Source organism: Bacillus sp. GbtcB10, assembly GCF_019091365.1.
Classification (GTDB): Bacteria; Bacillota; Bacilli; order Bacillales; family Bacillaceae; genus Bacillus; species Bacillus altitudinis.
Map to the genome: position 1 here is coordinate 927,338 of NZ_JAGXJP010000001.1, position 57,671 is coordinate 985,008.

The following is a 57,671-nucleotide window of genomic DNA, read 5'->3' on the forward strand; positions in this document are numbered from 1 at the left end:
AACAACCTCATACAAAAAGCTGATTTAATGATTATAGACAATGGGCATTTTTCCGATTAATTGGTGTTGCCTAGCAGCGTCATACATGAGTTTAGCGACATTTTCCCTAGATACGGACATTTTAGCTGGCTGATCGCCGAATGAATAACCGTAAGATTGCCCGTTGTATTTGATATTAGGATTAATGATTCGAACGACTGTCCAATCCAGGTTCGATTCTTTAATCAGTTCTCCTATCTTCTTCATTTCGGCATAACCATTTGGCATGAGAAGTTTAGGCAATATTCTTGGCAATATCGTCGATAAGCTTTTCTTATCGTCTTCAGATTGCAAGGCTGGCGTCGCGAGTGTAATCAACCTTTTTTTGGTGAACTTCTTCATCGCTTTGACAATTCGGTTATGTCCGTCGGCGATCGGTGTACCTTTTTGTTTTCGAGACAAATCAATGCCGGGACCTAAGGTGCTTATCACGACATCAGCTTCTGAAACTGCCGTTTCAATAGCTGAAGTGTTCGTTAGTTCACCCGTTACAATGCGTAAATTCGAATGCTTTTGCTTGATTTTCTCAGGGTTTCTAACATATACCGTAACGATATCTCCGTTTTCTAATGCAAATTGTGTTAAAAGTTGACCGATTGCACCAGTTGCACCAAAAATAGTGATGTTCATGGTCGTCTATCTCCTTTTGTTATTCAGAATGATCACAATGATTTCCTTGATCAAAAATCTTTCGTAATAACATGTGTTATTTAAGCAACGCGCGTTGTATAATTGATGATAAGATGAAAAAGAATAATAAACAATAACCAAAATAGCCAATATGTAGTTTACGCAACACTTCTAATGTATTGTCGTTTTTAGACAAGATGATGAACCCTAAAAGGAGAAGAAAAAATAATTATGCCAAAAAAAGATCCGAGAATACTTCGTACAAGACAATTGATTGTAGACTCTTTTCTTTCGTTAGCTAGTGAAAAAGATTTCAACCATATAACGGTACGTGATATCACAGAAAAGGCTACTATTAACCGGGCTACATTTTATGCGCACTTTGACGATAAATTTGATTTATTACATTCTACAATCACCAATACATTTACAGACAAATTGAAAAAAAGACTCAATGATCACGATGGATTCAATGAAAAAGTCATTGCAAATATTTTTCTAGCCATGTGTGATCACCATAAAGAGATAAGCGACCTATGTCCCAAAGGTTATCATTCTTTAGGAACTATTATCGAAAGTAAAATTAAAGAGGAGTTACAGAAACTAATAGCTGATCTTATGCTAAAAGGAACTAAAAACATCATCGAATTAGAGGATAAACAAATGGTAGCAACCCTATCTACTATGCTAAGTTGGGGGATATACGGAGCTGCATACACATGGAATAAGGATGGAAGACTTATTTCATCAGAAGAGCTAGTGACTAAGACCCTGCCTATCTTTAAAAATGGCATGAGTCAGTATTATCTTTAATGAAAATGATGTTAACAATCTGCTTGAGCCGGCAGTGCTATAAAAAATATTAAAAAAACACAGAAATGGTATGGGTTTAAATAATGGTGTATTTGGAGGAGTGCAAGAGGTCAATTAGGCAGGCACGATTTGTTGTTGCTTAAATGACAAAACTTCTACGACCTTCTCAATAAATTAAATCGGTCGTAGAAGATGGCCCTTATTTGTTGTACTGTAAATCAAATAATCTGGGATATTTCTTTTAAAAATTGCTTTCTCTTTTCATCTGTTGTTAAGTTCACTCTAGAAAAATGAATCCATTTCGTGGATTCATTTTTCAATCCCAAATCAGCTAGCGTTCTGTTAATAAAAACGCTTTGAATAGCATTTCCAGCTTCAGATTCAATATAATCCTTATCTGTTGTAGATGTTGAGATCACGGTTGTTTTTTTTATATTTGTCAATAAACCTTTCAAAGTACCAGTGTTTTGATCTTCAATGAATGCGAAACCGCTTAACATCACTTTATCAATAAATCCTTTTAACATAGCAGGTAGATCCCACCACCAGACTGGGAAAATAAATACCAATTCTGTTGACTGTTTTAATTTTTCTTGATAATCCTTCACTAATGAATAAGGCGTTTCTCCTTTATGAAAATGCTTTAATTCTTCAGCTGTAAACACAGGATTAAATCCATCTTTATATAAATCGATTACTTGAAACGGTTCTCTCTTTGTTTCTAATTTTTCTGTTATGGAAGTCAAAATGGCATGATTATAGCTTCCATCCCAAGGATGTGCATAGACAATCGTTTTCATTATTCATTCACCCTTTTTCTGAGTTTTGCATCATTTTTTGATGTACATTGATTTTATTGTATGCTATAACATACTACAAGTACGGTAATCAAAGTGCGATACTAACCCAAAGGAGAGTATAAAATGAATGAGGAGTCCTTCCAGACGAAAGCTGAGCTAAAAGATACTGGTTTTGGGTATACTTTGTCATTAATTGGTGGGAAATATAAAATGCCAGTTCTGTATGCTTTATATTCAAACGATGGTCCTGTTCGCTATAATCAGCTGAAACGTAAGCTCGGAACGATTTCTTTTAAAACATTAACCAATACACTAAAAGAGCTTGAGGCGGATCACTTAATTCATCGTAAAGAATATCCCCAAGTGCCTCCAAAAGTAGAATATAGTTTATCTGAAAAGGGTTTATCACTGATGCCTGTATTAGATGAGATATGCTATTGGGGAGAGGAACAAATGAAAAATAATTAGGTAGAGTGGAAAGAAAGCTACTACAGTTTAAACATGCTTTCTAAAGTAGCTTTCTTCTCATCTTATATCAATCCGATTGGCTCATTTTGTTGATGCGCTAACTCCATTTCTTCTGCCAGATAGAGAGCGTTCTTCTTATCTATATCATATCAGGCCAATTGTGGATCAGTTGACGTAATCTAACTGCAACAGTCTTACAAACATCTGGCATTAAGTAACTATCAGAATCCGAAAGATCCAGCAAAGGAATGATGTCATCTGTAAAGTTTTCAAAGGGGTATGTCCCCGCCAAATCCCTCCATTTCATTTAAATTCATTTCGCAAATATTACTCCTGATTGAACCTATAATAGGACAACGAGGCACGCAACGCTCTATTCTACCAGAGTCCTAAGGTTATTTTGATTTAATCCCTGCCCCACAAAGAGGTATGATAATGGTTTCTTCTGATTCCTTTTGATATTTCATGTAACCCGCAAAATTGATGGCAGATGTCACTTCGACATAAAATCCTTTCTCACTCAGTTTAGAGCGTGCATGTATAATTTCTTCTTCTTCAATATCAATAAACGTACCATTCGTCTTGTATACAGCTTCTAAAATTTGTTTAGAACGCGCTGGGGCAGCAATAGCGATCCCTTCTGCTACAGTCCCTTTATTTGTGACAGGTGATGCTGATTCTTCTTCATTTTGATAGGCTTTCACAAGGGGTGCGCAGTTTTTCGCTTGGACAGCAACAATTTTCGGTATTTTATGAATGAGACCATTTTCAAATAACTCTTTAAAGCCATAATACGCACCGAGCAGCAGAGTGCCGTTTCCAACCGGAATGATTAAAGCATCCGGTGCTCCTTTTAGTTGCTCAAAGATTTCATAGGCGTATGTTTTTGTACCTTCGAAAAAATAAGGGTTATAGACATGGCTTGCATAAAAAACGTTTTCCTCGTCTACTGCCTTTTGGGCCGCAGCTGCAATGTCCTCTCGTGTACCATGAATTTCTTTAATCGTTGCTCCGTGGGCTTTTATTTGAGCGACTTTTTTAGGTGACGTTTGATCACTTAGATAGATGTCACAGGCAATACCACAACGCGCCGCATACGCAGCAATTGCCGTTCCTGCATTCCCGCTGCTATCAGCAATGACTTTTGTTACCCCTAATTCCTTAGCTTTTGTCATTAACACAGCTGCTCCACGGTCTTTAAATGATAGTGTCGGCATCATATAATCAACTTTTACATAAGTGTTTGGCTCATTAGGATCTAGAACGATTAAAGGAGATTGGCCCTCCCCCATTGTCACAGTTTCCCACGTCTTAGAATCTTTTTGAAATGGCATGGTTTCAACATAACGCCATAATGAATTTGGATAGTGATCCCAAGCTGTGACGTCTATTTTCGGGGTATCTTTCACTAGATTGAATACTCCACCACAATCACATTTCCATAGAGTTGGTGTCATCTCATATTTTTCCCCGCAATGGTTACAAATTAATTGATTCATTCATCATCTACCCCTTTGAATATTTTTTTATATAAAATATAATTTTTTATATAGGGTGGTCAAAAAAATATTCTAAATATAGGCAATGGCATCCATTTCAATTTTGAAACCAAAATGTAATTCATTCGTTGGTACAATCGTACGTGCTGGTTTATGTTCACCGAAAAATTCAGTATAAACCGCATCTACTTTGTCCCATAATTCAATATCTGAAATGTATAATGTCATGCGCAAAATCTTTTCTTTTTGACTTCCAGCAGCCTCTACAATCATCTCTACATTCTTAAGCGCTTGTAATGTCTCTTTTTCAATGGGGCCGAACTCTTTTTCTGTCGTTTCAGGATTGATGGCAAATTGTCCTGACACATAGACCGTGTTTTGATGAATGGTTGCGAATGCATAGTGTCCGTTTGATTTTAGATTTCCTACCTCGAGTATGCTTTCCATTTTGACACTCCTTACCTCGATTTATTTTTGATTTCATCCAAATAGCTATAGACGGTTACTTTGGAAATACCTAACATAGATGCGACCTTCTCAACAGATCCTTTCATTAAAAAAATGCCCTTTTCATCCATAAATTTGATTAGTTCAATTTTTTCATGACGTTTCATGACTGGGTGAACACTGTTTTGAATGATTTGTTGAATCAATTGATCTACTATTTCTTCCACATTTTCAAGATCATCATTTGATGTTGTTTCTTTCTCTTGAGCTTCCACGTGTGTAGTAAGAAAAGTATCCATAAATTGCTGCATTTGATTCAGTGCTTCAACATCAAAATTGATACAGAAAGCACCGATCACTTTTTGCTTTGAATCACGTATTAATGAAGTCGAAGAACGAATCGTACGCTTATCTTCTGTTACAAATGTATAACCAGCCAGATAATCTTCTTTAAAATCTTCTGATTGTAATACAGTCTTGACTAGATGATCAAATGATTGGCCGATTTCTCTTCCTGTCACATGGTTATTTACTGTAAACATGACAGATGCTTGAGGATTCGTTAAATCATGAATCACCACTTCACAATTTGGTCCAAACATTTTTGCAGTAGATTTTGCTAAAGGAATATAACTCTCTAATAACTTTTTAATATGTTCCATGCCTAAGCACCTCATTTTTTTATTCCACTAGATTATATAATTTTTTATATATAAAAACAATATATAGATTTATTTATATATTGTAATGCTCACAAGATCACAAATACGAAAATCACCATATAAAAAAAGCAGCCATTGACTGCTTTTTGCTTATGCTCCTTTCTAATTGTCTTCCTGCTGGATTCCATACAAAATGACGTCAATTCCCCATCGGAACCGTTCCATTGATACGGTATCACCTGCAAACATTTCTTCTTTTACACGATGAATGAAAGGAAACTGCGTTTTGTCTGCTTGAAGAAATGCTTTTTTTGTGTCTGAAATCTGTGAAGAGCCTTGTTTCTTCCAAGAGACCTTTTCGTATGCTACAGAAGATACGTATAACAGCAATAGGTCTACTCCCCATGCTGCAGATGTAGATTTGATCCCGCCTTCATGCAATGCAGCGAGAATATGTTCGGTCAACTGAAGAAAGTTCGTTCCTTGTGGAATGGTGGAAAGAGAAATTTCAGCGAGACCCGGTTTTTCGAATAGCAGTAGGAAATAAGTATGCAATAGGTCGAATAACTGTTCTTTCCATGTGATATCCTTTGAATCTGGATAAACCATTTGTCCGAGACCATAATCCAATACGTAAGCACTGAGTTCTTGAACATTGTTCACGTAGACATACAAGGATGCAGGTCCCGTATCGAGTGCTTTAGCCACCTTACGCATACTCATGCCCTCTATCCCATGCTCCTTAAGAAGCTCATAGGCCGTTTTCACAATAAGCTCACGGCTTAAGGGTTCTTTAGCCGGCCGAGACCGGCGACTGATCATACGACGATTTGAATTGTTCATACTCTCTTTATAACATGTCAAAGTAAAATAGTAAATTGAGCATCAATCATCATCCTTTTGAAAAGAATTCATCATATTTGCAAGCTTGACCGCAGCGTCTTTTGAAAAACACAGTTTTAAACTATTCTCCGATTCATTAGCTTTTTTCGATGAATATTCGTATATCATGTCTTCGTATTCTTCAATCGCCTTTTCAAAATGATGAGGATGCCGGACAATAGCAAGTGCTAGCTCCCTTGCATCAAACATCGCCATGTTCACACCCTCGCCTGCGAATGGCGACATGACGTGAGCTGCATCACCGATAAGCGTTACTCCTTTATGACGATTCCATTTGAAACCGACAGGAAGCGTATAAATCCGTCTTGGAATGATGGCATCTTCTGCATAACGAATATAATTTTTCAGCTGATCATCCCAATCACTAAATAACGCTAATAATTGTTCTTTTGCTTGATGAAACGGTATACCACAAGTCTCGATCCAGTTGCGTTCTACCATAAGGCTTGCATACACTTTGATTCGGCCATCTCCGTTTAACTGCCCAATCAGTCCTTTGTGGTCTGCCAAAGCAAACATCTTACCACGTTTATTAAATGCAGCTAAATCAGGGTGGTTCACCTCTACGCTTAAGACATTCAGTTCTAGCATCGTGAGCCCAGAGTATTCAATCTCAATATCTGTTAACAGAGGACGCACACGAGAAAAAGCACCATCAGCCCCAATCAAAAGGTCAACTGTTTCGACAACTCCGTTTTCAAAATGAAGCTCGGTCATACCACTTTCTAATGAAACGCATCTTTCTAGTTTATATCCATATTTGATGGTTTCAGCATCAATTTGTTCTAATAGTAGTTCACATAACACACCACGATCAATTTCCGGGCGAGTACCTGTTTGATCTGATTCCGTTTCTTCATCTAAATAAATTCTTCCTGATTTATCAAGTAATCGGAAATCTTCCCCTTCATAGCGGGCGTTCTTTTGAAATTTCTCATAAACTCCTGCTTCTTTTAAGGCTTTTTGACCTGTTTCTTCGTGAATATCCAGTGAGCCGCCTCGTTCAAGGCTCTTGTCATGCATCTCTCGTTCATAAATGGTTGTTTGTATACCGTAATTTTGCAAAATTAAGGCAAGTGTTAGTCCCCCAGGTCCTCCTCCGATGATAGCGATTTGCTTTTGATTCTTAGATAATGACGTCATCTTCTGCATCTCCTCATCCCTTTGTGGAAATCGTTTTAAATTCCATTTCATTTATATTATAACGAACATCGTTCGTAAAGAACAGTGTTCGTTTAAAATCGTTTGTTGTACGATTTTGTTTTCATGAAAAGAAACCCATCGCCCACCATCATATGATACACTCCATCTAGGAAGGTTAAAGGTTGTCGAATCATAACAATGATACTTAGATCAGTAGGTCTCCATTGTTCTCACTCTAAGTGTAAGAGGTGTTTCTATGAATAAATTATTGGCCATGTTGATATTAGGATTAGGCTTTAGTGGTGCCGCACTTATTCTTTCTATCCCTTTGTTATTCAAAGTCAAACCAGAGCAAACTGAGCTGGTGTTTGCTGCTGGATCAGCGGGCGCTTTCGCAGTATTTGCTGTCTCGTGCCTAGTGCTTCGAAAGCAATTCAATCGCTAAAAAACCTAAACAAAATCTACCGTCATGAACAGTGGAGATTTGTTTAGGTTTTTGTGGCTTTTTAATATGAATTTAAAGAATGTGGTATAAGCTGACACCGATACTGAGAGCGAATAAAACAAGTGCAGGGATTGCTTTTTTAAAGGGATCTTTGGCCAATACGATCAAAGTAAATGCAGCTGCCAGCATCGTACCTCCTAACAATAAGCCTGATAATAATGCTAATGTTGGGATCCATATGCCGGCTAGCATTCCAGCAGCGCCTATTAACTCAAGAGCCCCCGTTAAAATATTGAAAAATGCGGGTAAACCAAATCGTTTGAACTCTTCTGCCATTTTTCCAGATATGATTTTCGTTCCTGTGAGGAAAAAGAAAACGGCCAATACAATTTGTAGAATAAGAATGAAAATAGTGATCACATCTTTCTAAGTTATTTGACCAGAAAGGGTCGCTTAATGGACACCGGTTTCTGGGGCCATCTTGATAAAATCTCACTTCCCACTTCCACATTGAATGGATGGAATTTATATGTCATAGCATATATCATACAAAAATAGAGGTTGTTTCTACCTTATAGATTTATCAAGATGGATAGTCTGAATAGAATAATTTGTTTAAAAGTAATTTTAATTGTTCAATCTCTTCATCACTTAATTGATTTGTCACAGTTCGATGTGCATCCATGACGACAGGAAGAATCGCCTTTTTGATCTCGTCCCCTTTTTCTGTTAAAAATAGGTGATGCGAGCGCCGGTCTTGTTCATTATAGATTTTTTTGACAAGCCCTTTTCGTTCCATTGACTGGATCATTCTTACGACAGTGGTTTGATTTTTATCAATGCCTTCTGCCAATTCTTTTTGAGTCGCACCTTTTTCACGGCTAAGAATACTGATAATACTCCACTGCTCTGGTGTAACACCGTATGGCTTTAACCTATTCGTAAAATAATTCGTCATTTTCACATCAGTGCGATGAACGAGATAACCTATTAAATCATGTAACTTCATGCAAACACCCTCTAATCATTTTATATGCTATAGCATTTATATTAGTGGAGCGGTTAAACATTGTCAAATTGTCTACATGTTATGCTTAAAATCAATTCCTGACATGATATACGGCAATGCTGATTTAATGAATTCTTCTGAAGATATGTGCGAACTATTTTTTCTCCACTCAACAGAAGCTCCGTGAATTCCCCAGCTTAAAAAAACAGCCGTGACCTTCAACACTTGCTTTTCGACATTTGTATATTTATTCACTAACAACTGATAAAAAATAATTTCAAGCTGTTCTCGAACAATTGGAGCAAGTTCAGTTTCATATTCTACTTGGCAGCGGTTATGAAGAGATTGTTGGAAACTGGCTAGCGCTTTAAAAATATTCATCATTGTATCTTCATCTAGTTTACTATTGTTAAAATTGATACTTTCTAAATTAATTGACAATACTTCTGAGAGTGTTTTATCTAATAAATCGTATTTATCCTCAAAATGATAATAAAACGTGGCTCGGTTAATCAGGGCTTCTGCTGTCACATCTTTCACCGTAATATCCTTAAATTCCTTTTTCGATGAAAGCTTCATGAAAGACTCCATGATTAATTTGCGCGTTCTTAATACACGCGGATCTGTCTTTGGCTGCGTCATCTTCTTCCCCCCTTCTTTTTAAACACATGCTTGAATCTGTCGGATAAACAACAAATTGAAGAAATTATTGGTGTTGATCTCACTCATTCTGTCTTAAGATACAATTGTAAAGCAAATGATGACTTGATTCAAACAACTGATCAGGACACATTTTTTCCTGAAAAATTAAGGAGGAAACAACTTGAAAAATAATGACATGTTTTGTGATTTAGAAACTGGTGTATGCGGTGTAGGTGAAGAAGATATCCAGGTCATTGACTTTCACCAACCTAAAAAAAACATTACGCTCTACTATGTAACAGATCCAATTTGTTCTCATTGCTGGGCAATTGAACCTGTCCTGCGCCGATTTAAAGAGCAATACGGACATTACTTTCATTTCCAGACTGTGTTAGGTGGACTGCTAGAGAAATGGCATGACGGTCCAATTGATCCTGCGAACGGAATTTATAAGCCTGCTGATGTTGCAGGTCACTGGAGAGAAGTCGGAGAACATTCTCGCATGCCAATTGATGGGTCCTTAATGATTGACAATCCTGTTCAATCCTCCTATCCGTCCTCTCGTGTGTTCAAAGTGATTCAAAAACATCACGGTGATGAACAAGCTTATACGTTTTTACGCCGTGCAAGAGAAGCGCTATTTGCATTCAATCAAAATATATCGGATATTGCAGTTTTGATTGATATCGTCAACAACCTTGGATTGAACGGAGATGAGATTTTACATGAAACGGAGCTCCCTAGCGGACAAGACTTATTAAATCAAGATTTTGCTCTTGTTCGAGACCTCGGTGCAAGAGGTTTTCCGACCATCATCTTCGTCAATGAAGAAAATAAAGGAGTTAAAATCACGGGTGGTCGACCATTAGACGTCTATATTGATGGTTTAAAGCAAGCTTTAAACACAGAAGAGCTTCAACCGAAAAAGCTACCCGTGGTTTCTGCCTTACTCGAAAAAGAAAAATGTCTATTCTCTAAAGAGATTGAAGTGATGTACGATGTTGATCAATCGGATGTGCGATCTTTTATGGAGAAAGAACTTTCACAAGAATCGTTCCAAATGAAAGAAGTTCTAGGAGAACAGTATTTCACAACTTCAATATAAGGAGAATAACGATGGCTTACGTATTACAAGTAGATTTTAAGATGAATGGCCCTTTCGGAGATGAATTGGCAAAAGAGTTTTCTGATTTAGCGAGAAGTATTAATGAAGAGGATGGGTTCATATGGAAGATATGGACGGAGAGTCCTGAGAAAAATGAGGCTGGCGGAATTTATTTATTTGAAACAAAAGAAGAAGCTCAAACATATCTCGATATGCATTCTAAAAGAATCACTAGCTTTGGCATAACAGACATCAATGCGAAAATCTTTAATATAAACGCTGAGCTGACTCATATCACAAAAGGTCCATTAAAAACGCATTAAGATTAACACACGAAAAAAGAGCGGTTGTTGACTGCTCTTTTTTCTTATGAATGAAGTAAGATATTCAACTTTAAACCGATTCATTAAAAGGTTAGGATCAGCAGTTTCCCCTCTCCAGAGTTTAGTTTGTGAAGATGATCGGCTACGTACCTTACATCTTCTGCCTGTCGTTTACTCAAAATCCATCTGGATTCCTATGTAGCTACCGATTGGTTCTGGAAATGTGTCAAACCTTTTCGTTCTTTTATGCTCCTTTCATCATGAAAATGAATATCGGTTCTTTGCTGGCTGAGTATCGTATTGTGATATAATCTTGAGTCAAAGACAAGAGCTGATGGAAAATGAACTTGCTGAATGAACATCATGATGGTGAAAAATTTCTGAAGAAATGATAGGGTGATAGCGATGAGAAGACTTGAGTCTGGTATATCAGTAGACAACGAAGCATTTTCTGATGTGACCAGGTATGAAAACGAAACAATCAGCAGAACGACAATCATCAACTCAAATGTTCGTTTTCCTATTTTTTGGAGCTGTCACTTGGATCATCTTGTATTTGATACGTGTGATCTGACGAATGCGAGATTTTTTGCCGGTAGTACGATTGATCATTGTACTTTTAGTCATTCAGACTTGCGCTCTGTGGGCATTGGCAAAAACGAAGCTGTCTTCACCAATTGCGAATTTTCTTCCTGCGATATGAGGGGAATGACATTGGAGAATGCTACGTTTATCGATTGTACTTTCTCTAATTGTAGATTCAATGACCGTGTTTTACAGGCAGCGAACATCGTCAATTGTACCTTTGCTGGTAAGCTAATAGATATAACGTTTGAGGGAAATGGCAAACAAAAGCTGATCGCCAATTTTGAAAACTGCACCCTTGATGGTGTTCGTTTTTTAGGCTGTGACCTAGCGGTATGTATTCCGCCAGCATCCAAAAACCATTTATATGTTGAACATGTATCTGCACGTGTGAAAAAGGCCTTAGAGAAGATAGATGATGATCCTACTCTGTCTGATCATGATCGGAAAATACTAGTGCGGAGTCTGCGGAAGCTTGAACAAATGGAACAGTATATTTTTAACACGAAATATATGGAGAACATACATGGGGCCGCTTTTGTTGAACGCTTTTTCAGTCATCTTGGATGTAGCAAGGATCACATGTAACGTTTGCTACATCCCTTTTCCTACTTTATCTTTATGTCGTACATCAGCTTCTAGTATATTTGAGCGGAATGAGTTCTTCGATTTTCACCTTGACCAGCTCCCCATCCATATCAAGGATGACAAAACATGTTGGTCCAAAGTCTGAAATGAGCTCTCGGCAGATGCCACAAGGGCTGACTACTCTAATTCTTCTATCTTTTTCATCTGAATAAGGGTGTCTCACTGCAACAATTGTATCAAAATCTTTGTATCCATTCGATAAAGCGCTGCCAATCGCAATGGCTTCTGCACAAACAGTTACCCGTCCGATATAGGCTTCTATATGGACAGCTGATATGATTTCTCCTGTTTTCATCCGGATAGCTGCTCCTACATGATGCTTGTCATCTTCATAAAGACTGATTATCTTCTTTTTTGCTTCGTCTATTAATTCGATATCTTCTTGTGATAGATCAAACGTTTTCATCGCGTTTCCCCTTTCGCCTCACTGCTCGTATGTATTATATCAAACATGAGGTGATGAACTGAACTTCACTCTCCTTTACTAACCAGCCAAAAGACCGTTTAATCTGTAGTGAATGGCCATTTTGAATTTATTTCATATTCAATTGAAAAAGGCTGCTTTCAAGTAAGCAACCTTTTCCCTTATTTACATCAGAACATTTACCCTTTCTAGGTGTGAACTGAATCCCTATCGATTGATCACTTGAATGATTTTCTTCAGAGCATCTGCCGCTTCTGGAATTGGCATGACAACAAACACATGCAGCATTTCAGGATAAACAAAGGTTTTGATGTCCATTCCTTGTGCTGATAGTTTTTCATCGAGCTTTATGGCATCTGGATATAACATATCATGTGTTCCGATAAAATGAGTGATCTTCCCGAGCCCTTTAAAGTCACCGTAAATCGGACTAATCAATGGGTCTGTGAGACTTTGATCAGCTGCCCACAATTTTGTGATGACTCCCATTCCTTCATGACCTAGAATCGGATCTTTTTTTGCATATTCAAATATGAGAGGGTTTCTCATACTCATATCCACACACGCAGATAGTAACACGATATCCTTCGGCTGCGGCAGATCCTCTTTCTTTAAAAGGTGCGCAAGACCAAGTGAGATGTTTCCGCCAGCTGAATCTCCCATGATCGTCAATTGATTGGCACTTCCAGCAGTTTTCAGAAGGTCTTTATATAGGTTAAGCATTTTCGGATACGTATCCTGGTTGCTATAATGAGGTACTTTTGGGTAAATGGGAGCGACTACTTTCGCACCTAGTGATTGCGCCATTTTATCCATGAACCACCAATGGACATTCAAAGGCTGATTTGTCCACGCACCACCATGTAGATAGAGAATGACTTTTTGATTTTGTGATGCTTGTTCATTCAATGTGAAAACTTGCATGCCTTCGAATGTCTGCTCTTGTACCTCACTGATTAACTTCACATCATCTCCAATGGCATAAGGCTGCGTATTTTCAATTCCTTTTTGCTCAAGAAATTTTTTTGTCTGTTCGATACTAGAGAAACTCTCTTTATTACTTTGCGAAGCGAATAATGTTTCAAATTGAATACTTTCTTTAGAACGTTCACCATGATACATTTCTACACTCATTTTTTTCTCTCCTTCACCCAATAGGTTTATTGATCATCCTGCTTCGGAACACGAAATGATTCCAAGTAGACTTGTACTTTTTTTTCAGGGGTTTTTAATAAGTTAGATAAAAGGTCTTGAATGAGACGAAGGCTTTTAATTTTCTTTTCAATTTCTTCATGTTTAAGATGGACAATTTGTCTTAGGGTATCAAGGTCTATGTCTTGACTTAGCATGTCCATAATTTCAGCTATTTCCTTTAATGAATAACCGAGCGTTTTCGCATCTTTGATCAATTGAATTTTCACAACATAGTCGTCTGTATAGAATCTGTAACCGTTTGAACGTCGTCTTGGAGCAGGTAATATGTTGTGCTCTTCATAGTAACGAATTGCGGCAGGACTTACTCCTGTTTTTTTGGCAAGTTCTCCTCTAGTCATCAACTCCATCGTTACTCCTTTTTTATTATTTTGTTTTACTATATGTACATTATAAAGGTTGAACTATACTTCAAGGTCAAGGTGAAACATTTTTCGGCCAACTTTTGTTATCAAATGATTGTAGCAAAGAGATCTCTAGCGCTTGCTATGACATAATTGAGGTTACTTTTCGGTAAACAAAAAAACACCATCGTACCCGGCCAATTAAGGCGGATGCAATGGTGTCATCATCATTCTATCTGGATTATGATAAATCTTCCCCATTTGTTGCAATCACTTTTTTGTACCAGTAGAAGGAATCTTTTTTGTAACGATTTAATGTCCCATTCCCTCTGTCGTCTTGATCTACATAGATCAAACCATAGCGTTTACTCATTTGAGATGTTCCGCAGCTAATTAAGTCAATACAACCCCATGGTGTATACCCCATTAAGTCGACACCTTCTTTGACTGCTTCTTTCATCTGTTCAATATGTTGTTTTAAATAATCAATTCGATAATCGTCGTGAATTTCTCTGTCTGGTGTCAATGTATCTCTTGCGCCAAGTCCGTTTTCACAAACAAATAAAGGTTTTTGGTATCTGTCATACAGTTTAATTAATGAAATGCGCAGACCCATTGGATCAATTGGCCAATCCCATTGTGATAACTCCAAATGCTCATTTTTGATCGGACTATCAAATGTACCCGCTAGCTCGGCTGCATCTTCTCGGGCTTCTGCTACGTGGGACATATAGTAGCTGATCGCCACAAAATCAACGATGCCCTCTTTCAAAATTTGCTCATCCTGCTCTTCGATATCAAGTTTGATGTCGTTGTCAGCAAAATATTTCACCATGTATGTTGGATATTCACCTCTAGCTTGAACATCCGGATAGAACATATTCAATTGGTTCGATTTTACCGCTTGCAGCTGGTCCTCTGGTTTCGTTGTTTTTGCATAGGCTTCAATTTGGTTTATCATACAGCCAATTTGGACATTTGGAATGATTTCTTTTGCAGCCTTCACAGTGAGAGCGCTGGCGATAAATTGATGATGTGATGCTTGATACGCAGCCTGTAATTTATGGTCTACTAGGTCCTCTAAAATTCCAGCACCGGTGTAAAGGCTGTTGAGGTTCATATTCATTTCATTGAATGTAATCCAATACTTCACTTTATTTTTATATCTTTCTAAAATGGCACGGGCATATTTTTCAAACAACGGGACAAGTTCTCTACTCATCCAGCCATTATATTTCTCTGTTAAAGTAATCGGCATTTCATAGTGAGACATCGTGACTAACGGTTCAATTCCATATTTCGCACACTCATCAAATACGTTATCGTAAAAAGCCAATCCTTCTTCGTTCGGCTTGTCTTCTAAACCAGTTGGAAAGATTCTTGCCCATGAAATAGACAAGCGAAACACTTTAAAGCCCATCTCTGCAAATAGTGCAATATCCTCTTCATATCGATGGTAAAAATCGATTCCGCGTCTTTTCGGGAAATCAAATTCATCGGGTTGTTCCTTGTATCTTGTTAATTCAGCTGAACTCACATCGAAAGTAAAGTTGTTCACTTTTCCTTTTTCATAAGGATCTTTATATGCAGCAAAGTCTGACGTCGACAGGCCCTTGCCACCTTCTAAGTATGCGCCTTCTATTTGATTGGCAGCAGTTGCGCCACCCCATAAAAAATCATCTGAAAATCCTTTTTTTACATTCTTCATTTCAATCATCCCTTCTCTTTATATTAGTGAATAAGCATTAAGAGCTTATTTTGACCTGCGGTGACATGAGCGTCACCTGTATGAATCACATCAAGGTATTGCGTTGAATTTGTGACGATAATAGGTGTCACTACATCTAAATGGTTTGATTGAATTCCTTCTATATCAAACGATAATAAATGATCCCCCGTCTTCATCTCATCGCCCTCTTTTACCAGTACATCAAAGAATTGGCCATTTAGGCTGACGGTATCAATCCCCACGTGGATCAATAATTCAATCCCATCATCTGAAACGAGTCCGATGGCATGTTTAGTAGGTGTAACAGTCACTACTTTTCCTGAGAACGGTGCTTGTACCACCCCCTTATCAGGCAAAATTGCGACTCCCTTCCCCATCATTTCACTTGAGAACACGGAATCATTCACTTCAGATAAAGGAATGACCTTTCCACTCATAGGTGCTTGAACTTCATAAGGGTTTGTTTGCTTAGACATTTGTTGATTCTCTGTACTCTCAGTGTGATTTCGCTTTTCTGCTGCTTGCTCGTTAGCGGCCGTGACAGACTCCTGAAATCCAAGGAGAATGGTGATGAGAAGTGACACGATGAAGCTAAGGGCGATTCCAATCAGAGCCAGCTGAAAATTATTTGTCCCTTTCATAATGTAAGTTGGCAGTGAAGTAATGCCTGGGATCGAAAAGGCTGTCGTTTTAACTGAAAATAAACCGTAAAAACATCCACCGACTGCGCCGCCAATTAATGAAGCATAAAAAGGTTTTTTTAGTCTAAGTGTGACTCCATAAATGGCTGGTTCTGTGATCCCGAAGAAACTAGGAAGCAATGTTGAAAGCGCCAAAGACCTTGTTTCTACCCGCTTGGTGCGGATGATGACACCTAACACAGCGCCTGCTTGTGCCATATTCGCAATGAAATTCATCGGAAGCAGCATGATATCGTAACCCACTTTTTCAAAGCTGGCTAACGTGCTTGGGAAGAATGCGTAATGCATTCCAGTTAACACAATGAGTGGCATAAGGCCTCCCATTAATAAACCGGCAATCGGACCAGCGAAATTGAACAAAGAAGTGAAAAAGATTTCTAAATAATGCCCAGAAACGTTCCCAATAGGAGCGATAAAAGCCAGTGTAAGAGGAGCCGTGATCATCAGGCTCAGTACCGGTGTAAATACGATACTTAAGGATTTTGGGATCGCTTTTGTTATCCACTTATCGACAAAACTTAGTAATAGCACACCTAAAATAATTGGTAATACAGAAGATGTGTAATTATTTAGTGGAATACTTAACCCTAAAAAACTTAACGGGTCTGCTCCTTTTGCTGCACCTTCGATCATCGTTGGATAAAGTAAAATCCCTGCTAATGCGAGTGCGAGAGATTCTCGCGTTTTAAATTTCTTCGCTGCCGAATAAGCAATGAGGAAAGGTAAAAAGTAAAAGACAGCATTTGAAAAAATTTGAAGTACTTGATAGGTAGAGCTTGTCTCCGTCAGCCAGCCTAAGCTAACGAACAGTGCCATGATCCCTTTGATCAATCCACTACCAACAATCGCTGGCAAAATAGGTGTGAAAATCCCGCTGATCACATCGAATACGACTTCAATTGGGTTCATCTTTGACGTGTTTTTAACAGGAGCAGAATCATTGCTACTATGACCGGCCAGATGATCGATTTCCTCATAAACCTCTGCTACCTTTGCTCCAATAATGACTTGGAACTGTCCACTTTGGAATTGAGCACCTAAAACACCATCTAATGTTTTCAGCTCATCTACTTTTACCTGACTTTCATCGTTGAGATTAAACCTTAGCCGTGTGATACAATGCCAACTTTGAGATATATTTTCGGTTCCACCAATTAATTTCACAATTTTTCCAGCCAATTCTTTGTTTTCCATGCTTTCACCCCTTCATTTTCACAAAAAAAACCTAAACAAAATCCACCATAGAAAAGATCATTCTTTCTCATGGAGATTTGTTTAGGTTAATGCTTTTTCATAACACGCCTAAAAGAAATCATTTATTTTTTTGGTGTTCCTTTGTGATTCGCTCAATATGGATGACTAAAAAAACAAGTTCGTCTTCTGTCACATTCCAATTGAATTCTCGTTTTAACATTTCTTTGATGATCAATCCGCAGGCATAACTCTTCATATAACGATCCTGTATTAATTCTTTTAACGAGTCATCCATCTGCTGCGGTGGTTGGTTGGTTTCCTGCCTGACAATAAAATATCTCAAGTGGGTAATAAACCTCGAATAATTAATGGATGATTTATCCAATATCATCTCGAAAATATTTTGAATGATTTTGACGATTTCTTTCGTCAGGTGAGTCATCTTAATGGTGTCTCCCATAGACTGACCATCTATTTGAGCGTTTACAAAATGCAGGGCAATGAGTGAAGCTTCAGTATCTTCAAAAGAAATGCCCATCATCTTTTGAATAATTGTCAGTGCTTTTTTCCCGACTTGATATTCTTGAAAATAGAGATGTGGAATTTCCCACACAATGGGGTTTTCATACGCCATTTTTTCTTCGTGCCTTTGAATAGCGAAGGTGAGATGATCGGATAGCGAAAAGAGCGCGCTGGAACCTAACTTCTTATTCAACATCTCTTCGCCTACGCGAATGATTTTTTCAGTTAATAAAAGGATATCAGTTGGGATAGCGGCAAGTTGAGATTCTAATGGAGACGTCTGATCAGAATAAAATGTCTTACTGACAGCGCTCTCATCAAGTGTATCACCTTTCTTCTTTTTAAAACCTATTCCTGTTCCAAACACAACGACTTCATTTTGAGCCTCTGTTAGAGCTAATACGATATTATTATTTAAAACTTTAACGACGGTGAACATCCTCATCCCACCTTACCTAAAATGCTAAAAAAGCATAAAAAAACACCAAAATCTCAGCAAACAACGTACAAATGTACAATCTGTTTACCTGACTTGGTGGTGCCTGATCATATCAGTAACACTCCTGCATCGGTTACGACTTTATTTTAAATAGATGGATGACCAAAGTCAACTATTTTTTTCTGAAAAAATAGATTAAAATACCCATAATCATTTTATCTTTCCTTGTCTTTTTACAGTTTAACATATTTAAGGTTGCTGTAAGGTTCGGATTAATACGAGTTAAGGTTGAGGTTGTACAATGGGTTTGTAAGGAATTGAGGGATGAGTCAAATGGTCCCCTCTTCTAAATCAATCATAGAGGTGAAAAGCTTTGAGAGAAAATAAAATTTTGTCTTCATTATGTTACTTCAGTATCTTTTTTGCACCGTTTCTATTTCCGATTATCGTTTATTTCTTAGGAAAAGACGAAGTGAAATACCATGCGAAAAAATCACTATGGACACATATTATTCCTTATTTGATTTTCGGTCTTGGTATTGCCGGTTCAGGTTTACTTGGCATGAACGATATCAGTCATGCTGGTCCGTTCTTAATTGCAACGTATGCTGTGACATTCCTTGTGGCGATCTACTTCTTCATTTGGAACATTGTGAAAGGCATTAAAGTGTTTTCAGAATAAGAGTTAGAAAAAACGGTTCTGTGATTGATCAGAACCGTTTTTTGTATGTCCGTTTAAGCGGGTAATTGGATATCAATCGTTGTTCCTTCTCCTATTATACTTTGTATTGTCATATCTCCCCCGTGTTTTTGGATGATATCTTTTGCAATCGCCATTCCAAGACCTGAGCCTGCATGTGTCCCTCCTGTATTCGTCCCTCTATAGTAGCGGTCAAACACTTTTTCTAGCTCTGCCTCTTCAATTCCTTTGCCGTTGTCTTGAATGGTGATGTGGGTATGTTCTTTTTGTTCAAGCTGTACAATGATTTTCACATCAGCATCATTGTGAACAAGGGCATTTAAAATGAGATTGGTGACCGCTCTTCTTATGAGGATCGTATCAATATTCAGCATAAGCTTGTCTACATGCGTTTGCAGCTCAATGGTCTGATCTGCATATCTCGAATCGTTGAGGATATCAATTAACGTTTCACGCAGCAATGGCACAATGTTCACCAGTTCTTTATGCAGCATCACGTCGTTATTTTTCAGCCTTGTTGTTAAATTGAGATCCTCCATCACATCTTTGATGTACAGTGATTTATTCTCTATGATGCTGGCATAATGTCTAATGTCTTGATTTGAAAGAGGATAATTTGGATCTTTCATGATTTCTGCATAGCCTTGAATAGAGGATAATGGTGTTTTAATATCATGAGAAATATGACTGATCCACTCTTCCCGCATTTGCTCTAATTTGTCTTTTTCTTTTTGGCTTGAAGCGAGCTGCTCGGATAAGTGATTGACATTATAGAACACATCTTTATATATCCCCTTCGTTGGCAGCTTTGTCGTATAATCTCCGTTTGCGAGCCGCTGGATGCCATAAATGGCACGGCCGAGCGGTTTGATGAGTTGCCGGCTGAATAAGTATCCAATGAATAAGGCAATGATGGCATCAATCGATAATAAAATCATCGTCCCGATATTGAATTGCGATATTAATTCTTTCGTATCAAAAGAAAATAAATATTTTCCGATGGAAGGGTCCTTAAATCCGATGAAGTAGCTGTATTCCTTACCCTTTCCATTTTTCCCGCCAGCATAGATCGTCGACATCAATTGCTTATCTTTATATTTATGTAAGTTTACAATTTCTATAGGTGTGTATTTGCTTTTTAAGCCTTTAGGTGCTAGTGCATGATAGACGTCTTGTCCATTTTCGTCTAATATTTGAATCCACGCATTTTGTTGTTTTAAAGCTTGCTGTCCTTCTTTATTCACAGTGATATTTTGATTAGACAAGGTGATGTATTGTTCAAATGTTCTTGTGAAGGTTTCCGGCGTATTTTCTTCGTTTTGCTGACTGCTTGCTTGTAGTACAAGCCATATCATGAATCCAAATAAGTTAATAAAGACCGTGATAATGGTCACGATAATGACAGAGACCATGTATCTGCCTGTTAATCGCCATTTCATCTTTACGCATCCTTTACAACAAATTTATAGCCAAGTCCTTTGACCGTCACGAGAAATTCTGGTGTAGATGGGGAATGTTCTATTTTTTCCCGCAGTCTTCGTATATGAACCATTACCGTATTATCAGAACCGAAGAAATCCTCTCCCCAAACCGTTTGATAAAGCGTTTCTTTACTGATGACGCGATTCGGATGCTGCAAGAAATAAGTCATCAACATAAGTTCTTTCGGTGTGAGTTCAATTGCCGCTCCGTTTTTCGTCAGTTCGGCTTGCTGCTCGTTTAACTCAAATGGTCCTTTTTTGATCACGGGCTCCGCTTGAGAAGGCTGTAAGTAGGATGACCGTCTTAGCTGGGCTTTTACCCGGTAGGCGACTTCTTTTGGACTGAACGGTTTTGTAATGTAATCATCGCCGCCAATGGCAAGTCCTACAATTTTGTCTGATTCCTCTCCCTTTGCTGATAAAAAGATAATCGGAACATGTGAGACATCTCTGATTTGTTTGCAAATATCGTAGCCTTCTCCGTCTGGCAACATAATATCCAGTATGACGAGATCTGGTTGTTCTTGATGAAATTGCGTGAGCCCATCACGGGCAGTTGAAGCTGTTAACACCTGGTCAATGCCTTCTCTTGTTAATACGGTATGGATTAATTCTAAAATTTCTTTTTCGTCATCTATAATCAATACTTTGCTTTGAACCTTTGGCATAATGATCACTCTCCTGAAGTCATTGTTATTATTATACCCAAAGTGTTGACGTCGTGAAAAATCAACTTTCTATTTACACAGAAAAAAGCCAATTTTCTTTTTTAATGAGAAAATTGGCTTTTCGTGTTTCTCTAGCGTTTGACCACAAATGTTGTCACACTTTGAGCAGGGAGATGAGCCCAAAATTGATTTCCTGATATGTTTAAGTCAGTTCCAGGTTGAAGGTTGCTGCTGCCGCTCGTCACCCATCTAGACGCCTGAGAAACAGAGCCATTTTGCACGACGAAGTGTTGATTGACCCCTGCATTGTTTTTATTAATCGCCACAATGACGACCTGATTGTTTCCTTTATAAGCTGAGACGAAAACATTTGATTCAGGGCTTTTCGTTGCATCAATTCTGACGTACCCTGGACGCACAAACTTGGAGAAATGCGCCATGTTGTATCCGCGCTTGCTAATCATTCCATCTTCTTTCATAGGACCGTATGATCTCCGGATGTACCACCACACATACGCCTGAAAGTCCCCTTCCACCATTGATTGGTGAATATGCTCTGATACCCCTAATGCCTCAGGCCAGCGGTCCGCTGAATTGTTATCACTATTCGGATAGTAGACCTCTGTCATCCATAGCTCTTTCCCTGCCCCTTTTTGTTTGAAAAGAGGGTACGGAAGCTGGCTAATTTGGGTTCCGTATAGATGAGCGCCGAGAATGTCCATATTCCTTAGCGCCTGCGGATCGTTTAAGATAGGATCTGAGATATTCTTAAGGTATTGAAACGATTCTGGTGCAATCACACGTGCATTAATGGAGCCGGCATTTTCTCTCATGAATCGCAGGATTTCCTGAGGTGTCCACCATGTCCATTCATGCGCATAATCAGGCTCGTTTTGTACAGAAATGGCATAAAGATTGACTCCGTTGTTTTTCATGTAAGTGACAAAATCATTCAGATGCTGAGCATATGCTGCGTATTGATTGTATTTAAGCCGCTTGGCAGGTGATCCATTCCGGTTAAATGTTTCAACCATACTGCTTGGAGGATTCCAAGGGGAAGCAATGACTAGAGCACCATGCTCGATCGCTCGTTTGGCCGTCGCGACTTCTCTGCTCCAATTGTTTCTGTTTTCGTCTACATAAATTCTAAGAATGGAAAACCCTAACTGATTTTGTCCATTGCCAAAGGCAGTCTCCCTTTGTGGCGCTGTCAAATCACCAATCCAAGCTGGATGGTTCATTCCGCCAAAACCACGAATCACTTGTCTTTCTGCATTAAGGTTAATGTTTGCGTCAGCTGCTGATACTTCAGCTACTCCGGGGCCTATGAACATGACAGATAGCATGGTGAAACACACCAATAAAGCAAGCATTGGTTTTTTTATACATGACATCAAATTTCCCACTCCTCTATCAAACATTTAAGCACCTTTATTCGCTACCTTTGAGTAAACTGCCAAGAATCAAATTGGAATAGATTTCCCCCGCCTGTTCCGGTAAAGACAAAAAATACGTTGTGCACTCCGGATGCGCCGTTAATCGCTGTTTCTATTTCCCGCCAGTTTTGTGTTCCACCGGTGGAAGGGACATTCAGTGTACCGACCAGTCTGCCGTTTGCGCTGTCAAGGCGTACTTCTATTTTCCCGCCTACTGTCGATGCGACATTGGCTTTAAATGTTCTAGCGCCATTTGAACCAAAGTCTACATTCCCTAAAGCCACCCAATCGCCATTTTGAATATTGGTGACATGCTGGTTATTCACTGGTCCTCCTGGTGCTGACGAGGCTTCTGTCAAAATGCGTCCATTCCAAGCGAATGTTTCAGCTTCAACACGTTGATATGGATTCAGATTAGATAGCTGTTTCACCCCTTCATAATTGGCTGCTACTTCTCGAAGGGAGCCATCTGCATTATGCACAAGCTTGTTAATATGTGGAGAGCGATAGCCTTTGCCACTTCCGTATAAGGCAGAGCTAACGGTTTGCGTATGATACACCACATACCACTCATTTTTAAAATTGAACACCGCATGATGGTTGTTACCGCCGCCACCAAAAAAAGCACCCGGATTTTTCAGAAAGTGTCCTTTATACGTGAAGGGTCCCATCGGACTTGAGCTCGTCATATAGCCGATTTCACCAGGTGGTTTATCGGCAGGATGTGAGCCGCCAAAATTGATGCAATAGGAATAGTAATAGGTTCCGTTATACTTATGCATCCCTGAGTCTTCAAACATAAAAGGAGCATCAATGGTGGATGCGCTACTGGCCACACTTGTCATATCAGCACCTAGCTTCAGGACTCTTGCTGTTTTAGGATTTGCCCATTGTCCCTGCGTTGGATTGGAACCGCCTGGAACGCCTCCGCCGGCATATAGATAACCAGTACCGTCATCATCTACAAATACGGCCGGATCAAAAAGCCATACAACTCCGGACATGCCAGGTGTACTTGGCGTAACGAGCGCTTTTCCAATTGGATCAGTCCATGGGCCAATCGGGCTGTCTGCTGTAAGGACTCCAATCCCTCCGCCGCTATTAGCGAAATAAAGGAAAAATTTATCCTTTCCATTGATCTTCTTTACCGCCGCTGATGGGGCCCATGATGCGCCTGCCCATTTGGCAATGCCTCTGCCGCCATTTGCCCCATTTGCCCCCGCTACTGGAATCGCTCCGTGATCGGTCCAGTTGACCATATCCGCCGAAGAGATGACGAATACTCTATTCAGATTTGCAAATGAATTGTCCTTAATCGTTCCGTTGCTTTGATATTCATAGTCATCACTCGACATATAAAGGTACACTCTTCCGTTATAGGTAAGCGCAAACGGGTCTGCTCCTAAGTGATGATCAATGAGCGGGTTTGCATTTCCTACTTGCTTGGCAATAGGAGTGCTTGCCGCATTTGCTTCATATACCGGCAAACAACTCAGTACCAAAGTGAAGATCAATAAACAAACGCTACACTTCATCCTCGTCCTCATCGTGTCATTTCCTCCTGTTTTCATCTTCCTGATATTGGGGTTTAGGCCCAATTTCAAATTATGTTGATGTTTCGTGATGAAGAATGAATACAAAGAATGATTTCTCCCTGCGAATCCCTGTAAAGAGTGCAATGAAAACCCTTACTTTTTAACTAGAAGACAACAAAAAAATGCAGTCTCCATGATGGAGCTGCATTCTTCCTCAATGTTCAATAAATGTAGACTACATATAACGAGCGGTCACCATTTTCTTTCTCGTGTAAAACTCTACTCCGTCTGTTCCATTGGCGTGCAAGTCTCCGTAGAAGGAATCTTTCCAGCCAGAAAATGGGAAGAAAGCCATTGGAGCAGGAACACCAATGTTAATGCCTAACATGCCGGCTTCGATGTTTTCACGAAATTCTCTTATGCTTGAAGCGCTGTCTGTGTATAGGCAGGCACCGTTTGCGAATTTTGATTGATTGGACAGGTCGATTGCTTCTGCGAGTGATGAGACACGGACAATGGATAAGACTGGGGCAAAAATCTCGTCCTGCCAGATTTTCATTTGATTTGTGACATGATCAAAGATCGTTGGTCCGACAAAATACCCTTCTCCATTTGTTTCGTTATCTTGTCTGCCATCACGAATCAGGCTTGCGCCTTCTTCAATTCCTGATTGGATATATTGAAGAGTTCGTTCTTTATGCTCTTTCCGAATGACTGGTCCGAGAAAGACATCTTCATTTATTCCGTTTCCGATGACAAGCTGGTTGGATTCATCGACCAATTGTTGAATCAAGTCGTCCGCCACGTCTTCTTCCACTGCGACAACGGCTGCTGCCATGCAGCGTTCACCTGCTGATCCAAAAGCAGCGCCAATGATTTGTTTTGTGGCTGATTCTAAATCAGCATCTTTCAAGACGATAGAGTGATTTTTTGCACCGGCAAGTGCTTGTACACGTTTACCATGTGATGTCCCTTTTTTATAGACGTATTCTGCGACTGGCTGAGAGCCGACAAACGAAATGGCTTTTACCTTTTCATGTTCAAGCAGACCGTTTACTACATCGTGAGCGCCATTGACAATGTTGAGCACACCTTTTGGAAGTCCCGCTTCTTCAAATAGTTCTGCTAACCGTGCAGCAAGGATTGGCGTCCGTTCTGAAGGCTTTAAAACAAATGTATTTCCGCAAGCGATGGCAAGCGGGAACATCCAGCATGGGACCATCATCGGAAAGTTAAACGGGGTAATGCCGCCGATGACGCCAATTGGGTAGCGGTACATGCCAGACTCTAGACCAGTCGCAATATCAGGCAGTTGTTTCCCCATCATTAAGGTTGGTGCACCAGCGGCAAATTCCACACATTCAATTCCTCGCTGCACCTCTCCTTTTGCTTCTGTTACACTTTTTCCGTTTTCCAGCGTGACAAGTTCAGCTAACTCATCCCATTTCTCTACGAGTAACTGTTGGTATTTAAATAAGATACGTGCGCGCCGGGGAACAGCTGTTTTAGACCAAGTGGTGAACGCTTCTTGTGCTGCCTGGACTGCATGTTCTACATCCGTTTTTGTTGAAAGTGGTACTTCTGCGATGACTTCGCCAGTAGCTGGATTATAAACAGCTTCCGTTTGGTTCGTTTCGGCGTCCACCCATTGTCCGCCAATATAATTTTTCAACGTTTGTACATCTGTTTTGGTCATGTTCCCTCTCTCCTCTTTGTTTGGATTGTGATGCAATCGTGTGTTGATTTATCGTCATTGTCTCATCTAAGGGGCCTTCATCTGTATACACTCTTTGTCAAATGAAACCACAATTTTGCTTTACGTTCTGATAAAACATGTGAAGTCTATACCTTCTAGCTCTTTTGGTTCCGCAGATCTGTCCCCCTTTTAGGTCGTTTTGTCTGTGTGTCATGATCATGTTAATCAATTGATGATATATTTTTGGTTAACTGTTGGTTAACTTTAAAAAATCATAATATTAAAAACGCTTCCAGTCAATGATCAGTTTGTTGATCTAAAAAAACCTGATGCCAGGTGCATCAGGTTAAGACTGTTTATGTTAGTTATTTAGAAGAAATTGCTTATTGACTTGGCTCTGTATAAGCCGGGAGCATCTCCCCGTGTGCTTCAATTAATTCATTACATAGTTTGATGGTGTCATCAATTGATAATTCAGCACTTGTATGCGGGTCTAATAATGCCGCTTGGTAAATGTGTTCTTTTTTGCCGCTGATTGCAGCTTCAATCGTCATGAGCTGTGAGCTGATATTGGTCCGGTTGAGTCCAGCCAATTGTTCAGGTATCTCTCCGATATAACATGGCATGATACCGCTCCGGTCTGCAACACATGGCACTTCCACACAGGCTTTTTCAGGAAGGTTGTGAATGAGTCCTCCTGTGTTCAGTACATTTCCACCAAATTTAAAGGGAACGTTCGTTTCAATCGCTTCAATGATACGTGAACCATATTCTTTAGAGCGCGTATGCGTGATTTGTGTGTTTCCCACAAGGTCATGTTTCATCGTATTCCAATTGTTGATTTGTTCCTCGCAGCGTCTTGGGTATTCATCGAGCGGAATGTTAAACTGTCCAATCAGTTCTGGATAACGAGATTTGATAAAATACGGATGATATTCTGCATTGTGCTCTGAGGATTCGGTGACATAGTAGCCGAATTTATCCATTAGTTCAAAACGAACCATATCAGGATGCCGCATTTTTTGTTTTTCTTTTGCTCTTGCTTTGATTTCTGGATACAAGTCTTGACCGTCCCGTTTCACTTCTAATAACCATGCCATGTGATTAATGCCGGCAATTTTTTCTTCAATGCCTTCATGATCCATTTCAAGTGATTGAAATAAATCTTTCGTACACACCTGTACGCTATGGCAAAGACCAACCGTTTGAACCCGAGTATAACGCAGCATAGCGCCAGTCAGTGTGGCCATTGGATTCGTGTAATTTAATAATAAGGCGTGTGGACATACCTCTTCCATATCCTTTGCGAAGTCCAGCATCACGGGAATGGTTCGAAGTGAACGGAAAATACCGCCGATGCCAACCGTATCCGCAATCGTTTGTCTTAATCCATATTTTTTTGGAATCTCAAAATCAATAACAGTGCTTGGCTGATAGCCTCCTACCTGGATGGCATTGATGACATATTTCGCATTCTTTAAGGCTTCTTTCCGGTTGTGATACGACTGAATGGTCACATGTGCACCGTAGTTCTCTTTTAAGTGACGTAGCATCGTTTCTGATTCTTTCAGCCGGTTATGGTCGATATCATATAACGCAAATTCAAAGCCAGCAAGTGCGGGAACGAACAAACAATCTCCTAATATATTTTTAGCAAACACGGTACTTCCTGCACCGATAAATGTAATTTTAGACATAGACGACACTCCTTTTTACATCAAGGTTGGATTACCCTTTAACAGAGCCTTGAGACAGCCCTGCGATAAAGTATTTTTGCAAAAGTAAAAACATCGTGACCATTGGCAGCATCGCAATAAGAGCAGCGGCGCCAACGAGCTGGAGCTGGTGTTGATTTTGACCAAAGAAATTGGATAAGGCGACTGTAAGTGTATGCATCTCTTTATCTTGCAAGAAGAAGATGGCAAATTGATAGTCGTTCCAAATATACACACAGGCAATGATTAAAACAGAAGCGGTAATCGGCTTCAGCAGCGGAAAAACGACGGTGAAAAAGACTCTGAGTGTTCCCGCACCATCAATACGAGCGGCTTCTTCAAGCTCCTTTGGAATCGTCGACCGGATAAAACCGGCATATAGAAAAATCGTCAGTGGCAAAAAAGCAGCAACATTGTTTAAAATAGCGATTTGATAAGTATTCATCATGCCAATTTGTACAACCATTTTGTATAAAGGGACAAGGGCTGTGAGCGGCGGTATGACCATAATGGCAATGAATAAGAGATACACCGCTTGATTCAGCTTTGTTCCTCTTCTTGCAAGCGGATAGGCGGCAAGTGATCCAAAGATGATGAGTAGGGCAGCCGAGCTGAACGTAATGATCACTGTATTCAAAAAGGACTGGCCAAGCTGAGCATCTGTCCATGCCATCAGAAAGTTTTCAAAATGAAGCGTTGATGGGAACAACCATTTTGAGCTAAAATCTCCTATCCCCTTTAGAGAGGTCGTGACTAAAATATAAAATGGAATCAGGTGCAGCAATGTGATCAAAAGGGCGAGTAAGGAGTACCATCTTTTCTTTCGTTTATAGGCGTTATCCATCACACCTCGGTCTCCTTTCGTTTGAAATAAATGAGCGCTGCGACACTAACGACAAGGATGATGACAGCCATGAAGACACCTTGCGTCGCTGCATAGCCTGCATCCTGCCGTTTGAAATACAGATCGTACATAAAAGTCGACATCGATTGCGAGGAATCTCCGGGTCCTCCGCCAGTGAGGGCGACAATGACATCAAATAATTTAAGTCCACCGATCACATTGAGCACAACATTGATGGTGATAGATGGCATTAAAAGCGGTAATGTGATTCGCCAAAATTGCTGAAGACCTGAAGCTCCGTCGAGTTGTGCTGCTTCATAATAATCTTTAGGTATGCTTTGGAGTCCTGCTAAATAAATGATCATGGCAATCCCGACGAATTGATACGTATTCACAAACACAATGATCCAAGTGTTTAGCTGCGGATTACCAAGTGCGTTCATTGGATCAAATCCAAAAAAGGTAACAACGTCGTTTAAAGCACCACCTTGGTACGCAAAGACAAAATACCAAATATAGCCCATAGCAATCGGGCTGATCATGACGGGTAGATAGATCACGGTTCTTGTGATGGCTCTCATTTTTAAACTTTGATTTAATAAGAGTGCATATCCAAGACCAATCATATTTTGTAAGATGGTGCTCCCGATGCCGTAAAGAAGGGTATTTTTCACAACAAGCCATGTAGTTGGATCTTGCAGCAATCGTTTGTATTGATCCAGTCCGATCCACTCATACTGTTGTGAGAAACCGTTCCAATTTGTAAAAGAGAGCTGAATCCCGTTAAAAAAGGGATAAATGATAAAGGCACTGACAACTAGAACAGCAGGCAGATACATCCACCAAAGTGAAGAATTTTGGCTATTTTTCATCTTCTGTTTTGGAAAAGAGGTAAATGTCGCCGCCTGGTTTTCTTTTGTGATGTCACTCATTGGCTTCACTCCTGTTTCAGCATGAGCCTGCTATTGTTTTTTCAGACGTTTATATTCCTCTTCCATTTTCTTCGATAGTTGTTCCGGTGTGATGGAGCCTGCTAATAATTCTTGACCGGTCGTTGCCATGACAGCCCACATGCCGCTCGGTAAGTATTTTCGATCAAAATAGGGTTCAATCTTAATATCTTCATATTGCTCGTAAAATGTAGAGTAATAGTTTTTGGCTTTGACTTCTTTTAAGGCCGTTTCAGAGGAAGTGCCCTCTGCGATTTTTTTTGCGTTTTCAGGCTTTGCTAAAAAGTCAATGAATTGTTTTGCTTCTTTTAGATGCTTTGAGTCTTTCCATGCCGCAACAGTAAAGCGTTCCCCGCCAATCCAGCTTTGCTCATCTCCTTCATGAATAGCTGGTACGGGCATGGTGCCTACTTTGATCGATTGATTGAGTTCAGTCGCCTCAGGTCCTAAAGATCCTCCCACAAAGGTGAAAGCAATTTTGTTTTGTGCCATCAGCTCAGGTGCTTGGGATAGTTTCGCCGTGAGTACATCTTTGTTTAAAAGGTCTTGATCTTTCAGCTCCTTCATAAACTGTGCAAGCGGTGTATAGTGAGACCAATCAAATGATCCATTTTCAAGGTCTTTTCCGTATTGATGTTTTTGATCGGTAATGAGTAAAGGCGTTGCCAGCTCATCAAAGACTTGGGCAATATTTGAATTATCGCCTCCTGGGATCCAGAGCGGCACAACGTCTCCTTTACTTTTTTCTTTGACAGTTTGTAAAGCACTTTTCAGTTCATTCAGTGTTTTAGGAACTTTTATGCCATATTCTTTTAATAGATTGGCATTAAAACTAAGTCCGTCTTTTGCTTGATTCAGCGGATAGGCATAGACTTTGCCGTCTTTGTCTTTTAAAATTTGATCGAGTGAAGGATCGAGTTGTTTTACCCAGTCCATCTCCTTTAGATCAGCCACGTATTCGCTATATCGCAGCTTGGCCCAGCCGTGTGTATCAAATAGGTCTGGCATATCGTTTGCGCCCATTTTGACGCGTATCATATCTTCATAGCTGTTGCCAGGGAAGTTGGCATCAATTCGGATGTTTTGATGTTCTTTTTCAAAATCACGGATCACTTCTTCAAATGCCTTTCTCTCCCCGCTGTTACTCATTGTGGAGAATAGAGTCAAGGTCACTTTCCCGTTTGCTTCAGACGCACCGTTATTGCCGCAAGCAGACAAGATCATCGACAAAACTAGAGCTACACACAACATCAGAATTTTTTTACTCATCGTTTCCTCCTTTTGATTACTGAAAATTCAGACGATTATCGGTAGAATTCATGCGGTTGCGGAAACAAAAGAAGTCCATTATACTGGAATTCTATTCTTTTCAAAGAGATAAGAGAGCAATTGGGTGAACTGCGTTGTTTTCAGCATGATCTGGCCATCATGCTCAGCAGCTCCCTTCCTGCTTTTTTGTCTCTTTTTTGTTTGCTGAAATGCTCGTTCACCCCCTTTCATGAATTGGGCATGTGCTGCCTCTTTGCATGAGCTTTGTTGGCACGACGACTTTTAGGGGAAGCTTTCTTCCCTCTATCCGCTCAAGCAAAAGCTTTAGACCTACTTCCCCCATTTGTTCTGTATATACTTTAACCGTTGTGAGCGGCGGGCTTGAAAAGGAAGCGGCTTCGATATCATTAAACCCCACGATTGAGACATCTTGAGGTACACGAAGACCGGCTTCATGTAGCGCACGCATAGCGCCTATTGCCATAGAATCACTTCCGATAAAAAAGGCTTCTGGAAGATTTCCTTTCTGAATGGCTTTTTGCATAAGTGAGTAGCCTTCTTGCATCGAATATTCGCCTATGTGGATGTCATTCATATGAAGAGTTCCCGCTTCTTGCATTCTTTTGATAAACGTTGTTTGTCTTTCATCCTCAATCACAGCATTTCCTTCGAAATAATGCTCCCTCTCTTTCCCGCCAATATATCCTAGATGTGTATAGCCGAGAGATTGCAGATGACGAATGGCACGATCTGCCGCTCTGACAAAATCCACATGTACACAATCATACAAATCTTCATCCGCATAATGATTGATAAAAACGATATGTTCCATTCGGTTTGTCATCTTTTCAACCGTATCAGGGCTGATTCGTCCAATGACAATCAAACCGTCAATATCCTTTAGTATCGCCCCTTTATCCATGTTTCTTAGGCGAAAGGTATGGAGAGTGGACAGACCTCGTTTGGCATATTCTTTTTCAATTCCTTTTCGAATCGATGAAAAAAAAGGATCATTTAATTCTTCGTCAATGGATTGGGCGACAACGACACCGATGACTGGGGATGCGGGTGGGCTTTTTACTTCTGCTTGATCGGCTTTTCTTGCTCTGACGGGGGTATAGTTTAATTTCTTGGCTATGTCGAGGATGTTTTGTCTTGTTGCGTGTGAAACGGCAAGCGTTTGGTCGCCATTTAACACACGGGATACAGTAGAGACGGATACTTTTGCATCATGAGCAATATCTTTGAGTGTAGTCATAGGTAAACTCCTCATCATTTTTGACTAAATGTTTACTAAAGATATTTGAAGAATAACACATAAATAAAGCGCTTTCAATTATAAATTTGTGCTTTTATGAAGTTTTTGAGTATGTTTTGATAAGTAGATAGTTTGTTTAGTAAAATTGCGTAAAAAAGAGGATGGGCTTCATCCTCCTTTTTACTAAGGTGATTTCATTGTGGCTGTTTCTTTTGCGAACAATTGCTTCATTATTTCCCATGCTTTATCTAATTCTTCGTGAAGTCCAAATAAACCTGAGGTGCCGATGATGTAAATTTCATTTCCTGCCTCAGCAAGCAACCGGAACGTGCTTTCATTACAAGAGCCGTCTACCTCAATTGAAAATGAGTATCCCCGCTTCTCTTTGATTTCTTTCACCTCTTTCATTTTCGGAAGCATTTCTTTGATAAAAGGCTGACCCGCAAACCCTGGGTCAATTGTCATGATCGTCACCCGGTCTATTAAATGAATAAAAGCATCTAATGCTGCAACTGGTGTGGCGGGATTGAGAACAAAGCCGACCTCACACTTTCTTTCTTGGATATGCCGAATGATTCGAAAAACGTCTTTTTGCACCACTTCTGGATGTAAACAAATCATCGTTGCGCCTGCATCAATACATGCATCAATTAAAAATTCCTGAGGCTGTTCGGCCATTAGATGAACATCAATCGGAACGTCTGTCAGTTTCCGAAGTTGTTCAATGAAAAAGGGTGATAAGGTCATATTTTTTACATAATGACCATCCATGACGTCGACATGATAACGGTCTGCCCTTGTGTTCAGAAGCTGAATTTGTTCACGGAAGTGTGTTAAATCCATGCACATCAATGAAGGTGAGAAAATAGCTGTCATCCTGAAATGCCTCCTTTTTAAAGATGAAATAAAAATTTGATCAATCCAATCAAGATTCCGATGATACCGAAGTCTGTATCTCCAAATGTTGTCCCTTCAAAGCCAAGAGTGCCTAACACAGGAAGTAAACAAGCTGGCAAAAATGAAAGGAGTATTCCATTCACAAAGGAACCGGCGACTGCACCTCTCACTCCCCCCGTTGCATTGCCATATACGCCCGCTGTCGCACCGCAGAAAAAGTGCGGCACAAGTCCAGGAACAATGACAGTTAAACCAAACAAAGGAAGAAGGAAAATAGACACGATGCCTCCTGCAAAACTGCATAAAAAACCGATGATCACTGCATTTGGAGCAAATGGGAAAACAGTTGGCGCATCAAGTGCCGGCTTTGCCCCTTTAACGAAACGATCGGCAATCCCTTTGAAAGCAGGCACAATTTCCCCGATGGCCATCCGTACACCTGCTAAAATAATGTACACCCCAGCAGCAAAGGTAATGGCCTGAATGAGAATGAAGACAGCAAAGTTCGTACCACCACTAATGTTTTCTATATATGAAATTCCCGCAAACGGTGCAATCGCAAAGAAAAGCAAAGCCATCGTAATGGAGATAGCCACCGATGTATCTCTGAGAAAACCGAGTGATTTAGGCACTTGAATGGTTTCCGTTGATTTCTCTGGGCGCCCGACCCATTTGCCGATCATTCCCGCTGTAAAATAGCCGAACGTACTGAAATGACCGAGTGCCAGATCATCGCTTCCAGTGACTTTCCTTGTAAACGGCTGAAGGATTGCGGGAGCAATGACCATTGCCGCACCTAATACGATTGAACCAGTGGTGATCAGCAGTGTTCCTTGCATGCCGGCTGTTGACAGAACGACTGCAAGCATAGCCGCCATATATAGCGTATGATGCCCAGTTAAAAAGACGTATTTAAAGGGTGTGAATTTTGCCAAAAGCAAATTGACCAACATGCCAAAAATCATAATGAGCGCTGTCTGTGTACCGAATTCCTTTTGGGCAATGGCCGCCATGGCATCTGTATTTGGGACAACCCCTTGAATGTGAAAGGCTGCTTCAAACATCTTCCTGAAAACCCCAAGTGAATCAGATACGACTGTGGCGCCCGCTCCTAATATTAAAAAACCCATTGTTGTTTTTAAGGTGCCTGATACAGTATCGGCAGCTGACTTTTTCTGCAAAAGTAAACCAGCGAGTGCAAACAAACCGATGAGAATTGCGGGTGTGCCCAATATATCGTTCATGATCAGTTCTATCATGATGTGAATCCCCCTTTTTCCGTCGATTATATGTGTTTACGAAGGACGTCTTTAATGGCTTCCTGGTCTAACAAGTTATTTAATCCAGCGACCTTTCTTGTGCCGTCATCCAGCTGATCGATAATGTCTGTTGCGCCAATATAGAGGTCTGCTTGTTCATTTTTGCTTGTACTGAGATCGGTGTGATCCACTTCCGCTAAAAGTCCTAATTCTTCTAATGCCTTTTTGACATTCATTTCAACAATAAAGCTGCTTCCTAAACCGTTTCCGCATACAACAAGAATTTTTTTCATTTTCTTTTTCCTCCTTTATACTTGTGAAAATCGATTGATTAGTTGTTGAATGGCTGCTAATTCCTCTGCTTCAATCAATTGTCTCACCCGTTTTTCTTCACTTAACAGCATCGTCAGCTGTTTGAGTGCTTTCAGGTGGGTCATACTGTCAATGGCAGCTAATACAATGATGAGACGAACTTGCTTTTTTCCATCCTTTGAAAAGGAAACGGGTTGATGACATGACATAAGTGACATGCTTAATTTGTTCACGCCATCCTCTGGTCTGGCATGCGGAATTGCCACTTGTGGCGCAATCACAATATAAGGGCCATTTTGATGAACAGACTGGATCATCGCTTTCACATAACTTTCCTGAATCGCTTGTTGATCAAGCAAAGGCTGCGCTGCTTTTGTAATGGCCTCCTGCCATGTGTCTGCTGTTTGCTGGAGCTGAATGGTTTCTTCTGTTAATAAATCGTTTAACACTGGTTTCCACCCTTTCTGGTGTGATACATATGTGGAATGAAGCAGCTCCTTCAAGTCATGAAGCAATGCTTTTTCATTTTGAACGATGGTATGCTGCTGAATGATATTGAATAAAGCATTCACATGGTGCTCATCAAGCTTAGGTTCTGAGCCTTCTCCATATTGAAGCAATGTTTTTTTCTCATAAGCAGTGAGAATCGGGTGCACGAGATGAACAGGTTTTCCTTTAAACGATATAGGTGTCGTTGACACAACAAAGTCGGCATCAATGGATGTTAATTCTTCATATGAACGTTTTGATAACAGTCCGCGTATGTCGATGTAGCCGATTAATTCAAGAAGCTGCGTTTTCAGCATGTGACTGGTGCCAATTCCTTCTCCGCAGACAATGTAAACAGAACGTTTCGCAATCGATGAAATCCCTTCTCTTCTCATCCAGCCGCCAAAATGCATCGCCACATAGGCAATTTCATGATCGCTCATCTTTGAACAGGCTGCCTTCTCTAAATGGCAAGCAACCTTTTGCGTGATGTCAAACACCTCTGGCTGTGCATGTTTCATGGAATCTGTTAATTCATTGATGATCTCAATGTGATAGATGAGCCTATAATAGGCCGGAATTAAATGCATGGTTAAGTTTTGTTCCAAGACTTCTACTTCCTGGAAGGAAATACACGCATAACGCTGAAAGTCCATGATCATTTGTCTCGCAATGGTTCGAATGAGATGTTCTTCTGGTTTTTGACTTGTTGGAAGTTTTTGTTTTTTGGCACTGAGCCATAAGGTGCTAAGAAAATAGATTTCATCATCATGAACCAAAAGACTGGTTTCTTTTTGAATTTGCGCCATGAAACGAATAGCAGCCAAGCATTCATCTGTTTCCTGCAGTGTCCGTTTTTCTTCTGTTGAAATGTGTACAGCACGTCCTAGCTTCATCCGTTTAAAGTAGAAAAAGAGATCCATAGACAGCTGATCCAGCATGTCATCTGCAAATTCAAGCTTCAGATCTTGTTCGGATTGTTGAAGGAGATCATGTATTCTCTTATATGAGATAGGACCCTTTAACCAAACCGATGGAAACGTTTTTTCATTTTTTATCATGGTGCGAATGAAATGAATATAAGGTTTCAGCGCCAACCGAATTGTTCTTTCTTCTCCTGAAATTAAATAGCCACTGGCCGCCTGATAATGAAGTGTAAGCTGCTGTTTTGAAAGTGCTTCTTTTAGTTGTTTCATATCTTCAAGCAGTGTATTGCGGCTTACCTTCGTCATCTCCATAAAATCATCAATTTTTAGATGCTTTTCACTGCATGCAATGGATAGGAGCAAGATGGCACGTCTTTCTTTTACACATGGTTCATAGTCATGACCGACAAGAACAGTGTCAGCTTTTTCGATAATGACTTCTTTCTCGTGTGGATGTAAATAGTAGCCTCGTTGATCTTTTCGCTGGACGCCACTAAGCTGATGGGTTTCCAGCCAACTATTCATTCGTTTGATTTCAGCGTAGACCGTTCGAGTAGAGACATTCAGTCGATTCTGTAAATCTTCAATTGATAGATAAGTGGTCGTGTGAAGCAGCATCGATAATAAAGTCGTGCCCCTTTTGGTTAAGTGCAGTTGGAATCCCTCCCCTCTTCCCTTTGGTTATAAGTCTAATCAACTCGCATGCGTCAAAGAAGTCCAAATGTTTTCAGTAAATGTTGTGCAGGTTTTTGGGTGTTCTTTTGTTATAAGAAAAAGCACACTCGTTTGAGTGTGCTTTGAGACTTGTATACAAAGAGCTCTTTGTCTTCTTTTACGTGTTTGAGGACGAATAAACGCAAAAAACCTAGAATGGTATAAAGCCAGTCAAGGTTTTTTCACTTCTTATTCATCTTTTATTTTTCCTATATGTGACGCTTAAAATTATTTTTTGTTTAAACTAAATCCGAAATCCAAATCGTTTTCAAATGAAATACAAATACTCCAATCACCTTCTAATGATATAAAGTAGTGGTGCTGTGGGATATCTAAAAAATAGACTAGTAACTCTTCTAGATGTTTTAATTCAAACTGGTACCCAAACTCTGTAAGGTTATCCCCTATGTAAATTACTTGTAAGTTATTATCTAAATATTTTTCTTTTAATTCAGTTATAAAGAGAAGAGCATCAGAAAGTAACGATTCATGATTTGAGCTCTTACTATAATGTTTATTGGTTTGTAACCAATCTATTTTTGAACCAGCAAAATCAAATTTTTGTTCTATTAAGTCTAAATAAATTTTTGGATTTTTATGTACTTTGACATATTTAAGAAGGTCTTTTAATTCCAAATCCTTTATTAGATCTTCATCATAAGAATTCAATAAAATTACCCCCCTTTGTGTTTTTTAAAGTCTTTCTTGACAAAATCCATAGGAATCGCTGTTTCGTCATTTTGTTGCAAACAATTCAGTGTACAATGCCATTGTAGCTTGCTGATCCGTCTCTGACAAAGCATATTCATCTTTTTTTGACCGAGTTATATTGAATTTTCTGCCATACCAAAACTTCATTCTTCTGTGTTCAATCCCAATAATAAATATAGTGCTGAGTTGAAGAATCGCTTGTCATCCCCATTTTTTCATACAATTGTTGTGCTTTTATATTAGAAGTCGCTGTTTCTAAACAGATAAATCGGGTTCCTTTATCGTTTGCAAATGAAAATGCTTTTTTCATCAATTCCTTACCTACTCCCTTTTGACGAAAATCGTTTATAACAAACAAATCATTTAAAATGAACGCATCTTTCATCGCAACAGATGAAAATGTGGGATACAGTTGTACAAATCCTACATATTGTTCACCTTGCTTTGCAACAAACAAAATAGACTCTTGTTTACGGTATCGTTCCACTAGAAAATGATAAGCACCTTCTATATTAGAAGTCTGTTTATAAAATTGGCGATATTGATCAAATAGAACCGAAACTTGTTTTAAATCATTTTCATTAGCTCTTACTATATCCACTCTTCTATCCCCTTTTCATATCAATTAGTAGTATAATAATCGATATTCTGACATGTAAAAATGTACAGATTTATACTTTATTAAATGTCAGAAGGGAGGAATGAAGAAATGAAACATTATATTTTCCCTTTCAGTGCCAATCAACCAAAATATAAACAAATTTATGAGCAATTTAAAAAATTAATCGAGGAGGGAAAGTTAAAAACAGGAGAAAATCTTCCTTCCATTCGTTCACTAGCCAATGACCTAGGTGTTAGTCGCCACACTACACTACAAGCATATGATCAATTATTAGCTGAAGGATATATTCAAGCCAATGAGCGTAAAAGCTATAGTGTCAATGAATTTGAACCGATATTTCTTCAAACCTCTATTTCAGAAGTACCTAGAAATGAACCAATACAATTGATCGATTTCATTGATTTCAAAGCAAGTACTGTTGATGAGGAACAATTCCCTTTAAAAGTTTGGCGGCAAATTTCCAACAAAGTGCTGCAGCAATCCATTAGCTTTCAATATGGAGAACCTTTTGGAGAACCGGGGTTTAAACAAGAACTGGCTGATTATTTATTTCAAGCGAGAGGTATGATCATTAACCCCAAAAATATTATCGTTGGAAGTAATACACAGCAACTACTGTTGTATTTGGGATTTCTATTAAAAGAACGTTTTTCTAGTATGATTGTTGAAAACCCTGGTTATAGCGGTGTACGGGAGGTCTTTCATTTACATGGATTTGAAATGGAGAGTATTCCTGCATTAAAACAGGGTGTATTATTGGACCCACTTGTACATAAAAAGGGGAAATTATTGTATATCACACCTTCACATCAATATCCTACTGGTACTGCACTATCGATTCAACAAAGAATTGAATTGATTCAATGGGTACGATCAAAAAACGGTTTCTTATTAGAGGACGATTACGATGGAGAATTTCGATATGGACAAAAACCATTTCCTGCTTTAGCCTCTTTAGATGCTGCACATGTCATTTATTTTGGTACGTTTTCGAAAGCATTTCTACCAGCTATACGATTAGCATATATGGTGTTACCTGATCCATTAATCAATATCTATATGAGTAAATTTGAACATTTCGAACATAATGCTTCTTTATTGCACCAACTGACCATGACTGAATTTATGAAAAGTGGGGAATGGACAAAGCATATTAAGCGTATGCGCAATACTTATAAAAGGAAAATGAATTTATTGGTTCAACAAGTTCACCATCTATTTGGAGAGCAGATTGAGATCATTGGTGACAATGCAGGGTTATATATCATGTTACGTATATACACTCCCTATTCCGAAAAAGAATTAATTGAAAAAGCTCTTCAACAGCATGTTAAAGTGTATCCTACAAGTCATTTATTTATCGGAAATCCACCTGTACAACCGCACATACTGCTCGGTTTCGCAAACCTTTCTCTTGAACAAATCGAAAGAGGTATTTGTTTATTAAAAGAAGCATGGGAATAAGATTGGTGGTTCATGAACGATTTTGTTTGAAACTTAGAGCGTGAATTTCATAATTGAATGTTGTGAATCGACTCTTTATCAAAATACCACTTCAACTTTCTATTTTTATCTCCACTTTTTTCGGTATGAAGTTCAATCAACACAAAAAACCTTGAAAGGTATTAGCCAATCAAGGTTCATTTTGTTACTGCATTTTCACTGCTTTTTTCATTTCCTCTATTATTTGATTAAACCACTGTATAGGGTTTAATGAGATCGCCGGAAAGTATATTTCTGCATTATTTTCAATAAAGCTTTCTTTTTTTTGTATTGTTAGAGTACTATTCAAAAAACCCTGACAATCCTTTATAGTAGACAGCAGACATTCTTTGCTAGCTTCATGGATAAACTCATCTAACGCTTCCTCTGGTGAATCAATATCCTGATGAAATGTCCCACCTAAAAAATCTTCTAACTTCTTTAAATAACTAGAGCTCTCATTCATTGAATCACCTATTATCATTAAAATTATCAGTTTAAATAGTCGAGTTTAAAAACCTTCATCTCATAGAAAACAGGTTGTGGTTCTGCTCTTTGATCAATTAATCTTGCTTACAATTAAATTGCGCAGTTTCCAATATGAAGTTCAAAGTGTTTTTCTTCTGAAAATATTTGAGCAATTTTACCTGTTATTTTATCTGCTACAATGATGCTATGATTCTCTGAAAATAGCCAAATTTCTTCAATTGCCTTATCGAAATCTAAAGCTTTTACATTTGCCCAAACAGGAAAAGGGTCATTTTCAATTAAAATAAACCATTCTTTTTTCTCTTTGAGAAAATCTAATGAATTTTTTAACCAAGTCATAATCGAGTCTTTGTCTGTATTTGTTAATATTTCGGAAGGTGTTGAATCTATTTGACGAAATTGTTTTAATACTGTTTCACATAATTTTAGCCATTGAGAAGTATCATCTTCAAAATCAATTACCTCAATATATGCTAAATGTTGTATTTTCTTTTTAGCATTCATCAAAGCAATTTTTTTCTGTATTTTTTCATTTTTATATGCCATATTTTTCATACCTCGTTATTCATTGTAATAGATATGGTGATCACCATTTGGTCCATATATATTTGAATATCTTTCTTTTTTAAAATCATAATTAAATGGATCTGCACCCTCTTTTGGTTTCCCTGCGTGAGTGTGTAATTTTCCATCATTAGTATGTTGCACTATAACTCTTTTTCCTTTTGGGGTATCAAATTCATAGTACCGGCCATGGTGAGTATGGTTAGAACTGTACTCATAATTACGATATTCTTGCCCTTTCTTAAAAACATTATCTCCTACTTGCCATTGACGAGTAGGCTGTTGAGACCTAGGTATCCCCCCTAAATCCTTAGCGTGTCGCAAAGCCCTTTTTCGATTAAATCCTTCTGGACTTTGAGAACTTAAACCTATCTTCCCATGAAACCCTTTTGCCCCAAACGGCAAAAGCATCCCCAGCGCCGCATTCATACTCGCTTCCTGTTGTTCTTTCGAGATCTTATTTCCAAACATATCTCGACCCGTAATCGCTTCGCTGAAGCCGTTTGTTGCGGTGAGGCCATATAAGCCTTTTTGAGACGTTTTCAGGGCGTCAAAAGACTTCTGTGATGTCTTGTAAATGTCGACCGCTCTGACTGCGGCGGACGTGGCTTGAGTCGTTTTATAAACGGCTTTACCGCCTTTGAAAATACGTCCTGCCCATCCGACGATCGGGATGTAGCCTGCTGCTGCCATGCCGCCTGCGGCGACTCGCTGTCCTGCGGTGAGTTCTTCACCTGTGATCGGATCGACACCTGTTGCGGCACGTTTTGCATCGTTCACGCCTGTCAGCTCATTAACGATATTCCCACCGTAATCAAGAGCTTTTTCATACCACGGACGGTTGGCGAGCGCTTCCTGTTCCTTTGCGATCTCGCGAGCTTCTTCTTGATCTTTTTTGATTTTTAGATATTCAGAAGTTTGCTTCTCAATATCGCTTTTTGCCTTGTAGATTTCGCTCTTTTGATACGCTTTCTTGTCAAAATTCATAGGCGAAATGGATTTTCCGTCATTTGTGGCATTGATCATTTCTGCGTACAATGCCATTGTAGCTTGCTGCTCCGTCTCTGACAAAGCATATTCATCTTTTAAATTTTTATCAAGCTCTCTTAGTTCTTTGACCGTCTTTTTTCGTTCATCTTCCGCATCTTCTATTTTTTCAGCAAAGGTTTGGCTATCAAATACCTCTAGGGAAATGAGGTCATCAATATCTTGAAAAATCGTTTTGAGTGCCTGTTTTTGATCTTTCACAATGCTTTTTGCATTCTTGATGCCCATATGTACTGCATTGTCTAAAAAGTGTTCCTCTATAAAGGTATCGCCGCCAAAGCTCGTATCATCCAGTGTCCCAGAAACACCTTCATGAAAGGCTTTTTGCTTATCAATAAAGCTAATAAACATGTCTACATTTCCAGCGAGTTCTTTATAGAAGCTTTTAATGTTATCGGCACCTTTTCCAGTGAAATCATCACCGAGGTTGGCAACACCTTGTAATGCCTTTTTTAAATCTACCATTTGTTCGCGGAGTTCCTGATAGTGTTTTGACCTTGTATCCATGGCACTGGTAAGTGCTTTTGCATCAAGTATCTTCCCCAGCAGAATTCACTCCTTCCTATTCATTGACAAGGTCAATTTTACCAACACAAGGAATGTCATGAAATAGGAATAAAGATACAAAAACACCTTCTATTTAATCAGAGAAAGGTGCGTTTCTTCAAAAAACGGACACCAATCAAGGCATTTTAAGTGCTCAATGATCAGCGTCCGCAGGTTCTTCTTTCTGGACAACATATTCGGTTCATTTTTCTTGTCTATTAAAGGGTATAACATATTTTATATAACGAATATGTTATACCCTTTCTTCTTAAACTAACGCACCTGTTAGCATAACAAAAAAATGATTATTTTATTTTTTTTAGCATTTTAAAATTAGCCAACTTAACCCCCTTTTTTTCCACAGTTTGTGAACAAACAATTTTGTAACCTAGATGTTCAAAAAATGGCTTAGCTGTGATACTTGCTTCGGTATCAATTTCTAAAAGCTTTAGTTTCTTTGCCTCAGATTCGAGCATATCAACTAAAGCTGTGGCTATACCTTGTCCTTGATAATCTTTATGAACGAATAGTCTATCTAAGTACCCGGTATGCGTTAAATCGCTAAAACCAACAACTTTACCATTCACTTTAGCAACAAATGTTATATTTTGACTCAATGATTCCTTCCAAGAATTCATTTTAGATTCTTTTTCATCTCTTGGTGCCCAAGCATCCAATTGTACTTGGGAATAATCTTTTGAATTTACGGAATGAACTGTTTCATAAAACAATGAAATAATCTCTTTTGTATCAGTTTCCTTAAACTTTATAATCTCCACTTTCTGTTATACCTCCCCTTTTTAGGATAAGCATCCTAATATACTTATCATTATTTCAGCAACTTCTTCTTGCGCTATACTGCTCCGTTAGTTGAAGGAGGGTGAACGTTGTTCTCTCTTATAAATTTTTATAGACATCTGCATATGCTACTTTCAGTTGCTCTCTTAATTGCCTATTTTCCTCTTCCAACTTTTTGTTTTTTTAGAGATGCAATGAGAGCATCTTTGTTGTTTTCGTTCATTTCTCGCTTTACTTATTTCGGTGTAGTTAACGCATCAGTGTCCTTTCTTACGATTTAGACTTAAGCAATTGCAGCTCTTGATCCATGATTTCAGCTGCTTCTGAAATAAATTGAATGATTAAATCCAATTCTTCTGGCTTGTATTCATTTGTGAGTTTTTTGGTGGATGCCGATAAAGATAGAAAGAGTTGTTTCACCTGTGATTTCCCCGCTGTTAATGGAACAATGATGACCCTTCGCTTGTCTTTTGGGTCCTTCTCCCTTTTGACGTAGCCTGCTTTTTCTAACCGGTCAATGAGAGCGGTGACCGCACCTGAGCTAAGACCGGTTTTTTCACTTAATTCACCTGCTGTGAGTGGTCCAAGTTCGTTTAACAAATCTGCTGATTTGAGATCTGTTGGGAAAAGGCCGAGCGATTGAGCAGCTGCTTGGTGAAATAGGACTGTTCGTGTAGCAAGGCGTCTCATCGTATGAATGATCAGGTCTGCTTTGTCTTCTGCGTCGTTCTTTATTGACAACTTGTTCTCCTCCCTTTAAAATCAATTTATCTTGATCATCAAGATAAATGTTCTCTTACTTTATAATTAACTTGATCATAGCAAAAAAGTGAAGAGAACGTAAGCAGGAGGTAAATGAAATGAATAACGTGGATCATAAAGGCAAGGCATCCACTCGCTTTGTTGTCATCGGTTTGCTGTTAGGGATTTTTATGGCAGCGATGGACAACACCATTGTCGCAACAGCAATGGGAAGCATCGTCGCCGATTTGGGCAGTTTTGATAAATTTGCTTGGGTGACTGCTTCTTACATGGTGGCAGTGATGGCTGGTATGCCGATTTATGGAAAGCTTTCAGATATGTATGGTCGAAAGCGTTTTTTTCTGTTTGGACTTATTTTCTTTTTAATTGGATCTGCGCTGTGCGGCATCGCACAAACAATGGATCAGCTCATTATTTACCGTGCGATTCAAGGACTTGGAGGCGGTGCTCTTCTTCCGATCGCTTTCACAATTATCTTTGATATCTTCCCGCCAGAAAAGCGCGGGAAAATGTCCGGTATGTTTGGTGCAGTTTTTGGTCTATCCAGTGTATTAGGCCCGCTGTTAGGAGCGATTATTACGGATTCGATCGGCTGGCATTGGGTGTTTTATATTAACGTACCAATCGGTATTGTCAGTGTGTTCTTGATCGCCAAATTTTATCAAGAATCGCTCGAGCATCGTAAGCAGAAAATTGACTGGTCAGGTGCCATTACACTTGTCGTTGCGGTTGTCAGTTTAATGTTCGCCCTTGAGCTTGGCGGTAAATCGTATGCATGGGATTCTGTTCAAATCTTGACACTATTTGCTGTGTTTGTTGTCTTCGGAACCATCTTCTTCATTGTTGAACGAAAGGCCGAAGAACCGATTATTTCTTTTTGGATGTTTAAAAATCGTTTGTTTGCGACATCTCAAATTTTGGCGTTTTTATATGGCGGAACGTTTATTATTCTAGCTGTCTTTATTCCTATCTTCGTCCAGGCTGTGTACGGTGAATCTGCAACAAGTGCCGGGTTCATTTTAACACCGATGATGATTGGGTCCGTGATTGGCAGTATGATTGGTGGAACGATGCAGACGAAAGTACCTTTTAGACGATTAATGACCATCTCTGTGATTTCATTTTTTGCTGGGATGCTGCTGCTTGCCAATATGTCGCCTGATACAGCAAGGTTGTGGCTTACGCTCTTTATGATGATTTCAGGTTTTGGCGTTGGATTTAGCTTCTCCCTTCTGCCATCTGCTTCAATGAATGATCTCTCTCCGCGCTACCGCGGCAGTGCTAATTCTACCAATTCGTTCATGAGATCACTTGGGATGACTTTAGGCGTGACGATTTTTGGAACGATTCAAACCAATGTCCTGACAAATCGTTTAGCAGATGCTTTTAGCGGAATGAAAGGAGCTTCTTCTCAAGTTGGTGATCCACAAGCCATTTTCCAAGAGGGGGCACGCTCACAAATTCCGCCTGATATTTTAAATAAAGTGATTGATGCGATGTCACAAAGTATTACGTATGTATTTATGATTGCTTTATTCCCGATTGCACTTGCGGCGATTACGGTCGTATTTATGGGGAATGCACGAGTACGTACATCAAATGAAATGAAAGAAAGCGAATAATGTGAAAAAAGCAGAGCGATGTGGCTCTGCTTTTTTTCATCTTATTGATATAAAAGTTGGGCTTTTCCTTCACTGCCAACGATCTTTATTTTAGATGTGACCATGTCTTTGGCTGCTTGTTTTGCTTTTTGTAAATACATACGCGGATCTAAGCTTTCAGGTTCGTTTGAGAAATGATCACGAATCGCTTCAGAGTATGCATTTTTCAGTTCAGTGGACACATTGACCTTTGCCATACCGAGTGCGACACATCTTTTGACATCTTCATCTGGTACAGCTGAACCACCATGAAGGACAAGCGGCACATCGACAAGCGCTGCAATTTGTTCAATGCGGTCAAAGTCGATATCCGGCACCCCTTTATAGATGCCGTGGGCCGTGCCGATCGCAGGTGCTAAAGTAGGTACACTAGTTTCTTCTACAAATTGACGGCATTCAGATGGAATGGCTTTTTCAGCATCTTTTTCATCCACGACAATATCATCTTCTACCCCGCCTACCTTGCCTAACTCGGCTTCCACATTCACTCCTACTTTTAAGGCAAGGTCCACCACTTCTTTTGTGCGGCGTACATTTTCTTCATATGAATGCATGGAAGCATCGATCATCACAGATGTATATCCTGCTCGTATACAAGTAAGAATCACATCAAAATCAGTGCAATGATCGAGATGAAGGCCGATTGGGATTTGGTATTGATCCGCTGCCGCCTTTACTGTATCTGCAATGGCTTTTGCGCCAAGCGATTGGACCGTGCCAACCGTTGTTTGCAAAATGACAGGTGATTTTAATTCAGCTGCCGTTTCGAGTACCCAGTAAATACTATCAAAGGAATGTACATTGAATGCGACAATTCCGTATTTTTCTTTTTTTGCTGCTTCAAGCATAGGTGTTGTGGAAAGTAAAGGCATGGTCAAACATCCTCTCTCGTCAAAATATCTGTTTTTAATACAGCGAGCATTTCTTCATTTGTTCTTGTTTCGAGCAGTTTTTGCCGTTTCATTTCATCCATTAATCCGCGTGAAAGAGCAGAAAGTGCTTGTAAGTGAGTGGTTCCTGCTTCACTTTTTGGAATGAGCAAGGATAAGAAGAAAAAGCAAGGCTTCCCATCAAAAGCGTCCCATTCGATTCCGGTTTCTGTACGGACGATGACGAGTGCCGGTACTTGAATGGCGTCTGACTGTGTATGCGGAATGGCAAATCCATCTTGAAAGCCGGTTGTACTAAGAGCTTCTCTTTCAGCTAGTCCTTTTTTGACTGCCTCAGGAGATGTACAAATACCTGCTTCAGAGGCAATGTCAGCTATGGCTGCGAAAACGCCAGCCTGTGAAGAAGCTGTTTCATGTAGATTCATATAAATATGTTCCATCATTTCTCTTCCTCCCTATTAAACTGCGGGTTTGTCTATTTTCTTGCGGTAAAGTCCGTATAGAATCGCACCTACAAGTGAGCCGATGAGTATGGAAAGCACCCACTGAAATGCGCCTGTGACGACTGGAAGGACAAGGAATCCACCATGCGGAGCAGGAACCTGTACACCAAACAGATAGGTCAAAATGGCAGAGATGGCCGAGCCAAACATGATAATTGGCAGGACAACGACTGGGTTTTTGGCTGCAAATGGAATGGCTCCTTCGGTAATATGAGTCGCTCCGAGAATATAGTTGATCATCCCAGCATTTCGTTCTTGTGGTGTAAAATGTTTTCGGAAAATCGTTGTGGCAATCGCAATGATAAGCGGCGGTGTGATGCATGCTGCTGACACCCCTGCCATGAAGTAAAGGTTACCTTCTGCGAGTAAAGCCGTTCCTGTGACATAGGCTGCTTTGTTAAAAGGTCCTCCCATATCAAATCCACACATGGCTCCAACAATTAAACCTAAAAGCAATGGATTTGTGGATTGAACTGATGAGAGAAAATCCATTAATGAATGATTTAGCCCTGTGATGGGAACTAATAGCGGGGTCATGACAGCCCCAATTAAGAAAATACCGATAACAGGATAGATGAAAATTGATTTTAATCCGTCAAGTGCTGCTGGTAATTTTTGAAGCAGGAATTGAAGAAGTACGATGATATACCCTGCTGCAAAACCTGCGATAATACCACCTAAGAATCCAGCGCCTCCATCGTTTGCAAGCAAGCCACCGATAAATCCGACAACCATTCCTGGGCGTTTCGCGATTGAATCAGCGATAAATGCTGCTAAAATAGGCACCATTAAGCTAAAGCCGAGTCCGCCAATGTTTTTCAAGTAGGCAGCAAACGGATGATACGTTTCATGCTGAGGATCAGCTGAGTAAATACCGAATAGAAAAGATAAAGCGATTAAGACACCGCCCCCAACAACAAATGGAAGCATGTGTGATACACCGTTCATTAAATGCTTATAGATGGTGTGTATCCACTTATTCGCTGACTTTTGTTGAGCGGATGAAGACGTAGATGGTTTTTCTGTTCCAGAAGCTCTTCCTTTCACTTGATGAACGGGTGCTTCTCCATTGATAATGCCTTGAATCAGTTCATTTGGCGTGCGGATACCCTTCGCTACAGGCACTTCAATCAGTGGTTTGCCGTGAAAACGATCTGTATTCACATCTTTGTCAGCAGCGACAATGACCCCATCGGCCTCCAAAATGTCTTGATCCGTTAAAGCGTTTTCAATCCCTACTTGACCATGCGTTTCAACTTTGATGTCGACCCCTAATTGCTCAGCTGCGATTTTTAATGCCTCAGCTGCCATAAATGTGTGCGCAATGCCTGTTGGACAGCCAGTGGCAGCGACAATTTTCTTGCGGCTCATGTGAACTCCCCCTTATATGTTCTGAATGTGTATTTGCTCAATTAATGAATCAATGTCATGTAAATCACTTAACCCTTTTGAAAAGGCGGTAGATGCCCCTGTTGCTATGCCGTAGCGTAAGCATACTTCATGAGGTTGTCCTTCCAGCTGTTTACTTAGGAATGCAGCGAGCATGGCATCACCAGAACAAGCCGTATTTACGACCGTTCCTATTGGTGCATTTCCTTTTAATACGGCTTCGTTTGTAAGGAATAGTGCTCCTTCCCCTCCTCGGGAAATGAGTACTTGCTCTGCACCCATCTCGATCAGCTTTTGTCCTGATTCAATGAGTTCTGTTTCTGATAAACGGTGAGTTTTTCCAAAAAATGCGGCCATTTCTTCTTCATTTGGTTTTAGTAAATATGGTTTGTACTGAAGAGTCTCTAAAACCGCTTTAGAGCTTGTGTCTAATATAAATTTCACGTTGTTTTGATGACAAATAGCGGCTATCTCTGAGAAAATGCTAGCAGGAACGCCTTTAGGCAGACTGCCTGACATAATGAAGATGCTGCCTTTTGGAATGGTCGAGATTTTTTCGCGAAAGGCATTAAGCGCTTTTGCCTCAATAGCAGGTCCTTGATTCACAAGCTTGTATTCTTCTGTTGTGTTAATAAATACATTAATGCGTGTAATCCCATCCACTGGGATAAAATCGGTTTGAATGGAAAGATCTTTTAACGATTGTTCAATATATGAACCTGAAAACCCAGCAATAAATCCTAATGCAGTGCTGGTGAAGCCATATTTCTTTAGCATAATGGAGACATTAACACCTTTTCCATTTGGCTGATAATCCTCATCTTCCGTGCGGTTGACTGTATCTGCCCGCATTTCTTTTAATGCAATATATAGGTCAATAGCAGGATTTAAGGTGCAGGTATAAATCAATTGGTTTCACCTTCTTTCTTTTCTCTAAAGAAAGTATCTCATACGATTCAGTGAAAATGTTTTCAGATTGTGTAAAGGTTTTCACGGTAAAAAGCCTCCCATCATAAAGTGTGGAAGGCTTTTTGAGTGTTTATTTCATCCGAATCACATAGGCGTCTAGTAAAATGCGGGCAATGACATGAAGCGACAGGCGGGACCTGACTTCATAATCTGGGAAGAATGATTGTTCCCCTTTATATCCGACGAGTGTCATATCTGATATTTTACTTAATGTAGAATCGATTCTCGTTGTGACCGTAATGGTCGTGACCTGCTTCATACTGAGGTTTTGGCAGGCTTCCACTAGTTCTGACGTTTCTCCATTTAATGAAACAAAGATGGCAAGTTCGTTTTTATCAATGTCACGCGATTTGAGCCGAATGATATTCGGGTCGTCATGAACTTCACATGTTTTTCCGATGAGCTGCAATTTGATGGTCATCTCTTTGGCGATCATCTCTGAAAAGCCTCTGCCAAAAATATAAATTTTGTCCGCATCATGGATCTTTTGAACTGCATCCTCAATTTGCCCAATACTTTGCAGTTGAATCGTCTTTAAGACCTCTTCTTCATTTTTTCGAATGGCTAGTTTGATGTCTTCGTCAATATTTTTTAGTTGATCACTATCATCTGTCATTTTCTTTTCTTGTTTCAATCGATATTTAAAGGATGTATAGCCGTTGTATCCGATTTTCTTCATCAGTCTGACAATGGTCGCCGTCGACACGTTGGCTCTTTCACTTAATGTGACGATGGATAAGGTGGAGATATCCTCTAAATGCTGGTGAATATAATGCAGTAAATAACGTTCTGTTTCACTTAACGTTTGATACACATCACTTGGTATATTAAATAATGGTTCATTCAATGCGATTCCCCCTTACTCATTTCATACTATAATTAAATGCCCTATGAAAACAAGATGATTCTTTTATCCTGTATTTTTTATTAGAAAGCTGGATGAGTGAAATTTTGTTTTTAACATAAGCTAAGAAAAAGAACGGTTTGTGTGAAAGGAGTTGATCACTGTGCTTCAATTCTTGTTTTTTCTGATCTTTTTATATGTGGTGTATGTATTTTTGACCGCATTTGTCTTGTTTTATTTACCGTTTCAAAAAACATGTAAAGAACATTGCATCTATAAAGCTTCTTCCATCTCAGGAGACGACCAAGGCATAAATCAAGTCATGCTGCTTGATGACGGGTTTGAATCGGGTCAAGTGAGAGTTCAAATGATTCGAGAGGCTAAAAAGAACATTCGTTTGAGTTATTATTCCATTCAAAAAGGAAAAACCGCCGAATGGGTGCTTGGTGCTTTAATGGAAGCAGCTGATCGAGGAGTAAAAGTTCAGCTGTTGTTAGATGGCATTTGCCATAGCCTGCGTGGACCGCTGAAGCATTTGCGTTATGCTGTGGCGAATCACCCGAATATGGCCATTCGTTTTTATGAGCCTTTTCGTTTGTTCAAGCCATGGACGTGGCATAACCGCCTTCACGATAAGCTTCTTTTGGCAGATGGCAGGGTCGCTGTCATGGGCGGCAGAAATATTGGTGATAAATACTTTGCAGATCAGCCGCCGAAAGACTTTGCATATGACCGAGATGTGCTGCTGTACAACGCCAAAAAAGGAAAAGTATTAGATGAAATGGAGCAGTATTTCGTTTATTTGTGGAATCATGATTTTACGAAAAGAACGAAAGATGTATTTTCCAAAGCAAAAGCGAAAAAAGGAAAAAAGCTAAGAAAACAGCTACTTCGATCTTATCAGGAAGCCATTCGTACAAAAGAACCCTTTGTCACGTCCACATATGATTGGGCAAAAGACGCCATTCGTGCAAAGCAGATTGCATTTTTCACAAATCCAGTGGAACGCTTAAATAAACGTCCGCTCGTCTTGAAAAAGTTAAACGATCTCGCACAGCGGTCAAAGCGTTCGGTTCTGATCCAGACGCCTTATGTCATACCGACACGGCCAATGAAAGACGGACTCACGCCATTACCAAATGATATTCAAACGACGATCGTGACGAATTCTCTTACAGCGACACCAAACCCTTTAGCATTTGCAGGATATTTAAGCACGAAAAAGGAACTCATGAAAACGGGTGTTCATTTGTATGAATATCAAGGTCCGTATTCAATTCACGCCAAATCAATGGTCATTGATGATAACTTAAGTATTATTGGAACATATAATCTAGATGCAAGATCCAGCTTTTTAAATACTGAATCGATTTTGGTGATTGATAGTGCACCATTTGCGTTATCTCTTACGGAAGCAATCGAACGAAAAATCGCTTATAGTGTTCTCGTAGCGAAAGATCGAACAGAATATAAAGCAAGCGACTATGGACAGAAAAAAAAGCCTTTCATGAAAAGGCTCCTTTTAACTGGTTTATCTACCATAACGGTTTTATGGCGGCGGTTGATTTAAATAAAAGGGCAGCTACTTTTGTGGCAGCCCTTTTTCTTTTGACTGCTCCTCTTCTACTGGTTCAAACTTGGTTAACTTAAATACGAGGATTCCTGCCACAATGACAAGTACACCTAATAATTTTGTAAAAGAAAATGTTACTTTTTCTAACCCAAGCCAGCCAAGCGAATCAAATAGAAGCGCACAACCTAGCTGGGAGGTGAGAACAATCGAGATTCCATAAGTGGGACCGAGACGTTTGATGCTCTGAACAAGACAGATGACAACGCCTACCCCGATGGCTCCGCTTATCCAGTACCAGGCTTCCATATGCCTTAATTGAAACATGCCGGTTCCTTCTAACAAAAGACCCATCAAAAGTGAAGCGATAAAGCCCATTCCTAGAACTAGCGTCGTTGTTGACCAAGAGCCTGTATGCTCATTGACTTTACTATTAAAAATGGTTTGTAAGCTGACAAGTGCCCCAGCAGTGACAGCTAATATTATTCCTATGATCATATATAAGTCCCTTCGTTTCTTCTATTCATAAATGTTGTGTTCTGCTATTTCTAAAAGCCCTTTTTGATCACAAATCGTAATCTTTCCTCTTCGCCTTTCAATCAGCCCTTTTTCTTGGAACTGCTGAATGACCCGATTAATATGGCGGTAGCTTGTTCCAATTAAGCTCGCTGCATCCGTGAGGCGAAGCGTGCGTGCGTGCGCGTCATCATCACCTGTTAAAACAGACAATAAATAGCTTGCAAGCCTGACCTCTACAGGGTATAAAAGGTGGAAGCTTAAATCATTTGATTTTGTATAAAATTTGTTTGTGATGCCCTTGAGCAAAAAGGCTAAAACTCGTGGATCGTCCTTTGCATGCCGCATGAGGGCTTGATGAGAAATCCTGAGCATATGTACTTCTGTAACGGCTTCAACTGTATTGACCATATCTGTCTGCTGAACGTATTCAATATCTCCAATCGCTTCAAGAGGGTTTTTAAAGCAAAGAATAAACGTTTTTCCTTCCTTTGTGGTGGTGAAAATCTTTAATTTTCCTTTCACCAGCAAGTACATATACTCCCTTTCATCCCCTTTTGAACAAATCAGCTCACCTTGCTGATAACGCCACAAGCTCACATGTGAGATGAGTTTTTGATGAAAGACATTCTGTAACTGATGCATCTTCATATAAGAGGAAAAAAGAGATTCATCATGCAGCTCCTCCATCTGATGCCCTCCTTTATAGTTTTAAGATGATGACGCCTGCAATCATTAAAAAGATGCCTGCATAATGGGGCCATTTCATTTTTTTCTTCTGAACACCAAACCATCCTTTTGCATCGATGGCAAAGGTAAACGCAAGCTGTGCGATAAGTAAAGCAGCGATGGTGAGTGTCACCCCAATGATTTGAATGGCAGTGACCTCATTAAAGATAATAATGGCTGCAAATGCACCTCCAATTAAATAAAGAGGCTGCACTTTTTTGTATTCCTTAAAGTGGCCATCCCGTACGATGAGTAAAATGACGAGAGAGATGATAAACCCTGTCAGCTGCGTGATCGTTGCTGCCTGCCACGTCCCGATATCTTGACTAATTCTGGCGTTGGCTACGCCTTGCAGTGTAATACAAGCGCCTCCTAATAATGCGAAAATAACACCTTTCATTCGTTCAAAAGCTCCTTCTTTTTTCAGTCTAGTTCCATTAAATGATAGATGCCCTCATGTTGAAAAGGACATATGTCCCACTTTGCGTATTATATCAGAAACTTTCCCTTTTACAGTTTCTCCGTTTTAGATTTTTCACAGTGGGTACAGTTTTATATCAGCTGAAAACAGAATATTGGATTGCATCACATATAAAAAGGAGACATGTCAGAATGAGAAATCAAGAGAAACACTTTATTAATGGAGAATGGGTCGCATCAACAGGAAACGAAACGACGGAGGTCATTAACCCTGCGACAGAGGAAGTCATTGGCACCATTAGTTTAGGAACGAAAGAAGATTTAGATAAGGCAGTCAAAGCAGCCCGAGCCGCCTTCCCTTCTTTCTCAAAAACATCTCGAAATGAACGAGTAGAAATGCTGGAAAACATTGTGCGCGGGTACGAAAAACGCAAGGATGAACTTGTAGAAGTGATGACAAAAGAGCTTGGTGCACCGCTGAAAGTGTCCGAAGAAGTTCATTACAAAATGGGTTATGAACATTTTTCTAAAGCAGCAGAAGCACTGAAATCTTATACATTTACCGAAGATCGTGGTGGACATACGATTATAAAAGAGGCGATTGGTGTCAGCGGATTGATTACACCGTGGAACTTCCCAACGAATCAGACATCTCTTAAAATTGCGGGTGCCATTGCGGCAGGCTCACCAGTTGTCTTAAAACCAGCGGAAATTACCCCTTTTGCTGCGATGATTCTTGCAGAAATTATTGATGAAGCAGATGTACCGAAAGGAGTCTTCAACTTAGTAAACGGAACGGGTGACGTGATTGGTGACGGCATTAGCTCACATCCTGATATTGACTTCGTTTCATTTACAGGATCAGGTGCCGTCGGCTCTAAAATTATGGAAAACGCAGCGGACAATGTGAAGAAAGTAGCACTTGAGCTTGGCGGAAAATCCCCTCTTATCGTCTTAGACGATGCAGATGTGGACGAAGCAGCAGAAACAGCCATTCATCATATTGCGATGAATACAGGTCAAGTGTGTTCTGCAGCTACACGTGTGCTGATCCCAGAATCAATGAAAGGCAAGTTTGAAAAAGCGCTGCTGAACGCCCTGCCGAAGTTTACAGTTGGTGATCCGAGAGAAGATCACGCTACTGGCCCGCTTGTTTCTAAAAAGCAATGGGATACGGTGCAATCTTATATTGAAAAAGGAATCGAAGAAGGTGCTACCCTTCTTGCTGGGGGAACTGGAAAGCCAGACGGAATCGATAAAGGATATTTCGCCAAGCATACCATTTTCACCAATGTGAAAAATGATATGACCATTGCGCAAGAAGAAATCTTTGGGCCAGTCATGAGTGTGATCACGTATCAAGACCTCGATCATGCCCTTGAGATCGCCAACGATACAGTGTATGGTCTTGCCGGGTATGTTGTTGGTCAAGATGAAAAAACATTAAAATTTGTCGCTGAACATATTCGTGCCGGTCAAATCACCATTAACAATGCTGAAACAGATTACTTTGCCCCATTTGGCGGTTTTAAGCAGTCTGGTATCGGAAGAGAATGGGGAGACTTCGGTATCGAAGAATATTTAGAAGTGAAAGCTGTGATGGGACTTCCAACGGCGTAAGGCAGGCGAAAAAGAGGAAAACGGTGATCCGTTTTCCTTTTTTTGTGCCCTCTCCCCTATTCATCCGTGTTTTGTCATTAGAAATCTTAATCATGACAATCAATATTATATATTTTACTTAATGGCAAACTTTCGGTAAAGTTCAAATTGAACCTATATATATAATTCCTATCGAATTAATCTATGTTTATATTCCTTGTGAGGTGGATATTGTTGCAACTTCATGTATTGAACAGTCCGTTTAGCCAGGAGCAGGCAGAGTTACTCAATCAGCTGCTTCCGACTTTAACAGATCAGCAAAAAATTTGGCTTACTGGTTATTTATCAGCGCAGGCAGCGCTTGCCGGCTCAGAAGCTGTCACTCCGGCGCCTTCTGCCGCAGCACCTGTACAGCCTGTGAGCAAAGATGTGACCGTGCTTTATGGGTCGCAAACAGGCAATTCCGAAGGGTTAGCAAAAAAGACAGCCCAGCATCTTGAAGAGAAAGGCTTTCAAGTGACGCTCTCTTCTATGTCCGATTTTAAACCGAATAATCTGAAAAAAATAAACAATTTACTGGTCATTGTCAGCACACATGGCGAAGGAGATCCGCCGGATAATGCCCTTTCGTTCCATGAATATGTTCACGGCAGACGTGCGCCAAAGCTCGATCATTTAAGCTTTTCTGTCCTTTCATTAGGTGACAGCTCATACGAATTCTTCTGTCAGACAGGAAAAGAATTTGATGAACGCTTCCAAGAGCTTGGCGGTACTCGCCTGTTTGACCGAGTGGACTGTGACCTTGATTATGATGAGCCGTTTTCAGAATGGCTTCAAGGTGTTGCCTCTTCTTTGAGTGAAGGTGAAGCTGTCTCACTGCCGCAAGAATCAGCGGGAGCCAACAGTACGGCCGTTTCTGAATATTCAAGAACGAATCCTTTTTATGCTGAAGTTCTTGAAAATATCAACTTAAATGGGCGTGGATCTAATAAAGAAACACGTCACTTAGAGCTTTCTCTTGAAGGATCAGGCCTCGTGTATGAGCCAGGTGACAGCCTTGGCATTTATCCGACAAATGATCCTGCGCTTGTCGACGAACTGATTCAAACATGCGGGTGGAATGCAGAAGAATCCGTCACCGTTCATAAAAATGGAGACACTCTTCCTTTAAAAGACGCACTCACCTCGCATTTTGAGATCACGGTTTTAACAAAACCACTTCTTCAAAAGATCGCTGAACTGACAAAAAGCGAAGCCTTGCATGCCCTTTTAGAAGAAGGAAACGAAGAAAAACTGAAAGAATATATCGCAGGCCGGGACTTAGTAGATGCGGCTCGTGATTTCGGTCCTTTTGAAGGAACCGCCGCAGATTTCACGTCCATTTTAAGAAAAATCCCTGCACGCCTTTATTCCATTGCAAGCAGTCTCAAAGCAAATGACGAAGAGGTTCATTTGACGATAGGGGCTGTCAGATATGATGCGCACGGCAGAGAACGCCAAGGTGTCTGTTCGATTCTATGTGCAGAGCGCCTGCAGCCAGGTGATACGTTACCTGTTTATATTCAGCACAACCAAAACTTTAAGCTTCCTCAAGATCCAGATGCACCGATCATTATGGTAGGACCAGGCACAGGCATCGCCCCTTTCCGTTCATTTATGCAGGAGCGTGAGGAACTGGGTGCAAACGGAAAGTCATGGTTATTCTTCGGTGATCAGCATTTTGTGACGGATTTCTTATACCAAACGGAATGGCAAAAGTGGTTAAAGGACGGCGTCTTAACGAAAATGGACGTGGCTTTTTCAAGAGATACTGAGGAAAAAGTATATGTCCAGCACCAAATGAAGAAACAAAGCAAAGAATTATTTGAATGGCTTGAGCAAGGTGCTTACGTGTATATTTGCGGAGATGAAAAGCATATGGCGCATGATGTTCACAATACCCTTCTATCCATCATTCAAGAAGAAGGTGCGATGAGCAAAGAAAAAGCAGAAAGCTATCTTGCCAACTTACAGCAGCAAAAACGCTATCAGCGTGACGTTTATTGATTTGATGCTTGAAAGAAAGGAGCTTTTACTTACATGGTGAAGACAGCATTAACAGCGCCGGATGGACCTCCGAGCGACGTAGAGGAAATCAAAGAAAAAAGTGATTATTTACGGGGTACGTTAAAAGAAGTGATGCTTGATCCGATTTCAGCGGGAATTCCGGATGATGACAACCGTCTGATGAAGCATCACGGCAGCTACTTACAAGACGATCGTGATCTGAGAAATGAACGACAAAAACAAAAGCTTGAGCCTGCCTATCAATTTATGCTGCGTGTCCGTCTGCCTGGCGGAATCGCCACATCTAAGCAGTGGCTTGTGATGGATGAGCTTGCTCACAAATACGGAAACGGTACGTTAAAGCTGACTACTCGTGAAACCTTTCAGCTTCACGGTATTTTAAAATGGAACATGAAAAAGACCATTCAAGACATTCATTCTACTATGCTTGATACAATTGCTGCTTGCGGCGACGTGAACCGGAATGTCATGTGTACTTCAAACCCCTATCAATCAGAAGTGCACCATGATGTATACGAGCTGGCGAAAAAATTAAGTGATGACCTGCTCCCGCAAACAAGAGCTTATCACGAAATTTGGCTTGATGAGGAAAAGGTTGCGGCAACGCCAGATAAGGAA

57 protein-coding genes and 2 pseudogenes (1 of these 59 cut by a window edge) are annotated in these 57,671 nt (G+C 39.9%); 13 read left to right on the top strand and 46 right to left on the bottom strand.

The features are described 5' to 3' along the window. Positions 1 to 24 precede the first annotated feature (24 nt). Positions 25 to 669, bottom strand: coding sequence for an NAD(P)-dependent oxidoreductase (locus KVT11_RS04945; RefSeq protein ID WP_007499309.1), 645 nt, complete (start codon positions 667 to 669; stop codon positions 25 to 27). Between the two features lie 231 nt (positions 670 to 900). Here KVT11_RS04945 and KVT11_RS04950 point away from each other — a divergent pair, with 231 nt between their 5' ends. Further along, positions 901 to 1,482: a TetR/AcrR family transcriptional regulator gene (locus KVT11_RS04950; RefSeq protein WP_017367339.1), complete on the top strand. Its 582-nt coding sequence runs from the start codon at positions 901 to 903 to the stop codon at positions 1,480 to 1,482. Between the two features lie 218 nt (positions 1,483 to 1,700). Here the strand turns inward: KVT11_RS04950 and KVT11_RS04955 are convergent, their stop codons facing one another. Further along, positions 1,701 to 2,282, bottom strand: a complete 582-nt coding sequence (locus KVT11_RS04955) for an NAD(P)H-dependent oxidoreductase (RefSeq protein ID WP_017359568.1) — start codon at positions 2,280 to 2,282, stop codon at positions 1,701 to 1,703. Between the two features lie 123 nt (positions 2,283 to 2,405). Here KVT11_RS04955 and KVT11_RS04960 point away from each other — a divergent pair, with 123 nt between their 5' ends. Next, complete coding sequence (locus KVT11_RS04960; RefSeq protein ID WP_017359567.1) at positions 2,406 to 2,750, top strand: winged helix-turn-helix transcriptional regulator; 345 nt, start codon at positions 2,406 to 2,408, stop codon at positions 2,748 to 2,750. 395 nt (positions 2,751 to 3,145) lie between these two features. Here KVT11_RS04960 and KVT11_RS04965 read toward each other — a convergent pair whose 3' ends face one another. The 5 genes from KVT11_RS04965 to KVT11_RS04985 form a co-directional block, all read right to left on the bottom strand. Next, positions 3,146 to 4,249 carry a threonine synthase gene (locus KVT11_RS04965; RefSeq protein ID WP_048001473.1) on the bottom strand — a complete coding sequence of 368 codons (1,104 nt, stop codon included), beginning with the start codon at positions 4,247 to 4,249 and terminating at the stop codon, positions 3,146 to 3,148. A gap of 72 nt (positions 4,250 to 4,321) precedes the next feature. Beyond that, entirely contained in the window at positions 4,322 to 4,696 is a 375-nt protein-coding gene (locus tag KVT11_RS04970; RefSeq protein WP_017367342.1) for a RidA family protein, read from the bottom strand. Between the two features lie 11 nt (positions 4,697 to 4,707). Further along, complete coding sequence (locus KVT11_RS04975; protein ID WP_035700980.1) at positions 4,708 to 5,358, bottom strand: helix-turn-helix transcriptional regulator; 651 nt, start codon at positions 5,356 to 5,358, stop codon at positions 4,708 to 4,710. 162 nt (positions 5,359 to 5,520) lie between these two features. Further along, complete coding sequence (locus tag KVT11_RS04980; protein WP_052320592.1) at positions 5,521 to 6,180, bottom strand: TetR/AcrR family transcriptional regulator; 660 nt, start codon at positions 6,178 to 6,180, stop codon at positions 5,521 to 5,523. Between the two features lie 63 nt (positions 6,181 to 6,243). Beyond that, complete coding sequence (locus tag KVT11_RS04985; protein WP_116306923.1) at positions 6,244 to 7,404, bottom strand: FAD-dependent oxidoreductase; 1,161 nt, start codon at positions 7,402 to 7,404, stop codon at positions 6,244 to 6,246. Between the two features lie 256 nt (positions 7,405 to 7,660). Between KVT11_RS04985 and KVT11_RS04990 the strand changes: the two genes are divergently transcribed. Beyond that, positions 7,661 to 7,849, top strand: a complete 189-nt coding sequence (locus KVT11_RS04990; protein ID WP_058213719.1) for a hypothetical protein — start codon at positions 7,661 to 7,663, stop codon at positions 7,847 to 7,849. A 72-nt stretch (positions 7,850 to 7,921) separates the two neighbouring features. Here the strand turns inward: KVT11_RS04990 and KVT11_RS04995 are convergent, their stop codons facing one another. The 3 genes from KVT11_RS04995 to KVT11_RS05005 form a co-directional block, all read right to left on the bottom strand. Continuing rightward, on the bottom strand, positions 7,922 to 8,269 hold the full coding sequence (locus KVT11_RS04995) for a DoxX family protein (RefSeq protein WP_076821624.1): 348 nt from the start codon (positions 8,267 to 8,269) through the stop codon (positions 7,922 to 7,924). Positions 8,270 to 8,432: 163 nt separating this feature from the next. Then, positions 8,433 to 8,858, bottom strand: a complete 426-nt coding sequence (locus KVT11_RS05000; protein ID WP_061407997.1) for a MarR family winged helix-turn-helix transcriptional regulator — start codon at positions 8,856 to 8,858, stop codon at positions 8,433 to 8,435. A 72-nt stretch (positions 8,859 to 8,930) separates the two neighbouring features. After that, positions 8,931 to 9,500, bottom strand: a complete 570-nt coding sequence (locus tag KVT11_RS05005) for a TetR/AcrR family transcriptional regulator (protein ID WP_076821622.1) — start codon at positions 9,498 to 9,500, stop codon at positions 8,931 to 8,933. A gap of 181 nt (positions 9,501 to 9,681) precedes the next feature. Here KVT11_RS05005 and KVT11_RS05010 point away from each other — a divergent pair, with 181 nt between their 5' ends. From KVT11_RS05010 to KVT11_RS05020, 3 genes are all read left to right on the top strand, one after another. After that, positions 9,682 to 10,605, top strand: coding sequence for a DsbA family protein (locus KVT11_RS05010; protein ID WP_116306925.1), 924 nt, complete (start codon positions 9,682 to 9,684; stop codon positions 10,603 to 10,605). A gap of 11 nt (positions 10,606 to 10,616) precedes the next feature. Next, a complete protein-coding gene (locus KVT11_RS05015; protein ID WP_076821617.1) occupies positions 10,617 to 10,928 on the top strand; it encodes a monooxygenase in 312 nt (103 codons plus the stop codon). Between the two features lie 405 nt (positions 10,929 to 11,333). Then, positions 11,334 to 12,101 carry a pentapeptide repeat-containing protein gene (locus tag KVT11_RS05020; RefSeq protein ID WP_076821615.1) on the top strand — a complete coding sequence of 256 codons (768 nt, stop codon included), beginning with the start codon at positions 11,334 to 11,336 and terminating at the stop codon, positions 12,099 to 12,101. Positions 12,102 to 12,144: 43 nt separating this feature from the next. Here KVT11_RS05020 and KVT11_RS05025 read toward each other — a convergent pair whose 3' ends face one another. From KVT11_RS05025 to KVT11_RS05050, 6 genes are all read right to left on the bottom strand, one after another. Then, on the bottom strand, positions 12,145 to 12,567 hold the full coding sequence (locus KVT11_RS05025) for a cytidine deaminase (protein WP_017367347.1): 423 nt from the start codon (positions 12,565 to 12,567) through the stop codon (positions 12,145 to 12,147). A gap of 225 nt (positions 12,568 to 12,792) precedes the next feature. Next, the gene (locus KVT11_RS05030) at positions 12,793 to 13,719 is read right to left on the bottom strand and encodes an alpha/beta hydrolase fold domain-containing protein (protein WP_116306927.1); all 927 of its coding nucleotides are present in this window, start codon (positions 13,717 to 13,719) and stop codon (positions 12,793 to 12,795) included. A gap of 26 nt (positions 13,720 to 13,745) precedes the next feature. Further along, on the bottom strand, positions 13,746 to 14,147 hold the full coding sequence (locus KVT11_RS05035; protein WP_017367349.1) for a MerR family transcriptional regulator: 402 nt from the start codon (positions 14,145 to 14,147) through the stop codon (positions 13,746 to 13,748). 235 nt (positions 14,148 to 14,382) lie between these two features. Further along, positions 14,383 to 15,858 (bottom strand): glycoside hydrolase family 1 protein, encoded by a 1,476-nt coding sequence (locus KVT11_RS05040; protein ID WP_019744144.1) that lies wholly within the window; start codon positions 15,856 to 15,858, stop codon positions 14,383 to 14,385. Positions 15,859 to 15,872: 14 nt separating this feature from the next. Beyond that, on the bottom strand, positions 15,873 to 17,765 hold the full coding sequence (locus tag KVT11_RS05045; protein WP_116306929.1) for a beta-glucoside-specific PTS transporter subunit IIABC: 1,893 nt from the start codon (positions 17,763 to 17,765) through the stop codon (positions 15,873 to 15,875). Positions 17,766 to 17,883: 118 nt separating this feature from the next. After that, the gene (locus KVT11_RS05050) at positions 17,884 to 18,726 is read right to left on the bottom strand and encodes a PRD domain-containing protein (protein WP_008343748.1); all 843 of its coding nucleotides are present in this window, start codon (positions 18,724 to 18,726) and stop codon (positions 17,884 to 17,886) included. Positions 18,727 to 19,099: 373 nt separating this feature from the next. On the opposite strand from KVT11_RS05050, the gene KVT11_RS05055 reads away from it, so the two are divergent. Next, on the top strand, positions 19,100 to 19,408 hold the full coding sequence (locus KVT11_RS05055) for a magnetosome magnetite crystal formation protein family (RefSeq protein WP_007499277.1): 309 nt from the start codon (positions 19,100 to 19,102) through the stop codon (positions 19,406 to 19,408). Between the two features lie 53 nt (positions 19,409 to 19,461). Here the strand turns inward: KVT11_RS05055 and KVT11_RS05060 are convergent, their stop codons facing one another. The 16 genes from KVT11_RS05060 to KVT11_RS05135 form a co-directional block, all read right to left on the bottom strand. Further along, on the bottom strand, positions 19,462 to 20,865 hold the full coding sequence (locus tag KVT11_RS05060) for a sensor histidine kinase (protein ID WP_035391892.1): 1,404 nt from the start codon (positions 20,863 to 20,865) through the stop codon (positions 19,462 to 19,464). Between the two features lie 2 nt (positions 20,866 to 20,867). Then, positions 20,868 to 21,575 carry a response regulator transcription factor gene (locus KVT11_RS05065; protein ID WP_008343743.1) on the bottom strand — a complete coding sequence of 236 codons (708 nt, stop codon included), beginning with the start codon at positions 21,573 to 21,575 and terminating at the stop codon, positions 20,868 to 20,870. 131 nt (positions 21,576 to 21,706) lie between these two features. Beyond that, the gene (xynC, locus tag KVT11_RS05070; RefSeq protein WP_081038966.1) at positions 21,707 to 22,972 is read right to left on the bottom strand and encodes a glucuronoarabinoxylan endo-1,4-beta-xylanase XynC; all 1,266 of its coding nucleotides are present in this window, start codon (positions 22,970 to 22,972) and stop codon (positions 21,707 to 21,709) included. A gap of 41 nt (positions 22,973 to 23,013) precedes the next feature. Beyond that, positions 23,014 to 24,558 carry a glycoside hydrolase family 43 protein gene (locus KVT11_RS05075; RefSeq protein WP_057079472.1) on the bottom strand — a complete coding sequence of 515 codons (1,545 nt, stop codon included), beginning with the start codon at positions 24,556 to 24,558 and terminating at the stop codon, positions 23,014 to 23,016. 223 nt (positions 24,559 to 24,781) lie between these two features. After that, the gene (locus KVT11_RS05080; RefSeq protein ID WP_008343737.1) at positions 24,782 to 26,242 is read right to left on the bottom strand and encodes a CoA-acylating methylmalonate-semialdehyde dehydrogenase; all 1,461 of its coding nucleotides are present in this window, start codon (positions 26,240 to 26,242) and stop codon (positions 24,782 to 24,784) included. A gap of 383 nt (positions 26,243 to 26,625) precedes the next feature. Continuing rightward, positions 26,626 to 27,939, bottom strand: coding sequence for an alpha-glucosidase/alpha-galactosidase (gene melA, locus KVT11_RS05085; protein WP_116306931.1), 1,314 nt, complete (start codon positions 27,937 to 27,939; stop codon positions 26,626 to 26,628). Between the two features lie 31 nt (positions 27,940 to 27,970). Continuing rightward, complete coding sequence (locus KVT11_RS05090) at positions 27,971 to 28,801, bottom strand: carbohydrate ABC transporter permease (RefSeq protein WP_007499267.1); 831 nt, start codon at positions 28,799 to 28,801, stop codon at positions 27,971 to 27,973. Next, a complete protein-coding gene (locus KVT11_RS05095) occupies positions 28,801 to 29,733 on the bottom strand; it encodes a carbohydrate ABC transporter permease (RefSeq protein ID WP_116306933.1) in 933 nt (310 codons plus the stop codon). Before KVT11_RS05095 ends, KVT11_RS05090 begins: the two co-directional genes overlap by 1 nt. A 30-nt stretch (positions 29,734 to 29,763) precedes the next feature. Continuing rightward, on the bottom strand, positions 29,764 to 31,020 hold the full coding sequence (locus KVT11_RS05100; protein WP_025207433.1) for an ABC transporter substrate-binding protein: 1,257 nt from the start codon (positions 31,018 to 31,020) through the stop codon (positions 29,764 to 29,766). Positions 31,021 to 31,237: 217 nt separating this feature from the next. Then, on the bottom strand, positions 31,238 to 32,278 hold the full coding sequence (locus KVT11_RS05105; protein WP_116306935.1) for a LacI family DNA-binding transcriptional regulator: 1,041 nt from the start codon (positions 32,276 to 32,278) through the stop codon (positions 31,238 to 31,240). Between the two features lie 183 nt (positions 32,279 to 32,461). Continuing rightward, positions 32,462 to 33,154 (bottom strand): D-allulose 6-phosphate 3-epimerase, encoded by a 693-nt coding sequence (gene alsE, locus KVT11_RS05110; RefSeq protein ID WP_210552453.1) that lies wholly within the window; start codon positions 33,152 to 33,154, stop codon positions 32,462 to 32,464. 17 nt (positions 33,155 to 33,171) lie between these two features. Continuing rightward, positions 33,172 to 34,434: a PTS ascorbate transporter subunit IIC gene (locus tag KVT11_RS05115; protein WP_052320582.1), complete on the bottom strand. Its 1,263-nt coding sequence runs from the start codon at positions 34,432 to 34,434 to the stop codon at positions 33,172 to 33,174. Positions 34,435 to 34,460: 26 nt separating this feature from the next. Continuing rightward, positions 34,461 to 34,727: a PTS sugar transporter subunit IIB gene (locus KVT11_RS05120; RefSeq protein WP_017359544.1), complete on the bottom strand. Its 267-nt coding sequence runs from the start codon at positions 34,725 to 34,727 to the stop codon at positions 34,461 to 34,463. 15 nt (positions 34,728 to 34,742) lie between these two features. Further along, positions 34,743 to 36,815, bottom strand: a complete 2,073-nt coding sequence (locus KVT11_RS05125) for a BglG family transcription antiterminator (RefSeq protein ID WP_268389103.1) — start codon at positions 36,813 to 36,815, stop codon at positions 34,743 to 34,745. A 288-nt stretch (positions 36,816 to 37,103) separates the two neighbouring features. Beyond that, the gene (locus tag KVT11_RS05130; protein WP_008343720.1) at positions 37,104 to 37,544 is read right to left on the bottom strand and encodes a hypothetical protein; all 441 of its coding nucleotides are present in this window, start codon (positions 37,542 to 37,544) and stop codon (positions 37,104 to 37,106) included. A 199-nt stretch (positions 37,545 to 37,743) separates the two neighbouring features. Further along, the gene (locus tag KVT11_RS05135; protein WP_017359541.1) at positions 37,744 to 38,187 is read right to left on the bottom strand and encodes a GNAT family N-acetyltransferase; all 444 of its coding nucleotides are present in this window, start codon (positions 38,185 to 38,187) and stop codon (positions 37,744 to 37,746) included. Between the two features lie 108 nt (positions 38,188 to 38,295). On the opposite strand from KVT11_RS05135, the gene pdxR reads away from it, so the two are divergent. Further along, entirely contained in the window at positions 38,296 to 39,672 is a 1,377-nt protein-coding gene (pdxR, locus tag KVT11_RS05140; protein ID WP_217608986.1) for a MocR-like pyridoxine biosynthesis transcription factor PdxR, read from the top strand. Positions 39,673 to 39,856: 184 nt separating this feature from the next. On the opposite strand, the gene KVT11_RS05145 is transcribed toward pdxR, so the two are convergent. From KVT11_RS05145 to KVT11_RS05165, 6 genes and pseudogenes are all read right to left on the bottom strand, one after another. Beyond that, positions 39,857 to 40,156, bottom strand: a complete 300-nt coding sequence (locus KVT11_RS05145; protein WP_017359539.1) for a contact-dependent growth inhibition system immunity protein — start codon at positions 40,154 to 40,156, stop codon at positions 39,857 to 39,859. Positions 40,157 to 40,269: 113 nt separating this feature from the next. Further along, positions 40,270 to 40,725 carry a hypothetical protein gene (locus KVT11_RS05150; protein WP_017359538.1) on the bottom strand — a complete coding sequence of 152 codons (456 nt, stop codon included), beginning with the start codon at positions 40,723 to 40,725 and terminating at the stop codon, positions 40,270 to 40,272. A gap of 15 nt (positions 40,726 to 40,740) precedes the next feature. Then, positions 40,741 to 42,339, bottom strand: a complete 1,599-nt coding sequence (locus KVT11_RS05155) for a T7SS effector LXG polymorphic toxin (RefSeq protein ID WP_076821593.1) — start codon at positions 42,337 to 42,339, stop codon at positions 40,741 to 40,743. 302 nt (positions 42,340 to 42,641) lie between these two features. Then, positions 42,642 to 43,115, bottom strand: a complete 474-nt coding sequence (locus KVT11_RS05160; protein WP_017359536.1) for a GNAT family N-acetyltransferase — start codon at positions 43,113 to 43,115, stop codon at positions 42,642 to 42,644. A 118-nt stretch (positions 43,116 to 43,233) separates the two neighbouring features. Beyond that, positions 43,234 to 43,369, bottom strand: a pseudogene (locus KVT11_RS20990) (DUF6262 family protein); the annotation flags it as partial. A 35-nt stretch (positions 43,370 to 43,404) separates the two neighbouring features. Next, positions 43,405 to 43,824, bottom strand: coding sequence for a MarR family winged helix-turn-helix transcriptional regulator (locus KVT11_RS05165; RefSeq protein ID WP_046344981.1), 420 nt, complete (start codon positions 43,822 to 43,824; stop codon positions 43,405 to 43,407). A 170-nt stretch (positions 43,825 to 43,994) separates the two neighbouring features. Between KVT11_RS05165 and KVT11_RS05170 the strand changes: the two are divergent. After that, positions 43,995 to 45,516 (top strand): annotated as a pseudogene (locus KVT11_RS05170) (MDR family MFS transporter); the annotation flags it as partial. Positions 45,517 to 45,559: 43 nt separating this feature from the next. Here KVT11_RS05170 and KVT11_RS05175 read toward each other — a convergent pair. The 5 genes from KVT11_RS05175 to KVT11_RS05195 form a co-directional block, all read right to left on the bottom strand. Continuing rightward, a complete protein-coding gene (locus KVT11_RS05175) occupies positions 45,560 to 46,429 on the bottom strand; it encodes a class II fructose-bisphosphate aldolase (protein WP_017359533.1) in 870 nt (289 codons plus the stop codon). A 2-nt stretch (positions 46,430 to 46,431) separates the two neighbouring features. Further along, positions 46,432 to 46,890 carry a PTS sugar transporter subunit IIA gene (locus tag KVT11_RS05180; RefSeq protein WP_017359532.1) on the bottom strand — a complete coding sequence of 153 codons (459 nt, stop codon included), beginning with the start codon at positions 46,888 to 46,890 and terminating at the stop codon, positions 46,432 to 46,434. A gap of 15 nt (positions 46,891 to 46,905) precedes the next feature. Further along, complete coding sequence (locus KVT11_RS05185; protein ID WP_017359531.1) at positions 46,906 to 48,321, bottom strand: PTS fructose transporter subunit IIC; 1,416 nt, start codon at positions 48,319 to 48,321, stop codon at positions 46,906 to 46,908. A 12-nt stretch (positions 48,322 to 48,333) separates the two neighbouring features. Beyond that, positions 48,334 to 49,248: a 1-phosphofructokinase gene (gene pfkB, locus KVT11_RS05190; protein WP_017359530.1), complete on the bottom strand. Its 915-nt coding sequence runs from the start codon at positions 49,246 to 49,248 to the stop codon at positions 48,334 to 48,336. A gap of 130 nt (positions 49,249 to 49,378) precedes the next feature. Then, positions 49,379 to 50,155, bottom strand: coding sequence for a MurR/RpiR family transcriptional regulator (locus KVT11_RS05195; RefSeq protein WP_007499235.1), 777 nt, complete (start codon positions 50,153 to 50,155; stop codon positions 49,379 to 49,381). A gap of 160 nt (positions 50,156 to 50,315) precedes the next feature. On the opposite strand from KVT11_RS05195, the gene KVT11_RS05200 reads away from it, so the two are divergent. Continuing rightward, complete coding sequence (locus KVT11_RS05200; RefSeq protein WP_017359529.1) at positions 50,316 to 51,722, top strand: phospholipase D-like domain-containing protein; 1,407 nt, start codon at positions 50,316 to 50,318, stop codon at positions 51,720 to 51,722. 12 nt (positions 51,723 to 51,734) lie between these two features. Here KVT11_RS05200 and KVT11_RS05205 read toward each other — a convergent pair whose 3' ends face one another. Genes KVT11_RS05205 through KVT11_RS05215 form a run of 3 tightly spaced genes read right to left on the bottom strand, consistent with a single transcriptional unit; the run spans position 51,735 to position 53,367 of the window. Beyond that, a complete protein-coding gene (locus tag KVT11_RS05205; protein WP_017359528.1) occupies positions 51,735 to 52,220 on the bottom strand; it encodes a DMT family transporter in 486 nt (161 codons plus the stop codon). Between the two features lie 21 nt (positions 52,221 to 52,241). Beyond that, positions 52,242 to 52,928, bottom strand: a complete 687-nt coding sequence (locus KVT11_RS05210) for a Crp/Fnr family transcriptional regulator (RefSeq protein WP_017359527.1) — start codon at positions 52,926 to 52,928, stop codon at positions 52,242 to 52,244. A gap of 13 nt (positions 52,929 to 52,941) precedes the next feature. Then, entirely contained in the window at positions 52,942 to 53,367 is a 426-nt protein-coding gene (locus tag KVT11_RS05215; protein WP_008343684.1) for a DMT family transporter, read from the bottom strand. A 212-nt stretch (positions 53,368 to 53,579) separates the two neighbouring features. Between KVT11_RS05215 and KVT11_RS05220 the strand changes: the two genes are divergently transcribed. From KVT11_RS05220 to cysI, 3 genes are all read left to right on the top strand, one after another. Next, positions 53,580 to 55,007: an aldehyde dehydrogenase family protein gene (locus tag KVT11_RS05220; RefSeq protein WP_017359526.1), complete on the top strand. Its 1,428-nt coding sequence runs from the start codon at positions 53,580 to 53,582 to the stop codon at positions 55,005 to 55,007. Positions 55,008 to 55,220: 213 nt separating this feature from the next. Further along, positions 55,221 to 57,032: an assimilatory sulfite reductase (NADPH) flavoprotein subunit gene (locus tag KVT11_RS05225; RefSeq protein ID WP_017359525.1), complete on the top strand. Its 1,812-nt coding sequence runs from the start codon at positions 55,221 to 55,223 to the stop codon at positions 57,030 to 57,032. A 33-nt stretch (positions 57,033 to 57,065) separates the two neighbouring features. Next, a protein-coding gene (gene cysI, locus KVT11_RS05230) for an assimilatory sulfite reductase (NADPH) hemoprotein subunit (protein WP_017359524.1) crosses the window boundary here: on the top strand, positions 57,066 to 57,671 show its 5' end (the start). Its footprint extends 1,113 nt past the window's final position; 606 of the gene's 1,719 nt are visible here — the first part of the coding sequence; the start codon lies at positions 57,066 to 57,068; its stop codon lies beyond the right edge, outside the window.

What these genes read in the sequence shown, in the direction of transcription:
- KVT11_RS04945 (WP_007499309.1), bottom strand. Translation starts at nt 669, where the DNA reads ATGAACATCACTATTTTTGGTGCAACTGGTGCAATCGGTCAACTTTTA.
- KVT11_RS04950 (WP_017367339.1), top strand. Translation starts at nt 901, where the DNA reads ATGCCAAAAAAAGATCCGAGAATACTTCGTACAAGACAATTGATTGTA.
- KVT11_RS04955 (WP_017359568.1), bottom strand. Translation starts at nt 2,282, where the DNA reads ATGAAAACGATTGTCTATGCACATCCTTGGGATGGAAGCTATAATCAT.
- KVT11_RS04960 (WP_017359567.1), top strand. Translation starts at nt 2,406, where the DNA reads ATGAATGAGGAGTCCTTCCAGACGAAAGCTGAGCTAAAAGATACTGGT.
- KVT11_RS04965 (WP_048001473.1), bottom strand. Translation starts at nt 4,249, where the DNA reads ATGAATCAATTAATTTGTAACCATTGCGGGGAAAAATATGAGATGACA.
- KVT11_RS04970 (WP_017367342.1), bottom strand. Translation starts at nt 4,696, where the DNA reads ATGGAAAGCATACTCGAGGTAGGAAATCTAAAATCAAACGGACACTAT.
- KVT11_RS04975 (WP_035700980.1), bottom strand. Translation starts at nt 5,358, where the DNA reads ATGGAACATATTAAAAAGTTATTAGAGAGTTATATTCCTTTAGCAAAA.
- KVT11_RS04980 (WP_052320592.1), bottom strand. Translation starts at nt 6,180, where the DNA reads ATGATCAGTCGCCGGTCTCGGCCGGCTAAAGAACCCTTAAGCCGTGAG.
- KVT11_RS04985 (WP_116306923.1), bottom strand. Translation starts at nt 7,404, where the DNA reads ATGACGTCATTATCTAAGAATCAAAAGCAAATCGCTATCATCGGAGGA.
- KVT11_RS04990 (WP_058213719.1), top strand. Translation starts at nt 7,661, where the DNA reads ATGAATAAATTATTGGCCATGTTGATATTAGGATTAGGCTTTAGTGGT.
- KVT11_RS05000 (WP_061407997.1), bottom strand. Translation starts at nt 8,858, where the DNA reads ATGAAGTTACATGATTTAATAGGTTATCTCGTTCATCGCACTGATGTG.
- KVT11_RS05005 (WP_076821622.1), bottom strand. Translation starts at nt 9,500, where the DNA reads ATGACGCAGCCAAAGACAGATCCGCGTGTATTAAGAACGCGCAAATTA.
- KVT11_RS05015 (WP_076821617.1), top strand. Translation starts at nt 10,617, where the DNA reads ATGGCTTACGTATTACAAGTAGATTTTAAGATGAATGGCCCTTTCGGA.
- KVT11_RS05020 (WP_076821615.1), top strand. Translation starts at nt 11,334, where the DNA reads ATGAGAAGACTTGAGTCTGGTATATCAGTAGACAACGAAGCATTTTCT.
- KVT11_RS05025 (WP_017367347.1), bottom strand. Translation starts at nt 12,567, where the DNA reads ATGAAAACGTTTGATCTATCACAAGAAGATATCGAATTAATAGACGAA.
- KVT11_RS05030 (WP_116306927.1), bottom strand. Translation starts at nt 13,719, where the DNA reads ATGAGTGTAGAAATGTATCATGGTGAACGTTCTAAAGAAAGTATTCAA.
- KVT11_RS05035 (WP_017367349.1), bottom strand. Translation starts at nt 14,147, where the DNA reads ATGGAGTTGATGACTAGAGGAGAACTTGCCAAAAAAACAGGAGTAAGT.
- KVT11_RS05040 (WP_019744144.1), bottom strand. Translation starts at nt 15,858, where the DNA reads ATGATTGAAATGAAGAATGTAAAAAAAGGATTTTCAGATGATTTTTTA.
- KVT11_RS05045 (WP_116306929.1), bottom strand. Translation starts at nt 17,765, where the DNA reads ATGGAAAACAAAGAATTGGCTGGAAAAATTGTGAAATTAATTGGTGGA.
- KVT11_RS05050 (WP_008343748.1), bottom strand. Translation starts at nt 18,726, where the DNA reads ATGTTCACCGTCGTTAAAGTTTTAAATAATAATATCGTATTAGCTCTA.
- KVT11_RS05060 (WP_035391892.1), bottom strand. Translation starts at nt 20,865, where the DNA reads ATGAAATGGCGATTAACAGGCAGATACATGGTCTCTGTCATTATCGTG.
- KVT11_RS05065 (WP_008343743.1), bottom strand. Translation starts at nt 21,575, where the DNA reads ATGCCAAAGGTTCAAAGCAAAGTATTGATTATAGATGACGAAAAAGAA.
- KVT11_RS05075 (WP_057079472.1), bottom strand. Translation starts at nt 24,558, where the DNA reads ATGAGGACGAGGATGAAGTGTAGCGTTTGTTTATTGATCTTCACTTTG.
- KVT11_RS05080 (WP_008343737.1), bottom strand. Translation starts at nt 26,242, where the DNA reads ATGACCAAAACAGATGTACAAACGTTGAAAAATTATATTGGCGGACAA.
- melA (WP_116306931.1), bottom strand. Translation starts at nt 27,939, where the DNA reads ATGTCTAAAATTACATTTATCGGTGCAGGAAGTACCGTGTTTGCTAAA.
- KVT11_RS05090 (WP_007499267.1), bottom strand. Translation starts at nt 28,801, where the DNA reads ATGGATAACGCCTATAAACGAAAGAAAAGATGGTACTCCTTACTCGCC.
- KVT11_RS05095 (WP_116306933.1), bottom strand. Translation starts at nt 29,733, where the DNA reads ATGAGTGACATCACAAAAGAAAACCAGGCGGCGACATTTACCTCTTTT.
- KVT11_RS05100 (WP_025207433.1), bottom strand. Translation starts at nt 31,020, where the DNA reads ATGAGTAAAAAAATTCTGATGTTGTGTGTAGCTCTAGTTTTGTCGATG.
- KVT11_RS05105 (WP_116306935.1), bottom strand. Translation starts at nt 32,278, where the DNA reads ATGACTACACTCAAAGATATTGCTCATGATGCAAAAGTATCCGTCTCT.
- alsE (WP_210552453.1), bottom strand. Translation starts at nt 33,154, where the DNA reads ATGACAGCTATTTTCTCACCTTCATTGATGTGCATGGATTTAACACAC.
- KVT11_RS05115 (WP_052320582.1), bottom strand. Translation starts at nt 34,434, where the DNA reads ATGATAGAACTGATCATGAACGATATATTGGGCACACCCGCAATTCTC.
- KVT11_RS05120 (WP_017359544.1), bottom strand. Translation starts at nt 34,727, where the DNA reads ATGAAAAAAATTCTTGTTGTATGCGGAAACGGTTTAGGAAGCAGCTTT.
- pdxR (WP_217608986.1), top strand. Translation starts at nt 38,296, where the DNA reads ATGAAACATTATATTTTCCCTTTCAGTGCCAATCAACCAAAATATAAA.
- KVT11_RS05145 (WP_017359539.1), bottom strand. Translation starts at nt 40,156, where the DNA reads ATGAATGAGAGCTCTAGTTATTTAAAGAAGTTAGAAGATTTTTTAGGT.
- KVT11_RS05150 (WP_017359538.1), bottom strand. Translation starts at nt 40,725, where the DNA reads ATGGCATATAAAAATGAAAAAATACAGAAAAAAATTGCTTTGATGAAT.
- KVT11_RS05165 (WP_046344981.1), bottom strand. Translation starts at nt 43,824, where the DNA reads ATGAGACGCCTTGCTACACGAACAGTCCTATTTCACCAAGCAGCTGCT.
- KVT11_RS05175 (WP_017359533.1), bottom strand. Translation starts at nt 46,429, where the DNA reads ATGCCTTTACTTTCCACAACACCTATGCTTGAAGCAGCAAAAAAAGAA.
- KVT11_RS05180 (WP_017359532.1), bottom strand. Translation starts at nt 46,890, where the DNA reads ATGATGGAACATATTTATATGAATCTACATGAAACAGCTTCTTCACAG.
- KVT11_RS05185 (WP_017359531.1), bottom strand. Translation starts at nt 48,321, where the DNA reads ATGAGCCGCAAGAAAATTGTCGCTGCCACTGGCTGTCCAACAGGCATT.
- KVT11_RS05205 (WP_017359528.1), bottom strand. Translation starts at nt 52,220, where the DNA reads ATGATCATAGGAATAATATTAGCTGTCACTGCTGGGGCACTTGTCAGC.
- KVT11_RS05210 (WP_017359527.1), bottom strand. Translation starts at nt 52,928, where the DNA reads ATGGAGGAGCTGCATGATGAATCTCTTTTTTCCTCTTATATGAAGATG.
- KVT11_RS05215 (WP_008343684.1), bottom strand. Translation starts at nt 53,367, where the DNA reads ATGAAAGGTGTTATTTTCGCATTATTAGGAGGCGCTTGTATTACACTG.
- KVT11_RS05220 (WP_017359526.1), top strand. Translation starts at nt 53,580, where the DNA reads ATGAGAAATCAAGAGAAACACTTTATTAATGGAGAATGGGTCGCATCA.